Genomic DNA, 54365 nt, shown 5'->3' on the forward strand with positions numbered 1-54365 from the left:
TTAAATCCAATGCTTTTGTTTCACTCAGACCTTTAAAGTTGCCTGTCATAGACTTAACAGTTTTCCCGACTTCTTTTGACTCTGCGCCCCAGGCTTGTGAAATGGTTGCAGCTCCTTTGGCTACCTCTGTTAATGAATCACCCTTTAAATTTTTAAACATAGCACTTAAAGTAGAAACATCATCGGCCACTTGGTCCATGTTTTCACCAAATCCTGCTTTGAACACATCTTTAGCCACATTTTCAAGCCCTTTTAATTCGGCTCCTGTTGCCCCTGTGCGAGCTTCTAAGCGTTTAAAGGCTCCATCAGTATCAACTATCGACTTAGCGACACTTGCGCCAAATGCAGCGATTCCAGTTGCACCCAAAGCACCTGCGCCCATTGCTACCGTTTTAAAAACCCTTGCTGCTCCTTGTCCAAACCGTTGAATTTGGTTGCCCACTCTCGCAACGCCTCGTCCAAAATCATCAGCTCGATCACTGGCTCGCCTTAGGTTGCTGGAAAAATCACGATCTTGCAACGTGAGAACAGCTGATATTACCCTTCTTCCCAATTCCTCACCGCCTTTTTACAAAAGAAAAAAGCTAAAGCATTTTTGCTCTAGCTTTCATTTCCTCGTCTTTTTCTTCTAAATATTTTTCTATGCTGGCCACCATAATTAATTTCGTATCATAGTCAAGATTAAGAAGATATTCAGGTTTAAAACCGCGTTGAATATAGTGATGAAGAAAATAAAAATCATCATCACTATCAATTAGTTTTTTATAGCTTTAATGCCGCCTTTTTTATATCCTGCCATTTCCATTGCTAACTCTGATAATTGAGCGATTTCACCAGGATCGAAAATCTTATGAACTATGTCAGTTGGTAGTGTACATTCATACATTTTTTGCAACTCAGCATCTTTTAAATTCGGCTCTACCAATGTGTTATATACCATGTATTCATCCGCGTCTGTATCATTATTATCATCACGCAACATTTTCATAGTATCAACGCAAAGAGATTTTTCAGGTTTACGCAAGACTACTTCGACATTTAATCGCTCTACAAGAACTGACTCACTAACATCCTCTTTCACCTGATACTTTTCTTTCTCTTTCATTAAATCTGCAACCGTTAATCGTTTGATTTCTTTTTTTGACATTTTATATTTCCCTCCAATTTATGTTTAAGCTGTAATTGAATCAATAAGATCATAGTCGGCAAAAGCAAATGGTAATTCCTCTGTACCAATTGTTTTTTGAGCGAATTGCATAAGCATAAATTCACTAAATGTAACTTCATTAATAGCGATCCGTTCAGTACCAAATGCGTCAGGATCAGCTAATTTTCCTACAATATTAATTTCAGGAATTACACCTTTTTTTACTGCTTCTGCTAACAAATTCGCCCCTCGGCTATACACTTTCTTTACCTTTAAATTTCCTTCACCTGTCCAGCCCACCATTTTCTTATGTGTCGCCAAATCTTCGGCCATGTTGACATCTTCATAATCGATTGTCACTTTAGCCTCAAATTCTTCAACATCCAGCCATTTTTCATTGTTGATCCATGCGCTGCCAAATGTTCCGTTAATAACACGATTAGATTTTAATTTACCCATTCTTCAATCCCCCTTAGATTGCAATATCTAAATCTAAGTCCTCCATAGCATCCACAATTTTTATGTTTCCGCCTAAAAATACGTTTCGTTTAAAGGACATTTCTCTTACTTTTTGATCATCCCATTCAGAAGTATCAGTGCCGATTCCTTCCCAGGCTAGGCGCTGTTTACGCACACTTACTTCTGCTTTATTCGCAAAGTTAGGATCTAATATTTCTTGATCTCCAAGCCCTGCAAAATAAGCATTAATTGATCTGATAAATAACACCTGATTATCGTAAATATTATTGAGCTTGCCCACATAATACTTATCAAATGTCATGGCAATATCATCTTTAATCATGTCCTGAACTTCCATGATACGAATTGATTTAAAGTCCTCTGTCTTACTTCCAGTTGTTGTTGTAAGACTGTTCACCCCACGGCCAATTTTAATGTTCTCACCATCATTGATAAGAATAAGCTCTCCATCATCAACAGCCTTGTCAGGATCTTCTAGCTCATTGATACTATCAACCTCTGACAACACAAAATAAGTAGATGATCGTGTAAATGGTAAACCTGCCATAATGCCAGCAATACGTGCTGTATACTCTGCAGTTGTGTACTCTTTTTCACCGACTTTAATTCCTGTTGTGGTGAAATTGATAATTCCCTCATGATCTGCTTCATTATTTGGTAATACTGCTTTAAACGTTTTCTTTTGATTTTCACGCTTTGTTTTAATCCAAGTTGCAATGATTGTTGTGTCTTTATCTTCAATGCCTGGAATGGCCAAGTAATTGAATCTTTTATTATTTAAGCGTGTTAATGCTGCGTTGTAATCAGCTGCAGTCGTTGGTAATCGCTCAATAATAATTTTGCTTGGAGTACCCATAAAAGTTTTTTCAATGTAATCTAAGTTTGCTGGCGACCATCCATCTGTTGGCACTTCTTCAATGCTTTTGTATGTTACTGTATCAGCTGTTTGCACATCATCTTTTAGAATCAATGCTACAATCCCAAGTTGACTACGCTTAATCGCTGTAACGGCTTTACCAATAAATTCGATATTTATTTCAGGTAGGCCCATTCTTTAATCCCCTTCCTCATAATCCAACTCGCCCATAAGCTCAATTGGATGTTTTTCATAAAAATCTTTACCGTTTTTAATTTCATCTTCGATGTTGATTCCCGAACCAGGTTCACGGCCATCAAAGAATTGAAGATCAAATTCAAACTGCAGCACACCATCTATTTCATCGAAATTAGGTTCGACTATATCCAAATGGCGATCATCTACAGAAAATTTAAGATCAAATAAATTCCCTAAAGCTTCTTGAACATCTAACAATTCAATCACGTTATCATTTTCATCTGCAGGAAAATAAAAAATGCGAACCGTACAAGACTTTTCAACTTGCGTCAAAAAACCTTCACGCTTCACATTATCAAGTTCCACTTTAAACGATGGTCGTGTAAATCCTTCGTTAGCTGATTTACTAAAAACATCAATATCAATAAAGTTTGACTGTAACTTATCATTAATTGTCATCTTAATTTGCTTAAAAGTAATCATAATTTATTCTTCCTCAACAATTCATCTAGCCATTTTACAGTTTCACTTTCTACATCCCCCGATGCTTCAAATTCTCGCATACCTTTGTCCATTGGTTTTTTACCTGGTACAAAATCACCTGTTTTATTGCCCTCGTGGTCTACCATCCAATGGCCATCTTCCACTAAATGTGCATGTGGTGAAGAATTATAGACGCGGACAACAAGTTCGCCATGATAACCAACAAAAACTTTTCCTCGTTTCCACTTCTTGTGATACATTCCTGTTTTCTTTTTTACAAGACTTCGAGATTTTTTAGCTACAGTTGACCTTGCTTTTGAGCCAATTTTACGCATCAATTTTGGTGCTTCTTTAGGCACCTCCCTAGTGGCAACATTAAACAAATCTCTTTGAAAATCAGTTAAACCGTTCATTTGAATGCTCACTTCAACACCTCCTGGACAAAGATTTCTAGTGTCTCATTGCGAAAATAGGGATTAAGAATATATTTAATTTCAAATTCATGTCCTTTGTATCTGATCCGCATATCCTTTGTGATGTCTTTGCCAGCGTTGTATCGCACGATGATTTTATGTGTGACATTCGTTAAAATCGTATCGGCAACTTGCTTTTGTAATGAGCCTGTTTGCGGAATGATTGCTGCCCATATTTTTTTATCAGGTAGAAATTCATAAACAGTTTCGTTCAATTCATTTTTTGTCTTTTGATTAGTGAGGATTTCAATTCTGTGTTTTAAATCGCCAGGATTCATAATGCTCACCTCAAAGTAAATTAATAGAATGCATGTCTAAAATAGATTGAACAACCTTATTTACGTTGTTATCCTTCACTGTAAAGATTCGATTTTCATACATTTCATTCGCAAGAACAAATACAGCTATTGAAATATCCTCTTTGGTGTCCAATTGATCATCTGATAGTCCTGTATAGCCTTTTATATAAGCCTTTACAGCAGATAAAATAAGCGTAAAAGTGGAAAGAACGTCGGAATCCGTTTCATCTTCTCGCGCATATTTAGCCAGTTCACCTGGCGTGATTTCACTAACCTGCATCTGTTTTCACCTGCTTTTTCACGACAACTTCCTCTACGTGGCCAGCTTGTAACAAGTCATCTGCCACATTCTTTGGTAGCACTCTTACTTCACCTTTTGACATTGTGACGCTACCCGAAAAGCTTACAAGTGCTTTTACTTTCATTCTGTCACCTCCAATAAAAGAAGCGTAGAGTTTAGCCCCTACGCTGATTTCATCACTAATTTAGAGATTTTCTGTTCATTTTCAACCTTTGAATCAATTTCAATCCAGCCAACAACACCAATTGCATGTTGAGTAGCATATTTTTCGCGTAGAATTTCAATCGAAACATTCTCAGAAAGTTTTACTGCAAGGCCTGACATGTCACCGTAGTAAATTGCTGTTTTTCCAGCTTCCATGCCTGACATATTATCTGATGTAAAAACATCTTTCCCTAGTAAAGTATAGCCCCAACGAGCTGTGGCATCTTTGTTTAATAGGTAGTTACCTTGTCCATCTTTCAATTTTCGAATAGCTTTACGAGTTGTTTTATTCATGATCCAAATGGCATTGCCCTGGAAAGCATCAGGTACTTCTTCTTGTACATCAATCAATTCATCAGCTGTTAATACTGTAGCAGCTGCAGCAGTTACAGATTGCTTTACAGTTGAAAGGCCAGTAATCTTATTTGGTGTACCGTTTAACAATTGGTTTTCAATCCATTTTGCGATTGATTCAGCCATTTTCGCTACAACAAATGAAACAAGATCGAATTGTGAATTATTAACGAGTGACTTAGACACTTTACTTAATGCACCTGCTAAGAAGCCTTTTAACTCAATTGAAGTGAATCGTCCACTTGTAGATTCCAATTCAACAAATTCATCAGCATAAGCCATTTCGATTGTTCCTACCGATTCATCATAGTAAGGAATACTTAATGATCCAGCAATGTTATAACGAGTTGCTAACTGATAAATTGGTGAAATATCATATACCTTTTGAATGATCTTGTTTGCAATACTGGAAGGAATTACAGCACCGTTTGCCCCTACAGTTAAATTAACATCTGCTCGTTCCTCTACTACACCACGAATGTAATTTTCAAAAGCGCGTGTTTCAGCTTCTTCTTGCGTACGTTGTTCAGCTTGTTTAGCAGGTAATTTTTTATCCAAAGAACGTGCTTCATCCAAAGCAGCGATTGTTTTATCAAGTCCTGCAATTTCGCTTTTAATTTCATCAAATCGAGTCGATTCTTGGTCAGTTAGTGCGCGTGTTTCTTCTTTGGCCCCCTTTAGTAAATTATCCATTTCATCTAATAAGTTGTTGCGCTGTTCAACCAGTGACGGCATAGAACGTGTTTCAATAAATTTCTTAATATCTTTTTTCATGTTAGTTTCCACCTTTCAATTTTAAAAGCTCAATTTGTTTTTCATATAATGAGTAATCAATTTCTTTATTAGATCGCGTTTCTTCTGAACGATTTTCAATCTCGGCTTTAAAATCAGCACCGCGAGTTTCTGAAATTGCTTGTTCTTCTCCGCGAGCCTCGATTGAAGTAGCAACATAAGCTGGCGTAACATCTAAAATAGACACTTCTAAAAGTTCAATGTCTTCAAGTGTGCGTTTCTGAATGCCGTCTTCTCCGTCTTCCCACAACGGTTTATTATCAACAAAGCCAAATGACCAACCTTTAAGCTCGCCATCTTTTGCTTTTTGAATGATTTTTTCATCAGATACATGAGCAATAGCACGTAAACCGATGTTATCCTCATACAATTGCAAATTGCCCTCTTGTATTGACCCAAGCTTACGGTTTTTATCGTGATTGAATAATAGATCAACATTTTCAGCCTTATCTAAAGCTCTTTCAAACGTTTTAGCACGAATTTTTTCTTTAAAACGGCCTCTCGGTGAAGGTAAAACGCGACTTTCGCGCTCAACAGCATTTACATAGCCATCTAGTAATACTTGATTTCCTCTAATTTCAATCCTCAACTTCTTCACCTCCTTTCTCGGATACCTGGCCCCCCTCTGAAATATCAGCGGTTTTATTAGTGTTTGGCGTGTAAATTGTCTTTGTTTTTGGATCATATAAGACATCTTGCAAGCCCAGCTTAATGAAATCTAAACCAAGTGGTGGTTGATCCTCTAAATATCGAACCTCGTCAATCTGCATCCAGCCAGTTTTAATAGCAATTTCATAAGCTTTATAGCGTTTTTCAATGTCACCTTTGATTAGCTCTTTCATATCAAAAGCAAAATAAAAAGACTGCTCTTTTTCCGATGGAAGAAGCAAGTCCTTGTTCAATGCCGTTTCTATTGCTCGAATAATCGGCAGTATGCAATTTTTAATAAAGTTTGTATGCACTTCTTCATTGGCTGAGCCATCCAAAATGCTATCAGGCACTTTAAAGAGTTTGTTTATTTCGCTTGAATTGGTCTTTTTGTTTTCATTCAGCTGCATTTCAACCGATGTACTCGACGCCTCTTTGAAATCTAAGCCATTATTTAGTACAACAATATTCTCTGTATTGTTCTTGTATAAATTGTTCCAGGCTGTTTTTAATTCCGCAATTGCATCCTTTGACAATCGGCCCAATGACTTTAAGAAACCTTTTTTATTACCGCCAGTTTTAACAAGTGATTCCTCATAAACAAGCGTATTGTACGCAACAGATAAAATCTTATTGTGATCCTTAATGATTCCATTGCCTGTTACACCATCTTTTGAATTTCGAGCGACCTTTATAAATTCAAACTCCCGATAGTTCACTCCATTAACGGAAATATCGTAGCTTTTAAATATCGGATCAATACCAACTAACACTGATACATTTCGATTTTCTACATAGTGAATACTTTCGACATTGTTTCTTCTTCGGTTGATATATGCATACCCTGCACCCTCCAACAAGTAATCAGTTACTAAGGCCTTTTTAAATTGGAAACTGTCTAACGTATCTAGTGTCTCGTCATTAAGTAGAAAAACACGTTTATCATCTTCCAATTCTTCGACTTTACCTTTCGTTTCTTTGTGCAATTTGATAGGTAAAGTTGCAATAATGTCCGAAATTAAATCTACACAGGTGCCAACACTAGGTATACTCAGCGCTTCTTCCTTTGTTAAAACTGCACTCGTTAAACCTGCTTGCAGCAGCAATTCATCCATTCCACTTTCGCGAAATTCCTGAATACGTCTATAATCACGCCATTCTCGCCACTCTTTTATTAATCCCACAATCTCACCTCCTTAAATGACTTGTGCGCCCCAATCAGCATCAGGATTAAAAATGACATCATGCTGCAGTAGATAGATTGCATTGATTAGACTTACAACCATATCGACCTTGCCTGTTGATTTTTTCTTATTTACATAAATATTTTTATTAGTGTCCTCAGTGACTTTGGCATTTTGGAAGTTTTCCTCCAACAAATCATTTTCAGTGTAGTGAAATTCCTTGTTCATAATCTTCTCTCGTAATAGCTTAGTAGCTGGATGCAACACGCTTGAATGCTGTTTTACTTCCACCGTGACTAAACCCTCTTTTTCTAGTTTCTGAGCAGTAGAAAGGCAGTTATAACGGTCATACGCAACGCCCATTACAAACACACTGAATTTTTCTTCTACCTCTAAAATCATTTGTTCAATAAAGCCATAATCAACAGTCATATCACCACAAGAAAAACACTTCCCTGCCTTAATGTGATCGTAGTAATTAATCTTTTCCACTCGGTTTTTATCAGGGATACGCTCAGACGGTACAAATGCGTAGGAATCAGCATATATTTGCATGTCTTCCTCTGTCACCATCGAAAATGAACAGTTATCGTTCGTCATGGCTAAGTCTAAACCTAGCCAAACTTGACGGCCCGACCAATCAAAATTATCCATTTTACATTTCCGTAAGTCTTCCACATTTACATACGCTTCACCACTATTAGAAGGTAAAAAGTGATTCATATGTTTACATAGATATTCTTCACGCTCTGAGGGCTTTTCTATGGCTGATTTACGGCTATCTCGTATCTCGTTATAGTTTTCCTCAACTCTCAATGGATTAGCTTGTAATAGCCCTGTATCGTCCCATAAATGCTCGTCCTCGGCATAATAAAGCAGCGCAAACATGCGATCATCTTCAATGAAACCGTTAAACACTTTCTTCGCATACGCCAATTCTTCCAGCATGATCGATTTATCCTCAGCGTAGGCCGTTGTTAATTTAAAACGTAATGGATTTTTAACGTTTAATTGTCCCGATTTCATGGCATTTATATTCTTGTAATCTTTAAATGCGCCCACTTCATCAGCGATAAAAGCAGATGGACGGATCGAGTTGTTTCTATTCGCCTCTGCAGTACGTGCCTGGTAAAAACTATTTGTTAAAGTACATACAATTTTTCCGCTTAACGTTTTTGGAATCACAAAGTATTTAGCAACCCCTGGGCTGGCCATAATAATTTGCGTCATAGCCTTTTTAACTTCACCAGCAAGCTCACGGTCCAAACAGATAGAATAAAACTCTGAATAATCATCCTCTGTAAGCATTAAGATGATGATGATTAAGGCACAAATGAACGTCTTTGCATTCTTACGAGGAATAAACAGCGTAATATCACGGTACCTAAACTTTTCTTTATCGTTTTTAAAGCGCCATCCGAAAATGTTGACAAGAAAAAAAGCCTGGAATCCTTCCAAGCCTTCTAATATCGTTTTTCCTGCAACGCCTAAACCTGTAGCAAAGTTAAGTAATTCTAATAGACCCTCTATCTTTTCTATTTCTTCCATATCGAAATAGTAATCAAAATCGTCCTCATACTGCTTTTCTAAATCCTTTAGGAACCAATTACACTGAATAATGACCTCTTTTGTTGTAATTTCTTTGCCTTTTACAACTCTTTCAGCGTATTTTACTGCCTTTTCGAATATCATTTCTTACCACCACGCAATACTTTTAACAGTTGATCATCTTCTTCAACTCGAACTTGGAAATTAATATTACCTAGCTTTGCTCGACTTTGTGGCGACAGACTTAATTCATTACAGCAACGGAAAAACTCTTTTGAATACTTATCTTTAGCACTCAATAAGTTACGATCTAAAAGCCTTTCAATATCTCTGTTAATAATTCGTTCAATTTGCTGCACTCGGTCAATGGCTACCGCACAGGTGCTTAGAATATAAATATCGAGATTCCCAAGAATCCCACTTGCCTGTAACTCCTTCACAATGAAATTGAAAATTTTCTTTTGCCTTGCATTCAGGTGTGTAGGAGGCAAGATTTCATCGGCAGCACCTTTTAATTTATCTTCTGTTTGAGTACGAATTGCGATTTCTTCCTTCGTTAAATTCTTGCTCATTGTTTTCACACTTTTTGACGGTCTAGCCAATTTCCTCACCTCCTTAAAAATTTTCATTTAGGGAATTTTTTTAGAACAAATGGGGGCAGTCGGTGTACAGGAATTTCACGATTTTTCACCGAATACCTGGGGGGTACTCTCCAAAATAATATTTTTTAATTCTTTTGCAGGTATTGTTCCCTTCTCTGCCAGCTCATGATGATAACGACACAACGAGATAAGGTTGTCATCCTCTAGCCTCTTGTCCCATGCGTTAGCAATAGGCTCTATGTGATGCACCTCTAAGTCTGTGAAGTTATATTGCATCTGAGTATTGTATAGGTTACGTAAGCACACCTGGCATAGATGTTTGTCACGATCAGCTATGTGCGCTCGCTTATTCTTCCATGCCCTTGACCATCTGAATCTATCAATGTATGTGGTCTGCTTTGTAGCTGCCGGCTTAGATGCACACCGTTGACCACGTTTATGAATACCACCACAATAAGCACAACTCTTTAACAATGTACTCACCACCTTTTAGCCATAATAAAAAGCCTACATCAAGGTGATGTAGACTTTGCATCATTATTTGATTTTTTCATTGATCTTATTTGAATCTCAACGTCATACATTATATGTTTCATTTGAACGAATGTGGCATCATTTGAATCCTTATAATTTTTAAAAATAATTAGCCAAATAATTAATAGAATAAAAGATGTAATTAGGAAAGTTACATTTTTATATATTGGTATTTCAAACAAGAATATGTGAATAGTTATGAAAGCGACAAAGGATAAAATCGTGCCACATATTGTTGCTCCCAAACCATGAACTCTATCTGTTCTTGATTTAAACGAATTATACCTCCTCATAACATCTTCATAATTAACTTTTTCTTTTGATATAAACAATGTTAAATAAGCATCAAATGAACGTTCTGCATTTTGCCAATCTTCCCAAGGATTTTCAGATTTGAATATGAGCTTATCATAAAGGTTTATTCCTTTAAGGGCTTTAGTAATTTTATCTTTCTTCATCATTCTCCACTTAAAGTAAAAATAAACTTGATAAACTATATAACCTAACGGTACACCAGCAGCAACAAATAATGCTGCCATGCCTGCCATATAGGCACCATTCAAATCATGGTCACTAGCATATTTATATAAATCAAATTTATTTAATGACAAAACCAAAATTGAATAAGTAAAAACAGTTATCCATCCAGGGATACCCCAACGTAATATTTGCAAGTCTGAATTCCCCACTCTACACACCTCCCATCTACCTATATCATAGGATAAATGGAATGTATTGTCATTATAAAAAGAGACTACCAATTTAGTAGTCTCAATTGCTTGTTTCTGACATACACGTACAAGCGAACGTGATTATTTTGTAATGCTTTTTTTGTTAGCGTATTTCCGTACGCTTTTGATAAAACTTGATAATATCAATTTACACTGTTTTTTTGCGAACTTCCCTGGTGTTAAGAAGTTCACTTTTTTCCATTAGAGGTTATTTCATGAATACTAACCAATGTGTCTTGCTTCGTTTATTGCCGAACAATGGCTTTTTATTAAAACATTTCATTACCTCTTTTAAAGGTATTTGATCTTCATTCCATTTGAAAATCAATGTGCTGTTTGTTTTTAAAACTCTCATACATTCTTTAAAACCTTCAGCTATATCAGACTGCCATGTATCCTCATTTAGCTTTCCGTATTTCTTGGCCAACCATGAATTTTCTCCAGCTTTTAATAAATCTGGTGGATCAAATACCACCAAATAAAATGACTCATCCTCAAAAGGCATATTTTTAAAATCAGCAAGTACGTCAGGTTTAACAATTAATTTGCGACCATCACATAATTCAGTTTCTAATTCGCGCTCATCCATGAAAAGTGTGTCACCATTCTCTTTATCAAACCAAAACATCTTGCTACCACAACATGCATCTAATACTCTCTTTTCGGCAATCACACCCAACCAATCCTTTCTGCTGTTTTATCTATAAGAATGTTTCGTTTACGCAATACCTTATGACGAGAAATGTACAGCTTGTCGGCTATATCCTCCCATTCATAACAGCCATCTGTATCCCAGTAACGCATATCTACAATGGTACGCATATCATCGTCTAACTCGTTATATAGGTCTTCCACAGTCTTAATAATGCGCTTTAAGTTTTGATAATAGTCGTCATTGGTTAGAAGCATTGCTTTCTTAGCTGTCGTGTCAGAAATCGCATTACTACGACCTCCAACCATTTCCCCACCTTCATTATGTGGATGCAACAACTCCCACTCACGATATTTTAATTTCTTTCTATTTTGCTCCAGCTCAATCCAATATCTTTCGATTGTCTGTATATCACTACGCGATAACGTAGGCATGTGCAGCACCTACCTTGTTTGTTTATTTCATAATTCCAATTAACATTTATAATTGGTATAATATTCTTATTCGTTCCCTTAAACAGGCACAACAACCTGAGCAGGTTGCCTCCGCTAAGGAGGACTCAACACCAACAAGTAAAGGAGCTGATATCATGAAAAAAACATTTACAACACCAAAAGGTTTATCGATAGTATTCTCATCGTTAGTCTGTGCCCTACAAGGTTTAGTGTTATCGTGTAATATCATGGTTTATAATAACTCCTTAGTTGAGGAGCCTGTTTAAGGGATACGATGTGCTTATAATGTTTAGCAATCAAACTTAACAATCGCCTCAAAAATCGGATAAATCTGTTGAGGAACTACTGCATTTCCTAAAGCTATCAATCTACTTTTGTCCAATTCTCTGGAAACCCCATCATCCACTCCACGAATGCCGGGTTTGGGTACTGACCAATGTAATTCGGAAACTTTTCTCCAATGCTCCCAGGTAAGACTTTGCCATGCTTGCCACTGGCTTCTGAAGGTGCTAATGGCCGAATCTTTTTGTATGCTTGACTCGCTGCAGGTGTTCCTAGCAATGATGAAGACACGGTCTCTTTGATGTGGCGCTCCAACGGCTTGAGCCGGTAATACAATACATTCGACTTCGTAGTTTTCAGATTCCAAATCGTTGATAACGTCTGATAGTCCGTTGTTAACGTGTCCAAATACGTTTTCTCCAACAAACCAATCAGCTTCGACTTCTTTAATGACTCTGAAGACTTCATCCCATAAGTATCTTTCGTCTTCTTCTCCTTGTTGATCTCCTGCAAGTGAATATGGTTGGCATGGGTATCCTGCGGAAACAATTCTAATTGAATCAACATCTATACCCCTTTCTATTAATGACTGTCTTGTTATTGTTTTTATATCTGTAAATAACGGTGTGTCTGGCCAATGTTTTTTTAGTACCTTTTGACAAAATTCTTCTATATCACAATGAGCTACTGTTTGTATTCCGGCCCATTCAGCTGCTAATGAGATCCCGCCAATACCTGAACATAAATCAAGCATTTTCCATACCACGGTCATTACCTCCTACTACATATCTACACGCTTTTTACTATCCTCAACATTGAATCCATTAGGATATCGTTTCTGTAATTTGGAAATGTTCGCTTCTGCAATTTCATCGAGTGACAAACCTGCTAATCTACCTATATTAGCTAGATACCACAACACATCACCCAGCTCTTTTTTAACTTCTACTTGATCAATAACATGACCATGAAACATTTCTTTTTTAATTAAATCAGCAACCTCTCCAGCTTCACCTGCTATACCTAGTCCGTAATTAACTAGTTCGTTATCGTGTTTAGCTGCTGTTCTCGTTGCTAACAACTGATATTCATTCATGTTCATTTTGTAATTCCCCCAATTTGGATTTGTTCAATTCAATTAACTTTTCTATATAAACAATTGCTTTTTCTAAATCTCGAGCATTATAGCCATTCTTTTTTCCATATCGAGTTAGATATTTAATTGCATTGATTCTATGAAAACCGATACATTCATCTAAGTTGAAATTTTCATCAGCAAACGTCCACACATCAATTTTGCCTTCATGATAGTGATCTGAATCTGGTCTATTCTCAGTATTCTTGATATGCTCATTTGTTGGCATCAACTTATCACCTTTCTTCTCCTCAAATTATTTTTAGTAATAATTCCATTTTTCTTTTTCCAATTTCTAATTGTGCATGGTGATACTTTGTACATTTCAGCAATTTCTCTATCCAATTTTCTATCCTTTTTTAAATCCAAATACTCAGATTTAGTCAGAGTAGTTATTGGTTTTGGCCCAGACTTTTTATTTTTTGAATCAGTTTTAATAACCCTTCGCTTATTCACCAGTTTCATTAACTTGTCGCCATACTTGCGGAGCTGATTACAGTTAGAACAACGATTATATTCATTGGCTGCCTGACAATTACATTTGTTTGTAAGTGCATCAACCTTCTTCAATATTGCTACACGTTTCTCAAGCATTTCTGCGTTCATCTACATCCCACACTTTCTTGGTATGCCAGCCTTCACGTATATACTGCTGCACCCATTCAGATTTGTAAGGCATAATGACACTGGCCTCGCATCCATCAACATTCATTGTCATTTCAATGTATCGTTTGTAAGAGTTAGGCTTGGCTTTCCACAGTCGCCCTTGTGGTTGTTTCAATTTCTTTGGCCGGATAATAGGAATACCATTCCGTAGGTTCATTTTTCAAATCCTCCTGCAACCTGGCTTGGTTTCAACATGATTACACGTTTTGGAAATCCATATTTCTTTTTTACTTCATCCCTAGTCATGCTGTGTTCTAACCTGCAATGAACTTTGGTAATTACTTGCCCTATATGATTACAGCCCTCTACTGGACATTTTAGAAGCTCGTTCCCTTTCGAACTCCAAGAAAAATTTGCCATTTTCTCCACCTTCTTTGCTGTTTTTGGGTATAAAAAATAGGGCCTCGAAAAAACAGGCCCTCTATTCACTTTTTATTCAATCTCAGTAGATTGCTGATTGACTTCATTCATGCTCATTTGATCGCCTGGTGCTTCTTCTTCGCTTTCCTCGTCTTCCTCTGTCTCGTAAAATTCATCAATGGACATTTGGGATTGTTGGATTTCTAATTTGACGTTATTGCCAGCGAATTTATAAAGCTCGTAAACCTTTTTAGAATCACGTTTAACATTGAATTTTAGCACCGTCTTTTTATCATCACGTTGGATGGACACGAACTCTGCTCCTACCCCTTCTTGATCCTGAACTTTTAAAATAGCAATCGTACCTGGTAGTTTAAGAAGCTCATCTGCATGTGGTAGTTCATCACTTAGAACGTGGAACATTAAGACCTCTTTCTTGTCGTCCTTTTGCATCTTTTTGAATAAAACGTTTAGTTGAATGTTTGTCATTTTGAATATCCCCTTTATTGGCCTAATTTTTGTTTTTTACGTTCTTTACGAGCTTTCTTCAAGTCATCGAGTGTGATCCATCCACCATCAATTTTTGAAAAAGTTATAAGCTTTAATTTGAATGGAAAACGGTATTCAAATAGTTTTTTCTTTAGTTTAAAATCAGGTGTTTCGAATCCTTTAATATCAATTACTTCAACCCGATTATCAGGATAATGTACCTCGAAATCAGCCTTGTATTTGATAGGCAATACCTTTTTTCCATCCTTTGTGTATCCCTCAAATACGATATATTCCTTTTGCATTAAAAACTCGCTAATAACACCTTGCTGCTCTAATTGCTTTAAATATTTGTAGTAACGGTATTCCATTTCACTATCAAATGTAATGCCATCCACTGTGACTTTCTTGTTGTTATATTTACTTCTAGTTTTAGTTATCATTTAGCACCTCGTCAGAATGGGAGATCATCTTCGCTAACTTCCATAGGGCCTTTGCTATTTGCAAATGGATCTTCATCTACCCTTGTATAATTTGGCTGTGTGTTTTGAGGCGTTTTAAAGCCCTCTGTGGCGTTTTGAGGAATTGCCCCTCTATTTGTATCAGAACGCACGTTCGAACCGTCCTGAGCGCTTTCTGAGCCATTTCTATGCTCTAAGAATTGAATGCTGTCAGTAACAACGTCTGTTGTGTATACACGTTTACCATCCTGGCCCTCATAACTTCCTGTTTGAATCCGACCTTCAACGCCTATTAAATTACCTTTTCGCTGAAAGTTTGCTAGATTCTCAGCCTGTTTTCTCCAAGCGACACACTGGATGAAATCGGCTTGCTGCTCACCTTCATTTTTGAAAGCTCGATTAACAGCTAATGTGAAGCGACATGATGCAACTCCGTTTGGTGTATAGCGTAATTCAGGATCTTTTGTTAAACGACCAACTAATACAACGCGGTTAATCATGGTGTTCCTCCAATCCGTTCAACGCGATATTATGAATCTTTTCGTATGCTGGGTTCATATCGATTAAACCTTTTGTAATCTCAATAATTTCTTTTAACGCTGTTTGTTGTTTAATCAACGTTTCATTTGTTTGTTCAGACACGCGCCTCTATCCTTTCGTGAAAATCATTGCTGTGGCTGGAAAGACTAAGGTTTCATCTTTCACCTGGCGTAATGATTTATTTTTTTGTTGTTCAGGAAACCAAAAGCTCATATCCATTTTGTTTGATATGTCGAATATCTTTGTTGGGATTCTTCCAAGCTCTGCATAGACATGTCCTTTTGCTGATTCTTCGCTTTGAGCAAAAATGATAATGTACTGTCTATTACCAAGTGGAACCGAATAAGTCTTGATCGTTTGCAAATTCAATTCATTACGATCTCTCATTCGCTTCACTTCTTCATGGTTTACTAGATTCCAGTTGATATTGTTGGCAAAGTCAGTTCCCTTTACGACATTGTTTTTTATTAGCCAGTAAATTGAGTAAGCTAGTAATTCATCGTCACACTTGATTGCTTCAAGTAGTAATTCATTAAACGTCACTCACTACACCTGTCCATCTGTTAAATTTAGCTTTTACTGTGCCAACTTCTCCCTCGCGGTTTTTAGCCATGATGATTTCCAAAGAATCGTCTTCATCATTTTTTGAGTAATAAGCATCACGGTATAAAAACACTACAACGTCAGCGTCTTCCTCAATACTTCCTGATTCACGTAAATCAGAAAGCATCGGGCGTTTGTCAGGGCGCTTTTCTACACTTCGCGATAATTGGGCCAGCGAGATAACAGGACAATTAAATTCTTTTGCTATTGCTTTTAATGCCTTTGATATTTCTGAAATCGATAAATGCATACTTTTTGATTCATCCGATGGTTTTATAAGCGTTAGATAATCGATGAAAATAATCAGCTGCTTATCAGGATTCTGATTCCGTACTTTCCTGATCTTCATTCGCATTTCAGAAATTGTTTGTCCACTCTTATCAAAAATTTCAACGTTTGTTTTAACAACCTGGGTAATTACTTTCATCCAGGACTCTTTTTGGCCCTCTGTTAATCGCTCATATAAATTTTTCATTTTGTTTCGGTTGTAGTTGCCTGTCGATGCAATCATACGATCTCGTAATTTGACTGCAGACATTTCTAAACTAAAGACAATCGGTAAACAGCCTTGCCAGCCTGCTTGCTTTACACAATGCAACATGAAATCTGTTTTACCCATCGATGGCCTTGCAGCTACGATAATTAAATCTGTATTCTGCCAGCCGTTTGTTGCGGTCTGTAATGCCTCTAAGCCTGTGTGAATTCCCTTTGTACCTTTCGTTGGCTTCCAGGGATCTTCTGCAACCTGCATCACTAACTCGTTAATGCTGTTGTGATCGTCTGTATTGTTGGATACCAGGCTGTTTAATTCATTAGTGATTTTTTCAAGTGGCCAGTTTTCATGTCTTGCTACTTCCAAGATGTTTTGCTTTTCACGTTCACGCCATTTATCTAGTAAGATGCCAAAGTAACTATCAAACTTTTCTTCATTTGCGAGGTTTTGAATTTTATTAAGCTTCCCAGCTCCACCAAATTCCTCGGGCTTGCCTTGTGTCAACATTGTTATTAAGTCAACAACTTGGCCTTTAGCGTTCAACTCTTTCATGGCCTGTAATACATTGCGATTCTCTGCATACTGGAAATAGCTTGGCTTTAAATCTGTATCTGTCAGCAAGTGAGGAAACTTTAGCAACGTTCCCAATACGGCTTCTTCTGTAAGCATTAACCTTCACCTCTCGATAAATCAGCATTAATTGGCTTGTACATTGTTGTTTGTACTGTACCTTGATTTTGTAATGGTGTTGTTTGAACAAACTTGCTTTGCTCATTTAAGTATCCTTCGAATTTTGTTCCGAATAATGTTTCTGGTCGTAGATACACGGACATTTTAGGATCTGCTAACCATTGAGCTGTTTTAATATCAATCACTTGTTTGAAATCATCTAAAGTGAATTTCTCTTTAAACCTAGCTTTAATTAATGTCTGTGTTTTCTGTGATGTATGTTTGAATTTCTTATTAGCTTTTTGGTTGAGATAATCGATAATTTCTTTGTAAGGAATTGAGTCGGGTTTGTTACCCGACAATATATATTCTTTATCTATATCTTTATCTATATCTGTTGCGTGACGTCCCGTGACTGTCACGTGACATTCTTCTGCCAATTCAAGAAGCTCCTGATTCCTTGTTTTTTCGCGCTGCTTCTGCTTTCGTAGACGATTTTGTTCTCGTATTCTTTGCATACCATCAGCATTTTGGTGCTTCTCCCAGTTGCTAATTAGAACTACTTCTTGCTCGTTTACTTCTAACATTTTGTAACGCTGTAGTATTTGAATGGCATACCTAACTTTTTCTAATGGCCTGTTAAAAATGATCGCCATTTCTTCAATGTTCATCGGGATGTTTTCACTTAGCATGATATAGCCGTTATAGTTCGCCTTCCCTGCATAAGTGAGTAGCTTTATCCAAATGATTAGGATCATGTCACCTTCAGGCATTCGTTCGATAAGTTTGATTTTCTCGTTATCAAACATGTCAGTTTTAATTTTTATCCACGTGATGTCTGCCATCTTGGTATCACCTACTTCAAAAGAAACTCTATTTCAAATGTGTTGTTTAATTGTTTTGTAGCTCTGCAGTATTCACATACTTCACACCGTTTTGGCTCTTTGTTGCCTGTCTTAGCTGCAACAATGTTTGGCAAATGCTCTTTAATATAGTCCAATTCAAATCCGAAACGGCTATCGTCAAAGTGCAATATGGCTTTATCGGGCGGTGTTTCTTTTGTAACTGCCACAATGTAAGGTGTGTAATAATAGCCAGTGTTTTGAAAGATTATTTCTCGATAAATAGCCATCTGCAGCACGTAATCAAAGGCTTCAACGAATGAAACATACTTGCCGTACTTGTCGCTCCAATAACGTTTGCTAAGGCTTTGAGTGGTCTTTAAATCGGTGAATGTTTTACGATCATGATTGATTGCATCAACCTTGATTTTCCAAAGGACACCGAACAGCTCACCTGTGTAAATAACCTCTTTGTCACCTTCTAGTGCAAACATTGCGAATCGATCATTTTTTATTGTTTTAATCATGGAATCAGCTTGCTTAAAATCAGCGTATTTCCCACCTCGCGTATTGAAAATAACGCTTCTGTTGTCCTCAACAAATTCGTCAAAAACTTGGTCACTTTCAAAGGCTGAATGCGTATAAGAACCAACTGTTAATGCAAGGGATGAAGCACGTTCATATTGGCCCTCTAGCTCCGCAATCACACTAGCTTCACACTCTACAGCACTCTTAAATTGCGATACTGACATGTAGTGCTGATTGGCTTCGTTTGAGTGGTAATTATCCTTGTTCAGTTGGAACGGTGTCTGCATCTGACTTCACCTCACCTTGTTCCTTGTTGAAGTCTGCAGCTAGGCCACTTGATTGTTGCTTACCAATGTCCTTATTGAACCAATCTTCAACAGTAGACATTTTGTCTTTTAGTGAATTTCGAATGCTTGTTAGTTGAACTAAATCAAATTCACTGAATGAGCTTGCAGCATAGCCGAAACGATCTTCTATCATTTCTTGTGTTACACCGTATTTTTCTTTGAAATGATTTAGTGCTGCGCTTACTCGATCTTTAAGTGGTTTATCTGAATTTCCAGTTAGCGTTTGTCGGCATTGTTCGATTGCCATTTCTACAACATCACCTGGGATAACACTCAAAATACAAGCACGTACCCTTCGCGCACCGTCATTCGCCACTTTTTCATATATATCTCTAGGATCTGTTAATTGCTTTAATCCTTGTCGTGTTTTTAATGAATGCTTAACAGTAAATGTTTTTTCTTGGCGTACATTGGTTTCTAAATCCCAGCAATACGCTTTAGCAACGGATTCACCGTTTCGCTGTTCTAATTCCTGAATGCCGTAGGAAAGGTTTCCCCAATTTTGGGCTAATACCTCGGCTAATCGAATGGATGGCCCCTCTACCTTTGTAGAACCTCTGTTGTATGTGTACATTGCTGTTTCAGCTAAAGAAGGACGTTTACAAGCATCTAAAATTCTTTTTTCAGCTTCAAAGTAGTTACGAGGGAACTGTTTTGCTAAAAAGATTGCACCTTTGACTTCTTCCATTTCTCTCGAAACAGATGATTGAGCTAACACACTTTGCTGATCCGTAGTCGGTTGTGAATTGACATTATTGTATTGAGTAGTTAAATCATTCATTGCTGCTCACCTCGTATTTAGCGTTAGTGTCGTTGAGGATTTTGTAACCATGCTCACGAATACAGCGACTAAATCCAGTTTTCTCCGCATATGGTCCATAAGTTTTTTCAGCCGAGAATGTAGCTTCATCTGCTGTTGAATTGTAAGTTTCAACTACACCACTTTTGTGGTCCTTACCATCAGAATTAAATAACATAATTTCCATACCTTTAACGATTTCTATAGGTTGCACCGCCTGTTCAAACTCGCTCACATCAAGACCAAGCGCTCGTCCTAGTGCAATGGCTTTACCGATGTGTTCGTTGAATACGTCAGATGGATTGCATTTTGAAATACCAAAATCAGCTGTATCTAATTTGTAAGCGATAATAGCATTGTCATGAATGTTGATGTGAGTATCTTTATCATGCTTATCAATAAATTCTTTCGCCTTTTCAATAATTGCAGCACGTTGTTGATTTGGTGTAGGCTTTGCTTTCATTTGTATTTCAGGTGCATTACTTATATCTGCTGGCACCCCATCAATGAAGACCGTTGCTGTTGTTGTCAACTTTTTACCACGTAATTCATGAACAATTAGCTTTAATTCATTAATTTCTTCTGATTGTTTTGCAACTGTATCTTCTAATGCTGTGATACGTTGATTTTTGGTTGGTTTAGTTTCAACTAGTTCAAATCTTTCTCCATCAAACGAGTGTGATGAACCCTTTTCATTAATAATTTGAACAGTATGATGGAATGGGAAAACTTCTTGCACTTCGTATGGTTTGTTTATTTTGTAATCAAATTGTTTAGCAACATGCGTGTTTTCTTTATTGAAAATTACCTTATCCCCAACTTTAAACTTTGTCATTTCGCATCCTCCTGTGGTAAAATACCAGTGATTTGATTTTGATTTATTTTTTGTATCTGCTCGCCATTGGTTGCCGCCTTTGACGAGTTTTTTTGCGCCTCCATTTGGGCATTCTGTGCATCCTCGATGTCTTGCCAGTAATCTGATTCTCTGTCGTATACATCAGCGTGTGTGTGGCCTATACGCAATCAATCACCTCCCTTCATGATTGAGCAGCACGTTTAAGCGCCAGTGTCTTTAGCAAAGATGTGTATAAGGCATCTTCTAACGGTTGTCCTTCAACTTTGGTAACACCGAACTTCTGCAGCTGTTCAATGACTGCTTTGCGTTTCAATTGATTCACAATCGACATTTGCGAAATATCCCTCCGTGAATGCTTTGACTTCTTCAACCCCATCAATCAAACCTAATACACGTTGCTGCTTAAGCTTGTACTCTTTTTGCTTGATTGATAGATGACTATCAAATGGTAGGTCTGGCTCGCCTTCCATAGCATCAATTGCAATGATTGTTAGCTCATTACTTTCTTGTTCAATCATTTCGTCAAGATGCTCAATCAGTTTGGTCCGTTCCTCCACAATTAATGGAGTTTCGATGTTTTTTGCTAAATCAACCTTTTGCTCATCTGGCATATACGAATAGAATTCGCTATCATAAATATGTTTTCTTTCACCTGTTTCAGGATCTTGGACCTCTACAGAAATAATGTTGTGTTTACGACCTAAAATATTTAATCGTGCTTTCATACTCCCAACCTCCAAATAGTTTGATTGATTTACTTCTGACGTGATGCTACTGCTCTAGCCATTGTCTTAGCGATTAGTTCGACAGGGACAGGTTTAATCTTCATTGAACTCCCCTCTCCAACTCGTTATCTTGAAATCGCTCAATCTTCGCTATAATATGGTGCCATTGCTGTATTTCTGTAGCATTTAATATCCGTGGTAATTCACCATACCGAATCATGATTTTGCTATTACTACGTGTGATGATCTTGTTTCCGTTGGACATCTGATTCACCTGCCAAAGCTTGACGTGCTATCTCTCCATTGTCTTCTGTAACGTCACTCGCGTAATCTCCCATTGGAATGCAATATGGTTCGTAATGTTTTTCATCAGCATAATAAGACAATGCTTTACGTAACCTCTCAACCTCTGCAACAAGTGCTGGCACATCTTGGTGAGCATGAGCTATAAATTCAGCGTCAGCATCATCAAACACTTGTCCTATCATGCAGCCTTTAACACCGATATTGTTCAAACCATTTGGAGATTTTTTGCCTAGATACCACATACCTTCTTCTGCCTTTTCAACACGCTGCTTAATGGCAGACAACTGTTCTTGATTCACCTTAATGACCCCCTTTTCGCTCGCTTATTCAACTCAGCCTGTTTAACCTCATCCGACATTGCTAGCCATTGTTTGGGTGTGGTTTTCATTTGGTTTCACCACCTTTCAGTGCCTCATAAACTTTCTGAGCATAGGCTATTTGCTGTCTGACATAATGGTCAGTGTGATGCCCACCACTTACCAACCAATCGTGAATACGTTGCCTAACATCGGTTACAACTTCTTTAGGAAGATCACCAGCAATATGTTGCAACATATCTATTGGATTATAAGTGATCACAAAATCCTTTAACGCTTGGCCAACTAGCTCCACTGGAACAGGTTTAATGTTCATTGGTTTCACCTCTATATAAGCTTGTACAAAACTTCATTAGACTGCGCTATTTGGCGCAATCTTGTCTGTAAACTGTAATTCCCCCAACTGATAAGTCTTTCAATGTAATTTTCCTACCATACTCTCTAGATAAAATACTCTCTACAACTGGTAACAGTTTACGCACTTTTTCCTCTGTCATTTTAAACCCCTTCAAACTCACACCCCTTTTTATCAGAATATGTCGAATAGGCTTGTCTGATTTTATCCAAAAACCATTTGGCTATTTCAAGGTTGCCGTTGTCAAATAAGCTATAAGTTGAAATAAACAAAGTTGACATTTTGACACCGATTAAACATAAGAAATTTCTTTTGTTTCCATTTCGGAAACATTAAGGGTAAAAAAAATTAATATATCCTTATGTTCGATTCCAAACTTATTCGTGATTAAGGAAAATTCATCAACATCGATTGGTAATTTTCCATTTTCTTTTTTTGAATAAGTCCCTTTGGAAACACCTAAAACTTCTCCCATTTCTTGCACAGTCAAACCCCTAGCAATTCTTTCTGCCTTTAGTCGATTGCGATTGAATTCCATTATTTCACCTCCATCTTTTGTTAGCCAAATAATAACACCGTTGTTTCCATTACGTCAACAAATATATGATAATCTATTAAAATTAATACTTATTTCCTCCTATTGTTTCCTTATAGGAAACATGATAGTATTTAAATCAAGGAGGTGTTATTTTTTGAATTCTTTAGAAGTTGCTAAGAGAATAGAGAAAATAGCAGAAGAAAAAGGTATCAGTGGTGCTGAACTTGCCCGAAGGATGGGAACAGATAGAAGTACTATTACTAGATATTACAAAGGTGATAGAAAAATATCTATGGATGAAATTCCAAAATTTGCAGAGGTATTAGAAGTAGATGTAATAGAATTACTTCTAGGATATGACGTTAAAAATGTTAGTTTATTAAGTGAAAGAAAGATCGCGATTCCAGTACTTGGGCCAATTGCTTGTGGTGATCCTATATTAGCTAAAGAGAATATCGAAAGTTACATTTATAAACCTGCTGATAGTCTACCAAGTGGTGACATATTTGCATTACAAGCTAAAGGTGATAGTATGGAACCTTCAATACCAAATGGAGCAATCGTACTTCTTCGGGCACAACCTGAGGTTGAAAATGGTGAAATTGCAGCAGTTTTAGTAAATGGTGATGAAGAAGCCACTTTAAAACGTGTAAGAAAAGAAAATGGCTTTATATGGTTAGTTCCTGATAACCCTAAACATGAACTAAAACAAATATCAGAGGATTATCCAGCAAGAATTATTGGTAAAGCAATAAGTTATGAAATGATACTTTAATTCCAAAACGTTTTGAAATTAAAAAAGAGCAGACTTATTCGTCTAGCTCTTTTCTTATATCTTTTATATAAAGGAGGTACTTATGAAATGTGTAATTTATGTCCGTGTTAGTACAGATGAACAAGCTAGGCACGGATATTCTATTGCAGCACAAATTGAAAAGTTAGAAGCATATTGCATCTCTCAAGGTTGGGAAATGGTGAAACAATTCATAGATGACGGTTACTCAGCTAAAGATTTAAACCGCCCACAATTTAAAGAGATGATGAATATTGTAAAAAAAGGTGGGATTGATGTTGTATTAGTCTATCGATTAGACAGATTAACTCGATCTGTTGTTGACCTTTACTCAATCTTACAAGAGTTAGACAAATACGATTGTAAGTTTAAAAGTGCAACAGAAGTTTATGATACAACTAATGCTATGGGACGTTTATTCATTACACTTGTTGCAGCCATAGCACAATGGGAACGCGAAAACACAGCAGAACGTGTGAGAATGGGAATGGAAAAGAAAATTAAGTTAGGTCTATGGAAGGGTGGAACTCCACCATATGGATACAAAATAGTAGATAAACAGCTAGTTGTTAACGAAAATGAAGTCGGAGTTGTAAAAGAAGTATTTGAGTTATCCAAGACACTTGGTTTTTACACGATTGCAAAACAATTATCTACTAAAGGCTACCAAACAAGAAAAGGTAGCGATTGGCATGTTGATTCCGTAAGAGATATAGCAAACAATCCCGTTTACGCAGGTTATTTGACATTTAGTGAAAGTCTCAAAGAATATAAAAAGCCTCCTCGCGAACAAAACTTATACGAAGGTAATCACGATAAAATAATATCAAGAGATGAGTTTTGGGCACTACAAGATATATTGGATAAACGAAGAAAATTTGGGGGAAAACGAGAAACGAGCAATTATTATTTTTCATCTATATTAAAATGTGCAAGGTGTGGTCATTCGATGTCTGGGCATAAATCAGGTGATAAAAAGACATATCGATGTTCAGGGAAAAAGGCTGGTAAAAATTGCACTAGTCATATTATTTTAGAGGACAATTTAGTAAAAACAGTGTTTGCTCAATGGGACGAATTAATTGGTGATTTCAAAAGCAGTGAGGGTAAATCGGAATATTCCACAGAACTTCTTTCTACATTAGAAAATGAATTGGCATCTGTTCAAAAATTGATGAAAAAGAAAAAAACTATGTACGAAAATGATGTTATTGATATAGATGAATTAATTCGCGAAACCGAAAAATTGCGTGAGAAGGAAAAGGAATTGCAACGAGAAATAAAGAATATACAGCAAAACAATTCTCGTAATAATGAAGATTTAAAGTCAATAATCAGAAACATCGATAGTTTGTGGTTGCACGCAAATGATTATGAACGTAAACAATTAATGACTATGGTATTTGAACAATTAGTAATTGACACAAAAGATGAATATCATAGTACTAAGCATGCAAGAGAAATCATAATTGTTTCAGCTAAATAATTTGTCTTTCATTGGTGGTGGCACACTGATTCCTTGGGCTTTAATTCCAGCAGCTGCTATTTGTAATGTCAGCCCATTTGAGCTAGCAAGACGAAATTTAATTCCTGTAGTCATTGGTCTGATTGTGACAACGATAGTTGCTGTATTTTTGATTTAATTCGATAAAATTGTAAAGAGATGGTCACTAGATTATCAGTAGCCATCTCTTTCACTCTCCGTATAATACTTTTGTAAAATGTCATAAAACATTTCTTTTAGTTGAGATTTTTTCATGCCTAAAATATAAGCCTCTAACAATAATTGCTCCACATTCATAGCTATTTGGTGAAATGAAATAGTCGTAGCTTTATTAGGATCTACGATAACAAATGCTCTAGAATGAGGTTTAATGGTGATGATCCCTTTTTTTTGAAGCTCTTTGTAGCTTTTATGAACTGTATGCAGATTGAGGTTTGTTTGTGCCGCTAGCTGGCGAATAGAAGGCAAATGGTCCCCCTTTTTTAAGCTTCCAGTCGCTATGGATAAAAGCAGCTGCTGTGCGAGTTGTTGATAATATGGAATTTTGCTTCTTCGATTTACTTTTACATTCATTTGTCGAGGATTTCCTCCATATTAAAATTTCTTTTTGGCAATCAAATGATGCATGATAGCCATCATGCATAGGACAAGTAATAGTGTGACAACAATATGAAAGCTATACCATGTTTCTATGTCACCTGTCATTATTATCGTTGTAGCATACAAACTATTACTAGCTGGATTTATGACATCTAAGAATGGATGTAAGCCAGCACAAAAACGACAAATAAATAAGACCCCAATACTGATTAAAGCAATAAATGGAGTACTATTAAAAAATGTACTCATCATGACAACAAATGTAATGACAAACAACAGCCAAATACAATAAAATGCTAAAGCTATCAATGCGCGCGTTATCGGTACAGAGGTAAATAAATACGACGTATAGCCAAGGGACATTACATAGCCAAGCGTAATACATAGGACAGCTAAAACATAATGAGTAAGCAGTTTACTGTTTAAGTAGGATGTGATTGATACTGGCCTTGTTAAAATGAATGCCATCATCCCATTGGCTTTTTCTCCTTGAATAATTCCCATCGTTGCAATAACAAGTATGATTATACCTAATTGATCAAATTGCGAATTAAGGGTTGAAGCAAGCACTTCTTCTCCTCTTGGCTTTGCCATTGTTGGATCAATTATAATCCCTTCTATACCACCCATTGATTGTAAAATAGCAGGCAAGAAATACATCATAATCGGCTGAGTTAAACCTAGGAGGATATAGACGATTGGTAGCCAAACGACTTTATATTCCTTTGTCATTTGATTCATTTCTTTTTTACTTAGTGCGATAAACGTATTCACTTAATATTACACCACCAATTCTAAAAATATTTCTTCTAAGCTTTCTTGAAGGCCAAGATCAAACTTTGTAAATAGTACATTTGAATCCAATCCGTACTGTAGCAATCGATGGGCATCTGCTTCCAAGTGATTGACATATACTTTAAAACCATCCCCACAATTTTCGACTTTCTTTACATAAGGTAAATGTTCAATCGTTGTTAGCCACTTTACATCTTTCTTTTGAACCGCCAAAAAGATTGCTGAATCTTGATAGCGATTAAGTAACTCTAATTTTGTTGCATCTTCTATTTTGTAACCATTTTTAATGACCACAAAGCGTTCACAAACTTCTTCCGCATCGCCTAAAATATGTGTAGAAAGTAGTATGGTCGTTTCTTTTTTTATGTCTTTTAATAGATTCAGCACTTCACGTCTACCGATTGGATCTAGGGCTGATACGGGTTCATCCATAATGACGAAAGCTGGCTTGTGTAATAAAGCTTGTGCGATACCAAGACGCTGTTTCATACCTCCTGAAAATGTTCCAACATGAGCATGTGCTTCTTTTCCTAAGCCCACCTTTTCCAGAAGAATTGGAATATCTTTTTGTAATTGATTTTTCGAAATACCAGAAAGTGTCCCCATAAAGGCTAAAGTTTCAGATGCTGTCATCCACGAAAAGAAATTAGGATACTGTGGTAAATAACCAATATGATTTTTCATCTTTGAAATTTTTTGTCCATCAAGTACAATGCCCCCTTCATCTGCATGAAGAATATCAGCAATAATCTGAATTAATGTGGATTTCCCTGCCCCGTTTGGTCCAATAAGCCCTACACATTCATTCGAATCTATAACCATTGAAAAACTACTTACTGCCGTTTTCTGTTTAAATTTTTTCGTTATATTATTAATTTCTAAGCGCACGTTTATTGACATCCTTTCTACCTATCACGAAATATAGAACAGAACCAATTGTATTAAAGAACAAAATAATAATGGCCCACATTAGTATGTTTTCTCTGCTGTCTCTATGTTTATATAAATCTATGAGTGCAACAGTGATAAGTAAAAAACCTACAAGTACAAATGGTAAAAGGATTGGTAGTATGCTTGCCCAATCAATTTGATTTAAGTCTTCAAAACCATAGTGTAATTTCATTTTTATAACCCCTTTCATTATCATTATCAATAATGATAACAAAAGAATGAAAAAATTTCATTACCTTTTTACTGTACATCTTTTAAAAAACGCTATAGTATATTTTTTGATAATGTTCTCAAATTGATAACATTTGAATGCTTCCCTTGATACTATCTCATTTTCTGGTAGGAGGATCGGTTTATGCGTAATAAAGCAGAGGTATTAATGCACCCTGTGAGAATGAAAATTTTACAAGCTCTGATGCACAATAAAGAAGAGGGTTTAAGCACATTGGAGATGATTTCTATTATTAAAGATGTACCACAAGCCACTCTATATCGTCATATCCAAATTTTAGTCGATGAAAATATTATTAAAATTGTGAAAGAGCGAAAAGTTCGTTCTGTTACAGAGAAGTTTTATGCATTAAATGAAGGAGCAGCAAAACTTAGTAAGGAGGATTGGACGCAACTCACAACCAAGCAAAAATTAAATTATATTTCCTACTATCAATTGGCTTTACTATCACAATATCAAAATTATTTACATTCACTTGATGAAAAAGAAAGCACAACAGATTTAGCAACTTTTTCTTTAATCGACTTAACGTTAACGGACGATCAATTCAAAAACTTTGAAATTGAATTAAACGATTTATTAACTAAATACTATAATATGACCGACTCAGATAAAGGTTTTGAAACTAAAACTATTGCTTTAAATATTATTCCAAAACCATAGGTACTATTGACGTAAAGAAATGGAGAAGATTTATGAAAAAAGGAAAGTCACTAGAAAATATACGAAAATTAATTATGATCATTATTGGGGCAGTTATAGCCGCTTATGGACTAGAGGCCGTGTTAATTCCGAATGCTGTCATTGATGGCGGTGTAACAGGTCTTAGTATTATGGGCGCGCACCTCTTTGGTATCCCATTAGGCGTACTGCTCTTTGTATTAAATATCCCGTTCATTTATATTGGCTACAAGCAAGTTGGAAAAACCTTTGCCTTAATGAGTAGTGCTGGTATTGCAGCTTTATCGATTTCTACAGTGCTTTTACATGACGTCAAAACCATTTTAGGCCCAAATGACCCCCTCCTAATTGTTTTATCTGGTGGTATGCTTCTTGGTGTGGGGATTGGGATTGTCCTACGAAATGGTGGCGCTTTAGATGGCTCAGAGGTTTTAGCTGTATTATTGTCACGTAAGATTCCATTTTCAGTCGGCGATATTATATTATTTATCAATGCCTTTATTTTCATAGGGGCAAGCTTTATCTTTGGCTTAGAGAGTGCTCTTTACTCAGCGTTAACTTACTATATTGCCAAAAATGTTATCGATATAATCCAAGTTGGTTTAGAAAAATCAAAAGAAGTTCGTGTGGTTAGTGGAAAATCCGAGGAGATTGGAGACGCTATTCAAGCCCGTTTAGGCCGTGGTGTTACCTATACACATGGACGTGGTGGTTTCTCCAATGAACCAACAGAAATCTTAAACTGTGTCATTAACCGTATGGAAGAAAATAAATTAGTTTCGATTATTAAAGACATCGACGAAGGCGCTTTTGTTGTCATTTCTGATGTGTCAGAAGTTCGTGGTGGTAACTTTAAGAAACGAGATATCCATTAATTTCAAAGTAAGTAAGGTGCAACATACCTTACTTACTTTTTTTAGTTGCTTCTATCATATTTTATGCCACCTATTAAACATAATCCTCCCAGCATTACTACTAAGGAAGCCCCAACTAAGGCGTACTGATAGCTATTTGTGTAGCTTGCAAGTGTTCCTGCAATGGATGGACCAATCATTTGTCCGAGCGCATAGCCAGCGGTTAAATAGCCTATCATTTGATGACTATTAACTGGTGCAAGTTTCCTCGCTAATGTTGTACAAACAGTTGTAATTCCCATAAAGGTTGCCCCAAAAATAAAGGCACTAGCATAAAGGGTCATCGAATTTGTAGCTAGCGCAGGTAAAATAATACCAATCGCTTGCAGTAGCATAGAGATGAGCAAAATTTTCACATAGCCATAACGCTGTGCTAGCTTAGACCAGACGATACATGAGGGAATTGCTGCAACACCCACAACAAACCATACAAAGGCTGCATCTCCATGAAAGCTTGTCGACTCCTGTGCAATTGATACAATAAATGTGCCTGTGACAATATAGCCAAGTCCCTCTAAGCTATAAGCGATGATTAACCATTTCATCCAAGACTGAGGAGGCGTTTTCTGTGAAATTATCTGGCTTTCCACTAGTTGTTTACTTGGTGTAATAGGCTTGATGAATAGCACAATCAAGACAAACAATACAATACTAAATAAAGCTAATACGATCCAAGTTCCATTCCAATGGAAAACTGCTTGGATTGGTGAAACAATCACCGCACTTAATGCAATCCCTACTCCCACCCCACTATAGAACAGCCCCGATAGATGCATATGACTACTGCTAGCTAACTGGTCTAGTATTAGGCTTGTTATAACAACAAAAATAAAAGCACTCACAACCCCCGAGATAAATCGTAAGAAATACCAAATGATGATTGCATTTGTAAAGCCCATGAAGGCTGTTGTTAAAATGCTGATAACAAGGGTAATTTGCAAAAAGAGGATTCGTTTATTCCCTATTGGTAAACGGCCTGCCACCCAGGCTCCAACCAAATAGCCTAAGTAATTACTCGTTGCTAAGTAACCTGCTGTTGCTCGACTAAATTCAAAAGCTTCTTGCATATAAGGTAAAATAACCGTATACGAAAAACGGCCGATCCCCATAGCGATTACTAAAGCAAAAATGCCCCCGATTAAATAACGTACAGTTTGCTTGTGCATATCATCACTCCTTCTATTTCACTATATCGAATATCTAGGTATCAAAAATAGATCCAATTCTTTATAATAAGTATCAATAAAATTGATAGCTGGAGGACATATGAATATTAATGATTTAACAATTTTTCGAACAGTCGTACAAACAGGTAGCTTTTCTAAAGCTGCCACGGCACTTAATTACACGCAATCCAACATCTCTATGAAAATACAAAGTCTTGAGGCACTCTACGAAACAACCTTTTTTTATCGTGGACATCGAGGGATACAGCTAACACCAAAAGGAGAACAATTCTACGAGTTAGTCCTAAAAATGCTTCATCTCTATGAAAAAACCTTTGAGATCATACATGATACGGAGGAACAACGAGGCGTTTTACGAATTGGTTCAATGGAAACAACTGCTGCATTACATTTACCAACTTTGTTAAGCACATTTCATCAAGCGTATGAACAAGTGGATATCACCATATTAACAAGCCCTTCTCAGTACAATATTGAACGGGTAGAAAACTATGAACTAGATGGCGCATTTGTTACTGGACCTATTTATAGAGAAAATATAATGATGAAAGAGTTTGTCTGTGAAGAGCTTGTTATTCTCACTTCTAGCAAGCATAAGCCTATTAAGCATCTCCAAGATTTAGAGGGAAGCACCGTGATTACATTCCGCCATGGCTGTTCCTATCGAGCCATCCTGGAACATTGGTTACATGAAGAAGGAGTTCAACCACAAAATCGAATGGAGCTTGGTACGCTTGACGGTATTATTGGCTGTGTTACTGCTGGGTTAGGTATTACCTTACTACCACGTGCCATTGCAGAAAAACATATGGCAATACAAGCATTAACATTGCACAAGATAAAGAACAAGCAGGCACATATTCCTACATGGTTTATTTATCGTAAGGACGAAGTACAATCCCCCATCCTAATGTATTTTTTAGAAGCTATAGAAGCTTATAACTATCCGACAGTTTGAGGGTTCTATCCGTCAATTTTAGGAATTTATTCCGTCCGTTTAATAATTCTATCCTTCCCCGAATAAAAAAGCTGTTCAGCAGATTATCTCCTCTGAACAGCTTTATATTAGGCAATAACGGTTTCCGCTATGTTAGAAGCATGATCACCGATTCTTTCTAAATTACTCACAATATCCGCAAATACAATACCTGCTGAACCTGAGCAAACTCCTTCATTTAATCGCTTAATATGCAATTTACGTAAACGTCTCTCCATATTATCAATTTCATTTTCTTTTTCTATCACTTGCTGTGCTAATGAAAGATCACGCTTATCAAGGGATTCGATAGACATTTTCACAGTATCTAATGTAAAAACAAACATATCTTCTAATTCCTTCATCGCTTGTTCACTTAACCGAACGCGATTACTATCCTTGTATTGCAGAAGCTCAATTATATTTTCTACATGATCACCAATTCGTTCGATATCACGAATATTTTCAAATAAGGCATGGTGCACTTGGGAATCATGGGTTGATAAAGATTGTTTTGATAACTCCACTAAATATTCCGTTGATTTGCGATCTAAATTATTAATGGCTTCTTCCAATTGGCCGACCTTGCCGATTAACTTAGCATCATCCGTCTTCAAAATCTTTAACGTTTCTTCTAGACCTTGAATACTATACTCACCCATGCGAACTACTTCCATCTTTGCTTGTCCTAATGCCACTGATGGTGATTTGATAATCAAATTTTTATCCAAAAATTTTGGTTTGTATTCAATAACTGAATCTTCGCCTGGAATTAGTTTTGTGACGACATAAGCCCAAACACCTATGAATGGTAATTGAATGATTGTATTAAGGATATTAAACGTTCCATGTGCAAAGGCAATTTGCATTTTCGGCTCTAAATTCAGCACCCCTGCAATCCATTCCACATAGTTTGTAAATAACCCTAATATGAGCATAAAGATAATTGTACCCACTACATTAAATAGCAAATGAGTGGCAGCTGCTCGTTTTGCTGCAATAGAAGCACCTAAAGCGGCTAGAATTGCTGTAATCGTTGTCCCAATATTATCTCCAAACAAGACAGGTAATGCCCCGTGTAAAGTTATTAAATCTTCAGCATAAAGCCCTTGTAATATCCCTACTGTAGCCGAAGAAGATTGAACAATCAGGGTGAATATTGTTCCTACTAATACGCCTAAGATCGGCACATCAGACATTTGTACTGTCAAATCTAAAAATGGTTGCCAATCTCTAAGCGGCTTCATTCCACCACTCATCAGCTCTAAACCAATAAATAAACCTGCAAAGCCAAATAATACTTGCCCCATATTTTGAATGAAACTTTTCTTAAAGAAAAATAAACATATTGCGCCCACTGCCATAATTGGATATGCATAAGCACCCACATCTATTCCTATAATAAATGCTGTAATGGTTGTCCCAATATTAGCACCCATAATCACGCCAATTGCTTGGCGCAGTTTCATAAGTCCTGCGCTCACTAGTCCAACGGTAATAACAGTCGTACCTGAACTTGATTGTATGAGAACTGTAACTACAATACCAACTAGTACACCCATTAATGGGTTTGTTGTAAATTTATCTAAAATATCTCTTAGTCGATCACCTGCAGCCTTCTGCAAGCCATCTCCCATAAATTTAATAGCGAAAAGAAATAAGCCTAACCCTCCAAGAAATTGGAAAATCATCTCCTGTATATTGATAGCCAATCCATTCAACCCTTTCCTTGTTGTCAGACTTTATTATTAATAGTTTTAAGCTAGCTGTACATATCATTTACAATGGATTAATTTAATGTTTACACACCCTTTACAATTAGTCCAAAAAACGGACATATTCAAATCAAATTCAACAAAAAACAAACAAAAAAAACACGAGAAAATCTTTCATAAGATTTTCTCATGTTTTTTTTGACGGCTGAATACATTTCCTTTAGGCTATAATTAGACAGTAGAAAGGAGTTTTCTATGGATATTTTTATCGCTAGTAATTGCCAATTACCTATCCGCTACTATGTGCAGGAAGCAATTTGGATTCGACGTGGCGGTAGTATTAAGCTACCAGATTTAACACTGCCATTTTTCGTCGAAGTAGAGATTAAAAATCAATATAATTTACATATTATTGCAGATTATATTCTGGACTTTCAACGACAATACAAGCAGACAGAAATCCAATTATTAATCAGAAACACAGCTACCCTAGCTACCCTACAAGATATGCTTTCACAACATAAACAAATACAACATGCCATTACTATTCTTCCATTGTAGTCAGTTATGAAGCTGCTAATGGCAATGTGATAATAAAGTACAGTGTCTCGTTTTTGTATTTTGCGTGAATCGTTCCTCCGTGAAGCTCCACTATGCTCTTGGCAATCGCTAGTCCAAGCCCTGAGCCCTCGGTTACATTTGTTCTCGATTGATCTTTTTTATAAAATCTCTCAAATAAACTAGCAAGCTCAACCGATGTAAAGGCATCACTTTGGTTCGCTACACAAATACGCACATGGTTTGCTTGTCCTTCAAGGGAAACCATAATTTTTCCTTCAGCTGTACTATAATTGATGGCATTAATGAGTAGATTATCAAATACTCGTACAATTTTTTCCGAATCCAGGGCAGCAAAAATTCGTTTCTCTGGAAAATGTTTTATAAAAATACGTTGTTTCTCCTCTGCTAATGGTACTAATTCCTCTATTAGTTGTTCGAGCAGCTCATTTACACAAACTTGTTGTCGCATTAAAGTATTTTTGTCATTCGTGAGCTTAGTATACTCAAATAAATCGTCTATTAAATTTTTTAATTGCTCGGATTTAGAAAAGGCTATTTTCAAATATTCGTCATATTGCTCTTTCGTCTCATACTTCTCTTCTCTTAATAAACGCAAATAACCCATGATTGAGGTAAGAGGCGTTCTAAGGTCATGTGAAACATTTGAAATGAGCACGTTTTTTTGTTGTTCAATTTTCCTCTCCATCTCGATACTTGTCATAATTTCTTCTGCCATTTGATTAACATTATCCGTGAGTAAAGCAATTTCATCCTGGCCTTTTTTCTCAATACGAAAGGCTAAATTACCTTTTGCGATTTCCATAACCCCCTCCGCTAATGTCTCAATTTGATTCATTTTGCGTTTTGTTATTGAGAAAAATGATACGATAAACAACATAACACCAATGAAAAAAGGTATGGGGCCTTCATTCGTACTTGTGATGGCTTCTCCTTGTGGAAGCCCACTAACAAAGAAATAATAATTTTTATCTTGTAAAGTTAGTGGCACTATTGTTGTAAACTCCTCACGAGACGTTTCGATCACATGATAGGCATTTTCAAAAGGTTGATTCATTGTAAAGTCCATGACATGCCTTATTTCTTCGTGCAAATCGATTTGTTGCTCCTTTACCTGCTTTGTTTTATATAAGACCTTCCCTGTCTCATCTGTGACAACTATTTTTAATGCATTATCCTCATTTTCTATTTTTCCATTTTCTTGATCGATCAATTCTCTTAATGCTTTAACACTATTTTCTTGAGTTGCCATTGCTGCTGTATCCTGTGCATGATAATACATCATCTTCATACTACCACTATAATCCACAATCACTGTCTCATTGATATTCTCAAAAAATGGCACTATTGCACGTGCCACTAAAAAACTGCCAAGTGCACATAATAAAAACGTTGTAAATAGTTGGATACGAATGCTACGTTGAATTTTATTTTTTATTTTCACACCAATATGCTTTAGAAACCTTGGCCTAAAGAACTTTTTCAACTTTATACCCTACTCCCCATACGGTTTTAATATATTGTGGATTCCTTGAATTTGTCTCAATTCGCTCTCGAATTTTTCGAATATGTACCATTACAGTATTTTCCGATTGAAATGCTTCCTCTTTCCAAACTTTTTCATAGATTTGCTCTGCACTCATGACAATGCCAGGATTACTAACAAGCAATTCCAAAATAGCAAACTCTCTAGGTGTCAGCTTTACTCTTTCATTGTTAACAAAAACTTCATGTGTCGCTGTATTGATACGTAAATCACCAACTTCCAGCTCCTCTTTATTGCTGCTATGTAAGCCACTCATTTTCAGATAGCGACGAAGCTGTGATTTAATGCGGGCAATCAGCTCTAACGGATTAAAGGGCTTCGTCACATAATCATCAGCACCTATTGTTAAACCACCAATCTTATCCATATCTTGAGATTTGGCAGTTAGCATAATAATAGGCATTTCTGCTACTTCTCTTACCTTCATACACATTTTAATGCCATCTACTTTAGGCATCATTAAATCCAATACAATTAAATGTACTTTATGCTTCTTTACTAACTGTAAACCCTCTTCTCCATCACATGCCTCTAACACCTGAAACCCCTCATTTTTCAAATAAATTGAAATCAGATTTCTTATCTCTTTTTCATCATCTACAATTAAAATTGTTTCATTACTCATCTAATCCCACCATTAATCAAATATTTTCCATTCATAATGTTCCTCCATTTTAGCTATTTTTTAAATTTCCGTATATAAAAATAATAAATACAGCTAACAGTCACGATGAATAACCCAAAGTAAATACCATATTTCGTAGCAATCAAAGAAATATATTCAATTTGACTGCCGAACAATAAACCTAGTGTAAAATAAATCAATGTCCAGACAAAGCCTGTTGTATAGGAAAATAAGGCATATGTTTTAAAAGGCATATTATTCATTCCCACCAAGTAAGGGAGGATATGTCGAACAATTGGAATAAAGTAACTCAGGACTAATGCAAAACGTCCATATTGATCTAACAATTTTTTTGATTTAGATAAGTACTTTGCCTTTTTCTTTTTCACAAGTTTATCGAGTACACGATGACCAAACAGTTTTCCAAGTATAAATCCTAGAGAAAGCCCTGAAACAACGCCTAAATAAGTAAGTAAGAAAGATCTCCATATGACCAATTTTCCTAGCGACGATAGCAAACCACCACTCATGACAATCATTTCATCTGGTAGCGGCATGCCTATGATCCCTAGCCATAAACTAAAAAACAAAGCAAAATAGCCATATTGTTCTATAAATAATAAAAGATCCTGTAGCTCCATTAGCTGACCCTCGTATTTCCTAACCTACAGCTCAATACATACGCTGGTGGCATATTGATCCATACTTTCTCATGTGAAATATCCTGAAAATAGGTTTGAAAAAATGATTTTTTCACAAGTGAATATTGGAAAGTAATGAATTTTCCATTATACAAACAATCCCTCACATTTCTTAAAATACAACACGATACTTCCGCCTTTAACGATGTAAATGGCAGTCCAGAAATAACATAATCTATATTTTCGATATTTAAGTTCGTCAAATATTGCTTCAAATTTTCTGCTGAACCATGGATCACTACAACATTAGCTACATGAGCAAATTGCCTACGCAGTTTCTCACAAAAAATCGCATTATGTTCAATGAGAACAAGCAATGTAACTGGCTTTTTTCTTTTCACAAGCTCCTTTGTAAAGGCCCCCATCCCTGGGCCAAGCTCTATAATGCATTGAGCCGTTTCAAAGCAAATAGGTTGCACCATTTTATGCGCTAATTTCTTAGAACTAGGTGATATGGCGCCTATTGTTTTTGGATGCTTTATAAATTCAGTAAGGAAGGTGATAAGCTGCATTTCGTTGTCTCCTCGCTTTGCTTTATTGATGGTTTTAACTATAAAGAGACTTTCTTAAAGATTTGCAAGGGGAATTCTTAACTTTTTCTTAATAATTGACATTATTTAGTTAGTAGATTAACACGATACCATATGGTGAAAACAAAAAAAGTCGCTCACTTTCATTCATGAGTGACTTAAATGCCTAATTTCTATATTCATCTTCATTTTTCGCTCATCATTGACACTCTATTAAAGAATGGAATGAAGGTGCACATTCAATACCAACGACAGCAAAGCCTATAATTTAAACATCTGTATCACAGATTCAACATTTTTAAAAACTGTTGGCCCTTTCATAGCTTGTTCTTCGTGCTCTTCTCCTCACAAGACGATTGAACGCAATATAATCTTCATTTTTAGGTGTATCCTCTTTTCTTAACAGAAGTATAAAGACATGATCCTTTCTTATATAACAAATTGTTATTTTAATCATTTTTATTTCCAATGAATCCGTTACTAATCCCTCTTATAATTAATTGCCCTAAAACATAAAAAAATGAAACAAAGATAATGGCTACATCTCTTCCAAAAGGCTTAAACCAACTTCCATCATCATTTATAAAAAAATAGCCTAACATTAAAGACAAAGCAGTCATTAAAAAATTTATGACAATGAACAAAGGTAGATAATCATTTCTGGATACTATGCCTACTCCAATGATGAAAAAAAGAAATAATGGCAATAAGAAGCTAGCCTCTTGATTTGAGAGGTGGCTATTATACTCATAAAAATGAAATAAAAACGGAAATGGAAATAGCGACAAAATACGTTGAATAAATCTTTTCATTTCAGCTACACCTCGATAAAAATATAATATGATTATTTAAGTGTAATTCTACACTAAAAATAATCTTTTATCTATAAAAAATAAAATGTATAGGACGGTAATTCTTCTGTATTAACTTCCTCCTGAACATCAGTACAATTTCCCTTAAGATTCATAAAAGATTAAAAGGTACTTCGTTCTAATGACAATTTCCTACATAAAATAGGCATACAATTGCTGCCAATCGAATAGAAACCTATATAGAGAACATTTAGTCACGGGAAAAATAAAGTGGGGTGTGTAAGGATGCTTAAAGTAAATGATGCAAAAGAAATGGTACTTGAAATTGTGCAAGATGACCCATTGTTTGTGGCACTGCAACATACGCCTTTAGAGGAAAACCTCTATAATGATGGGTATTTAGCAGAGATCGATGAATCGAAACACTATACAATTGCAGAAGTCGCGGGCTGGTTTGATATTACGGACGCCATGCTTCGCTACTATTTAAAGCCATTTGAACAGTATATTTTTGACAATGCTTCGCCCAATACAAATAGTAATATTCGTTTAAACCTACCTGCTATATTGAGATTGCGCATGATTTTATTATTGAAGGATGAGTATCGTGTCAGGGGGATTAAATTATTGCTAGGTATTGATGATAACGGACAGCTGCTGAAGCACCAAATTACCGCAACAACCATGGATTCTGAGGATTTATCACATAAAATTGATTTGCTTGGAAACGTGCTACAGCAGATGATTCAAACAGGTCTTTTTCAGATTTTGCCGAATGAAGAGCAAGGGACGTTACAAGTTAACATTAATCAGGACTTTCTTGACAAAAACATTCAACGTTTTTCGACCGATTCTGCCCTTCAAGTGGCAGAAATTCAAAAAGAAACGTTGGAACTAAAGCAGGAAAATGAACATCTTCAAAAGCAAATTACCGAGCTGCAAGAAAATAGCGTGAAAGACATTGTACAAAAGATTAGAGAGCGTCATATAGAAAATGAAATCGTTTCTACATTACGAACAGAAGCATTACAGCAATATTCCCAAAATCATAAAGTCGGTTTTTTCACCAAATTTTTTAAGTCCGCACAAATTGAAATGGACAAAGAGCAATTCGTTCTAAGCTATATTTCAAAGCATTTAGAAGAACGTTTAGAAATTGCATTGAACGATTATTATGATAAGTAAACTGGAACAATGGAGAGCATGAGTGAGACTATTGGAAATGGTCACAATCATGTTCTTTTTTATTTTTCCAAATCACATTGACCATAGTAGTCAATTTCTATATAATGGCATAAAATATGACGGAAAGGAGTAAAAAATTGTATCAAGCTTTTATGAATTTAACCGAAGAAAAGCGCCAAGCAATTATTAATGCTGCCTTAAGGGAATTTTCGCTCAATAACTATGCTACCGCTTCAACAAACAAAATTGTGAGCAATGCCAATATATCAAAAGGCATTTTATATCACTATTTTGGTAGTAAAAAAAATTTATATCTTTTCTTATATGACTATACAACTACTAAATTCTCCGTGGCACTTAATCGCCAGATTGATTTAGCAGAGCCTGATATTTTTAAGCGTTATGAACAGATTATGAAAATCAAAGTTGATCTTACGAAGCAATATCATGCGCTGTTTGATTTTTTGAAAAAGGCCTATGCTGAAACAAGCTCTGAGGTACGAGATGAACTAAATCATTACAATGCCGCTTTTCAAAAAAATGCTTATGTAACTGCATTCGAAGGAATTGATACTAGTTTATTCCGAGAAAATTTGGATATAAAAAAGGCAATTGATACTATTCAATGGGTAACAGATGGTATCAGTCATCGTTATGAGGAAAGATTAAAAGCGCATGTAGATAATCAAGAGCTCTTTAATGAATTAATCGAGCAATGCATGGAAGAGGCTAGTGAATATTTTCTATTTTTGAAAACATTATTGTATCAATAAAATGGGGTGTGTGACGTGTCCATGATTGAAGTAAACCATTTAACTAAAAAGTTTGGCGAATTTTATAGTATACAAAATGTTCATCTACAAATCCCAAAGGGTGAAGTGTTCGGTTTTTTAGGACCAAATGGGGCAGGAAAATCCACAACCATTCGCCATTTAATGGGTTTTTTACAGCCAACTGAGGGCTCTTGTTTCATTAAGGGGTTAAATTGTAGGGACGCATCTGCAATCATTCAACAATTTGTCGGCTATTTACCTGGAGAAATTGCGTTTATTGATAAAATGACGGGTAAACAATTTATTCACTTTATTGCTAAGTTACGAGGGATGAAGGATTACACGCATGCCGAGGAATTAATGCATTTCTTTGAATTAGATGCTTCTGGGCTCATCAAAAAAATGTCGAAAGGTATGAAGCAAAAGGTTGGCTTAGTTTGTGCCTTCATGCATCATCCCGAAATTGTCATTCTAGATGAACCTACTAGTGGTTTAGATCCACTCATGCAAACGAAATTTATTGAATTCATTTTAGCTGAAAAGGACAAAGGAACGACCATTTTCATGTCCTCTCATATGATTGAAGAAGTAGAGAAAACTTGTGATCGTGTAGCGATTATTAATGCAGGTAAAATCGTGGCGACTGAAACGATTACAGATTTAAAGAAACGTAAATCTAAAAAATACATGCTTGAGTTTCAAGATGAGCAAGAGCTCACTCGCTTCCTTGATGAGGAATATGTACTTGAACGAATCTCTTCTACAAAAGTGATGATTACTATAATGGGAGACCTTCAAGCATTTCTCCATACGCTATCTAATTATAAAATTATAGACTTAGACGTTATTTCCCAATCACTTGAAGATATTTTTATGCATTATTACGAAAGTGGAGGTGCTCAATCATGAATTTTACCTTATTCAAGCATGAGTTATTAGCCTCTCTTAAACTATTCACCATAATTATCGGTGTACTAATGCTATATATTGTCAGTGTGATTTATATGTATAACCCAGAAATGACGGATACGCTAAAAAAATTAACAGAAACAATGCCTGAGATGATGGCAGCCTTTGGTATGACCAGCATTGGCGATACCTTGATAGAATTTCTCTCCACCTATTTATATGGATTTTTATTAATGATTCTTCCTATGGTATTTTCTATCATGTTAGCCAATAAGCTCATAATGGGCTATATTGATAATGGTTCGATGGCATATTTAATCGCTACACCGAATACACGTTTTAAAATTGTCTTTACACAAGCACTATTTTTGATCATTAGTCTTTTTACTCTTCTTGCTGTTACTACGTTGGTCATGATTGTCTTTGCGGAAATATTATTCCCTAATGAGCTGGACATAACGGCTCTACTGCTGTTAAATTTCGGGCTATTTTTATTGCACTTTGCCATTAGTGGATTCTGCTTTCTTATGTCTTGCAGCAGCAAAGATTTAAGAACATCTTATGCCTATAGTGCTGGCATTCCCATTGTCTTTTATCTGATTGAGGCACTGAGCAATATGGGTGGTTCACTAGACAAATTACAATACATTACAATCTATTCATTGTTCGATTCCGTTCAATTAATCCAACAAAATAGCTCCTGCTGGTGGATGCTCGGTACACTTTTCCTCATTGGCTTGCTTTGCTATAGTTTAGCGATTCGTTTTTTTGTAAAACGAGATTTACATCTATAATTCCTAACCGCTACAGAGCAAGTGCTGTAGCGGTTTTCCATTAAATAGTACCTACTACATTTCCTAAAAAACGTATTAATCGAAAATGTAGAGCGACCATTTCTTCTACCGTTAAGTTCTCGTTCCCCTTGTCCAACCACTCCTGAATGACCCCTAAAATGGCGGATGCTATAAAGGCTTGTAAATATTGCTGAAACTCGGGATCTTGTGCTTCCTTGCGTATAAGCGATAATCTGTCCAAAATATGACTCCCAAAGATCATTTTCACCTTTTGTGTAAAACTAGGACTCCCCTGCTCTCCTAATAACATACGAAAAGCTGGTGCATGCACTTTTATACACGTTATCACCTTGATAAATGGCTGATAGAGTTGCCCCATTTTTAGCGTTTGAAAAGCATCCAACGGCTGAACATGTTTGACATAGCGCTCTAACTCCATTAATAGCTCTTGCTGCAAATCCTCCATCACATCATATTTATCTGAATAATGTAAGTAAAACGTGCCTCGATTAATTTCAGCTACTAACGCTAAATTCTTTACAGTCACACGCTCAAAGCCTACCTCCTCTACTTGTTGGATAAAAGCATTTTTAATGGCTTGCTTCGTTTCAAAATTCATTTTTTCATGTACAGACATATATTTCCCTCCATTTACTTAACACTTGCTGGCAAACTGTTGATTGTATTTGCTCACATGCTACCGTAAAATTTTTATCAAATCAACATTGTGTTCAGTGAAGGAGTGAGGACCATATGGGCAACCAGGCAATCTCTATTCAATCTCTCGAAAAACGATTTCAACATAAGCAAGTTATTGCTCCCCTATCTTTGGATGTTCCTAGAGGACAGTTAATGGGCTTACTCGGTCCGTCAGGCTGTGGGAAAACAACACTAATCAAAATGATTATGGGCATGCTGAAACCTGATGGTGGTACTATTCAAGTGTTAGATTTGAATGTTCCTCATAAACAATTATTAAATGACATTGGCTATATGGCACAATCAGATGCACTTTATACAGATTTAACTGGAGAAGAAAATCTACATTTTTTTGCAAAGCTTTATTCCTTAGCAAAGGCGGAACGAATAGAAAGAGTAGCCTATGCGGCAAGCCTCGTTCGTTTAACAGATGACTTACGACTAAAAGTGGAAAATTATTCGGGAGGAATGAAACGTCGATTATCTCTTGCTATTGCCCTTATTCAAAATCCTAAATTACTCATTTTGGATGAACCAACGGTGGGGATAGATCCTGTCTTAAAAAAGGAAATTTGGCAAGAACTTATTCGTTTAAAAGATCAAGAACAAAAAACCATTTTAGTGACGACACATGCGATGGATGAAGCGGAAAGATGTGATCAATTGGCCATGCTGAGAAGTGGGCATATTATTGCACAGGGTACCCCACAAGAGTTAAAAGATCATTATCAAGCAAAAGACTTTGATGAGGTGTTTGTAAAAGCTGGAGGTGACGTTCAATGAGAATAGGTGCTATCATCACAAGAATCATCCAACAAATGAAAAGAGATAGACGGACACTTGCTCTATTATTTTTAGCTCCACTTCTTGTCTTGTCCTTAATGTATTTTATTTTTAATAGTAACGAGGTTTCCGTCACACTTGTTGTCTCTAATGCGCCCGCCCCATTAATCGACAAATTAAAAGAGGCTGATCTTACCATTATCGTGGACAATGGTTTTTCAAAAAAACAGCTACAAGATAAAGAGTATAATGGTTGGCTAGCAGTAGAGCAAAATGCTAGTAAGTTAACTTTATTAAATGATGATCCTTCTCGTGCAAGGGCTTTAACGATGCAACTTGCTCAAATCTTACAGCCTACACAAGCCTCTATAGGTAGTATGAAAACGGACTATGTTTATGGGGATCAGGATACGGCTATTTTTGATATATTTAGTCCTATGCTCATTGGTTTCTTTGTTTTCTTCTTTGTTTTTTTAATTACGGGCATTGCCTTATTAAAGGAGCGTACTTCTGGAACATTGGAGCGTTTACTAGCGACACCGATTAAACGCTCAGAAATTGTAGCAGGCTATATGGTTGGCTATGGTTTATTTGCGTTCCTGCAAACAATTATTATCGTCCTGTTCGGTATTTATGTGCTCGATATTGTTCATGTAGGCTCCATCTGGCTTGTCCTACTCATCAATATGATGGTCGCTCTTGTATCGTTATCCTTAGGTGCGTTGCTATCTAGCTTTGCCGCTTCAGAATTTCAAATGATGCAATTTATTCCGCTTGTTATTGTTCCTCAAGTATTCTTTTCGGGTATTTTCCCGCTCGATAGTATGGCGGAATGGCTTCAAAATATTGGGCGTATCATGCCTCTATACTATGCTGCTGACGCATTGAATGGTGTGATGTATAAAGGCTATTTACTTCCTGATATTATAGTGAATCTCAGCATTCTTACTTGTTTTGCCATTGTTTTCATTACATTAAATATTATCAGTTTTAAAAAATATCGTTCGTTGTAATCAATCCTTAAAAGTTCTGCTATTTGAAAAGCAGAGCTTTTTTATGTAATTGAAATAACTAAAAACAGGAAATATAACCAATTTAATTGAAGTGAATGGTCGATTTTCATTATAATTATTTTATGGAGAAGAATTATCCAAAAATAAAGGTGTGTGAAGATGACTACTATTTTGGAAGTACAAAACATCTGTAAACAATACAATGGGAAAAAAATTTTAGAGAATGTATCGTTTTCAATTGCGTCCAATCAAATCATTGCTCTAGTAGGAAAAAATGGTTCTGGAAAAAGCACTTTACTCAAGATGATTGCAGCATTCATTAAACCAGACAATGGTTCTATTGTGAAGCGTAAAACATCATTAAAAGTTGGCTATGTACCAGAAATAACTCCTACTCATATTTTATTTACGCCTCAAGAATATCTTTATCACATGGGCTGTATAAGAGGTATGGCTAAAAAGCAGCTTTTGCAGAAGATAGAAGAATTACTTGAGATGTTTCAACTAAAAGAGGAAAAAGATACAAGGATTGTCCATTTCTCTAAAGGGATGAAGCAAAAGGTGATGATTATGCAGGCGATGCTAGAAGAAACTGATCTACTGATAATGGATGAACCATTGTCAGGACTTGATGCCAAGGCACAAAATGATTTCGAACAAATCTTAGCTAGAGTAAGAAGCAAAGGACTCAGTATCCTCTTAACCTGTCATGAAACCAAATTACTCGAAAACCTTGTAGACTCCGTTTTACTTATTCAAGAGAATACGATCATTCAGATAGAGGATTTCGATCGCAATCCAACACATCGATTAATTTTTGAGATTGCTAGCCTATCATTACTCGATGAAATCATACCTTCGATAGAGATTCAACAAAAACAACTTTTAGTGAATGGACATTATGAAATAGTGACGATTGTTCCAGCAAAGGATTCAGATCAAATTTTACTGAAATTATTACAACAAAATGCTTCAATTAAATATTTAGCTACTGTCCACTACAAAAAAGAACAATTCTCTTCTCATTTTTGAAAGGAGGAATCGAAAAAGATGAGCAGTTTAGTACGTTATCAATTGATAAATTATTTAAGAACCTATCAATACGTTCCACCTTTTACAATCTTCATTCTATGTCTTATCGTTAATTATACTTTTGTCCCTAATCCAATATTAGATAGTTATTCATTTACATCTCTTGTGCTCTTTTTTTTAATGGGCTGGTTTACTGTTACATTATTTCATGCTGAAGATGAAGGACAAAAAATGATTACTACCCTTCATACGAAAAAAACATTAGACTACAATTTAGGGATATTCATCATTTGTGGGCTGCTTGCCTTTAGCCTAAGCTGTGTTTCTGTCATCTATCCAATCCTAATAGAGGCATTTTTTGAGAAGCCCAAACTATTACATATTTTACTTGGTTTCTTGTCTCATTTTAGTTTATCGTTACTTGCCATTGCACTCACTGCTTTATTTACTAGGGAACTCGTGAAAAATAGAAGAAATACGTGGTGGGGTGTAATAGGCATCCTTATTATTTCTGTCGTTATCGCTACTTTAAAAGATTCTATTCTAACTGGACTTCTTTGGTTACTTCCTCCTCTTCATTTTTCATTAGAAATGATGAGTGTGGGCGATCAAATTGAAGTAATACCCAATGTTTTTTATTGGCAATACACATGGATTATAATGTATGCATTCCTTATCATTGTTTTGTTTTTTTTCCTAGTCAACCGAAGAAAATGATTTAGACATTTTACTAAGGAGAGATAGTATGTATGCGCAACAGGAACATCACAGTACTAATTGTTGAAGACGAAAATGATATAGCTAATATTATAAGGGACTACTTAAGTGTTAATCAGTTCGATTCACATATTGTTCGAACAGGTCATGAAGCAATCCATTATTTGCAAGAATCTAAACCTGATTTCATTATCCTTGATCTTTCTCTACCAGATTGTGATGGCATTGAAATATGTCGTAAAATCCGTGAAAATAGCAATGTTGCCATTCTTATTTTAAGTGCTCGAGGAAGTGATACAGATAAAGTACTGGGATTAGGTTTTGGAGCAGATGATTATATGACAAAACCATTCTCTTTAAGTGAACTTGTCGCGAGAATAAACGCTCATTTACGAAGACAGGATAGATGGCTTCAGCATAATGGTGGTCAAATGGGCGTAGATGTCATTCACATAGATAATATGGTCATAAATAAACAGGAATATATTTTTTTACGTGATAGCAAGCCAATACCACTGTCAGCAAAAGAGTTTGAACTGCTATTTTTCCTAGCTAAAAATAGAAATCAAGTTTTCTCTAAAGGTCAGTTACTTGATGCCGTTTGGGGTTATGAGACCTATGGAGATGAAAATACAATTACGGTTTATATTAGAAGGCTTCGAGAAAAAATTGAAGTCAGCCCTTCTCATCCTGTTTATCTTCAAACGGTTTGGGGAGTCGGTTATAAATTCAGTACAGCCAATCACTCATAGGAGAATCAAATGTACCTAAAAAATTGGATGAGTAAGTGGATATGGGCCCTATTAATTTGTGTTGTACTATTGTTTGTTGTTGTCCTTTCACTATTTTTTGCAGCAGAGCCTTCTCAAGAAGAATCACAAGATAAATATGTTATTAATCAAATTCGTTTATCAGTAAATCCATTATTATTGTACATAGAAGATCATTTTCCAAATTTCGCATTAGATTCAGCTGTACGTAGCACGCTACAACAAATGAGTGATGACAAGAATATTGATATTACAGTAGTTCAACTAGATGGAACAGTAAGTTACACTTCAATTAAGAATGATGTTTCAACTACTATTCATATTAAACATGATATACATTATGATTTATTCACCTCACAACAAGAGCCAGGAAAGATTAATATAGCCTTTCCGATTATGAATGGAGAAAGCAATAAACAAATAGGTAATGCTATTTTTTCCCTGAACAAAGACATTCTCTTTCCTTTAAAACAGTCGGATTCCAGCTCGATTATTTTATTAATCTTTATTAGCTTCTTGAGTCTTTTGATCATTTGCCTTGCCCTATTCATAGTAAGGAAAGTTCATCAAGATATTTTAAAGCCTTTACATGAGCTGAAGGACAATACAGAGGAAATTGTAAAAGGAAATTACGATCAAATGACCATCCACTCGAAAATGGATGAGGTTGGTGAATTGTATGCAGTATTTGATCAAATGCGATTAGAGATTAAACAGTTAGCCATCCAGCACAATGAACAAGAGCAAACTCAAAAGAAGCTCATATCTAATATATCTCATGAAGTGAGAACTCCCTTAACCACAATCAAAGCATATTTAGACGCTATTTCAGAGGGTATTTGTCGAGATGAAGATTCGCTTATGGCCTATATTCAAATCATGCAGTCTAATACGGATAAGATGTCGAGGCTAGTTGATGATTTATTTATTCATACCTTAAAGGAGCTTGGTCATATCCCGATCCATTTAAAAGAACAATATAGCCAAGACGTTCTTACAAACATTTTGAAACCAATTCAATATTATGTCCAAACAACAAATATTCATTTTATAAGACCTACTAGGATTCCTAATGTCCTTATTCTAGTAGATGCTGATCGACTAGAGCAGGTGATCTCCAACCTTATTACCAATGCGTTAAAACATTCTTCTCATGAAGATACCATCACCATTACTACCTATATCGAAAATCAATCACTCTATATCCAAGTAATAGATACTGGTAATGGAATGCTTCCCGAAGATATGCCTTTTATTTTTGAACGTTACTTTAGAGGTCGGCAGCCTGGAAGTGAATCAGTCATTAAAAATGAAGGAGCAGGACTTGGCCTATCCATTTGTCAGCATATTATGGAAGCGCACCATGGGTCCATTTCATTTCATAGTAAGCCTAATGAAGGCACTACCTTTACACTTATACTCCCCATCTCGTAAAAAGACTCCCGTTTTAGGAAGTCTTTTTTTCTTTCAACGTTCTTTTCTTATATGCTAAAAAGAAAGAAAGGGTAAGTATACTACCAAAAAATGAATCGATAATACGGACAACCCATATTCCATAACTTCTTAAAGGAATGCCGTTAATAAGCTGCCATAGACATACATATCCGAGCGTTAAAACAGCTAGTAAACTCCAAAAGATGCGTTTTTTCCGTGGCGATATAGCTGGTATTTTTTTATCTTTGCTTAAAGTTGCTCTGTAATATACATATCCAAAGATTAACACAATGCCAAACAAGGTACTCCCGTGTTGTAGAAATTTATAAATCGGTATTTGATAGCCGGAGAAAGTATATGTTTGAGTAAGAACTCGAAGTTTTGTCACCATAAGCCCATTTTGATGTGTAAATGAATCCCATATGACATGTGTTAACATGCCCAGCAATGCAGAGTAGCCAAAAACAAAGGTTTTCCATATGTTATTTCCTTCAATTTGATGGCTTTCTGTATCTTGTAAAAACTGTGGTAAATGGCTCATGATTGGCTGTTGGATAAACCTTTGATAAATCAAGTAGATGAAAAGAACGAGCGGAAGATTGAATAAAAAGAACCCTGCAAAGGTATGACCAATTTCCCCTATCGGCCGACCTCTTAAAAAATATTCAAAATCTGGAGCCATACTTCCTAAAACCAATGCAGAAAAATGGATATATTTACTTTTTCGAGAAAAAGGTAAGACTGCCGCTGGATGAGCAAATGTTAAGGGCATATCTCTAACCTCCTTATTTATTACATCTATTAAATCGCATATTATAACGTTTACTATTAAGAAAGGTTACTCTTCTGTAAGAATTTATTAATAATTTCATAAGGACTTACTAATAATTACATATTACACTAAAGAAAATGAGTCAAGGAGGCCTTATTATGGAAAAAGAGATACTGATTCGAGCCCAAAATTTATGTAAAACCTATTCAACTGGCAGCGAACAATTCCATGCTATTAAGAATATGAATGTCGACATTTATAAAGGGGATTTCACCGTTATTATGGGGAATTCTGGTTCTGGTAAATCAACGCTTCTTTATCTTTTAAGTGGGCTTGATGCCCTTACAGCAGGTGAAGTTTATTTTCAAGGAGAAAAACTTGATTCCTTTTCTGAACGAAAGTTAGCTACCTTTCGTTCACAGAAGGTTGGCTATATCTATCAAAGTAGCAATCTCATTCCAGATATGACGTTACTAGAGAATATTGCTCTTCCTGGATACATCGCGAAAAAAAATAAAAAGGAAGTCATACAAAAAGCGGAGCAACTACTAAGTTTAATGGGACTTGAAAAGCAAAGAAATCGATTACCCTCTCAAACATCAGGTGGACAGCAACAAAGAGCTGCCATTGCTAGAGCATTGGTCAACAATCCTAAAGTGTTATTTGCAGATGAACCTACTGGTAGTTTAAATTTTGATCAAGGTGTAGCAGTGTTAGATACCTTAACGAATTTAAATCGAAATGGGCAATCCATTGTCATGATTACACATGATATGAAGGCAGCTTGTCGTGCGAATCGCCTAATCATCATTCAGGATGGAAAGATAGATGGGATCTTAAACTTCGAAAAATATGATCATACCAACATACAAGAACGGGAACACATTATCTTTTCTTATGTTGCTGGGAAGGAGTAAAAAATGTACGCGATTATTACCCTTTGCTCTTCCTATATAAGAAAACGGAAAATACAAAATGGACTGATGGTTGTCCTTATTTTTCTATCAACACTTTTACTGGCGACTTCTGTCACTATACTGACCAATACAAACAATATTTTTGAAAAAGCCCATCATGATTCAAATGGTGCCCATCAAATTTTAACAATGGGTAACAATATTCATAACCCGATCGCTGTAAACGATTGGTGGCAGGGGCAACCAGGCGTGACTACCTCCAGTCTCATACCCTATAGAAATTTATCTAGATTTACCCTCAATGGGAAAGAAATATCCAATATCTATTTATTTATGATGAATACGCCAAATACACCGTTTATGATTGATCAATTACTATTTTCTGAGGGTGAAAAGCAACTCTCTCCTCCTGAGGGTACGATTTGGATTCCCACATCATTGGCATCAAGCGCTACCATTTCGCTCGGTGATGCAATTGAATTTCATACAGGTGAGAGCACGTTTCATTTAACAGTGTCAGGTATTGTGGTTGATATGCCATACGGAGGCCCTTTTACAACAAATGCTCGTATCTGGATGAACAATACTGACTATCAACAACATTTAGCAACCATAACAGGTTCTGATCAGTACATGATGGCATTACGCTTTAATGACTATCAGCAAAACACCAATTATTGGGCTGATTTTGAAAAATATCTGCAGGGACCTTATCTTGAATCTAAAATGGAATATGAAGAAATAGCTTCTTTTTATCTGATTATTAATAAAATCATTGGCTTTATTATGATTGCCTTTGGTATAGCTATGCTTTTGGTTTCCTTGTTTGTTATTGGTTTTAGCATTTCCGATGCCATTTTAACAAATTACAGAACAATAGGCGTTATAAAATCTTTGGGTCTTTCTTCTCGAGAGATAAGTATCACTTATGTATTACAATTCGGTTTGTTATCTGCTGTCGCGATTATACCTGGCATCATCATTAGTAAATTCCTTTCCAGAATAATTATAGAAAGCTCCTTATCCTATATGAAGGCAGGAAATCATTTAACCATACATCAAGATACTCTGCTCAACATGGTGATTGCTCTCATCTTACTTGGCATTGTGCTACTCACCGCCTATTTCTACTCACACAAGGCGCGAAATGTAGAGCCTGTCCAAGCCATCAAATATGGGATGTCAGAAAGTGCAAATAGTAAAATGAATCAGCGCAGAAACAGCTCGAATAGATTATTTCGATTAAGTAGTCTACCGATTCAACTTCAAATTGGTCTTAAAAGTATCACCAAAAACATTAAAAGTTCTATTCTTGTTATTACACTTACTTCGATTACGTCTGCCATACTAGTCTTTAGTGTAGTCATATTAAATAGTTTTATTTCGATCAAAGAAACATCTCCTTCATGGGGATATGATGCCTCACATGTAGTCGTAACTGTATCTAATAAAGAAACCTTTACAAAACAAAAATTTGAAGATTTTTTAATGGCTGATGAACGGGTTAAAGATCATGTATGGCTTGATCAATTCACAGGCGTACTCCCTAATGACAGCCATCCCCCATTAAATATTAATGTCAATGTGATTGAGGGTAGTTTTGATGTCGCTGGCTATGTGACTATGTCTGGTCGTAATCCAATCAGTAAGAACGAAATCGCGATTGGGCTCAATGTCGCTCGCGCTTTAAATAAAAATATAGGCGATATGGTAGAAGTTTATCTTGAAGGGAAACAGCATTTTCTTATTGTGACGGGAATCTATCAATCTATAGCAAATATGTCGAATTCAGCAAGGATTACAGCAGATGTTATTAAAGTTTATCATACTACCTACACTACTTCAGAAGTAAGTATGATTAATCTTTTAGATGAAACAGTCGCTACGCCATTCGTTGAGGATTTAAATACGCACTTTAAAAGTTCTGTATCAGCTGTCACACAACAGCGATTATTAGATGCTGTCTTTAAAGAAGTCGTGGCCGTTTTAGTCATTCCCCTTTCAATCGTTGGTATTTTATTTATCATCGTAACCTGCATTATTATTTTTAGTGTATCGCGAATTAATGTTAGAAAAGAAAGTAGCACGTATGGCATTTATAAATCCATTGGAATGACCTCTACAAATATTAGATGGTCGATTACAATAGGTATTTTAATTCTATCCATAATAGGTGCATTAGCAGGAATCTTTATCGGGATAAAATTAATTCCTCTTGCTCTTCAGTCGATTATTTTAGATTATGGCTTACTCGAACTACCGCTTGTTATCAACTGGCCAACAAGTATCGGTATAAGCTTTGTAAGTGTGATAGCTGCCATTTTTGGCGGCTGGATTTCGACCAAAGTAATTGCTAAAACGTCGCCTCGCATATTAATTGTTGAATAAATCATTTTGGCCCCTACTAGTTTAGGGGCCTCTCCTTTAATCATTCAAAAAAATTCTCTTCAGATAGCACGATAATATTGTTTCTTCGCAGCAATGCCGTAGTTACTCCTTCACCAGCTAGTTTTGTTCCATTAAACCTACCATTATAAATCTTTGCACTGCCACAGGATGGGCTATATTCCTTTAAAATGACATGAGTTGCCCCCACCTCAAGCGCTTTTTGTAAGGTTGCATAGGCTCCCTTCAGATATAAATCTGTGACATTTTGTCCAGAACTTTCAACCACTGTTGCGTTGCCATCAAGTACATCTTGTCCATTGCCTCCCACAATTTCAGCGGGCTCACGGGGCGTTGAAAAACCTCCCATCAGCTCTGGACAAACCGTGACAGCTTTATTTTCTAACACAAGCTTTTGTATTTTTTCATCTAGACTGTTTGTGCCATTATAACGAACATTTAAACCTGCTAAGCAAGCACTTATTAAAATCATCGTTTTCTCACTCCCTCTACTATCTTTATTCCACTATAACACGCGTGCTACAATAATTTTATGAGGACTAAGGGAGGAGATAAAATGCCTGATCCTATTTTGATTTTACCTTATACAGATGAATGGGCTAAGTAATTTCATAGCATAGGCTGTCAATTGCGGAAGGCCTTAGGAATCATATTGGCTCAACCGCTGTAGCAGGGGTAGCAGCAAAACCTGTAATTGATATACAAATATCCGTCGCATCGTTTACACCATTGGCAGCATTTAAAATTCCATTAGAATCTCTAGGTTTTAGTTATCGAGCAGAAAATCCAGACAAGTCTAAACGCTATTTTCGAGAGGCTCCAAGAGATAAACGAGTACATATTCATGTTCGACAAGCTGGTAGTTGGGCAGAGCAGCTAGCCTTATTATTTCGAGATTTTTTGCGCTGTCATCCAGATTACTGTCATCGCTATGAGCAGGTAAAATATGAATTGGCTAAGAAATACAAACTTAATCGTCAACACTATACAAAATCGAAAGAATCAATTATATGGGAAATTTTAAAACAAGCAAATCGTTGGCGTCAGCAGACTGGCTGGTCTCCTGCCAATTCAGATAACTAAAAAGGAGGAACAAACTTGGTTGAATTTACAATTTGTTTTCTGAAGAAGGGTGATGATATCCTTTTACTAAATAGAGACAAGCCACAATGGATGGGAGCATGGAATGGTGTAGGCGGCAAAATTGAACAGAATGAAACGCCATTAGCTGGAGCCTTACGAGAAATTAAGGAAGAAACAGGCATTACGGTTGAGGATATTACCTATAAGGGTAAAATAACCTGGACAGATGGCGTTGTTAATTATGGCTGTATGTATGCGTTTATAGCGGAACTACCTGAATCTTTTCCATATGTAACACCGATAAAGGTTGCAGAGGGCATTCTTGATTGGAAGGAGCTTACTTGGATTTTCCACCCTGAAAATGTAGGGATTGCGGACTTAAAATATTATTTACCTAAGATGCTCAATGAAACAACTAACTATGATTATATTTTTACCTATCAAGACAAGAAATTAGTCAATATCTCTTCAGCACCAATTGAACAAACATCGACTGTCTAATAAAAAATAAGCCTCGTCCATGCAATAGGTGCATAACGAGGCTTGTTTTTAGAATCTTGGTTGTGCAAAGCGCATTCTGCACATCGACCAATTTAAGCTTGTATTTTGGATTTCATCATGTATTTCCCATAAGCTATCTACGATTCGCAATTCAACATTCCGTTCTCTTAATGCTTTCGTTATA

Annotated in this window: 77 protein-coding genes (2 of these 77 only partly in view); 22 read left to right on the forward strand and 55 right to left on the reverse strand. The window is 36.2% G+C overall.

What is annotated here, in order from left to right:
• From JIN86_RS06665 to JIN86_RS06750, 18 genes are all read right to left on the reverse strand, one after another.
• Positions 1-553, reverse strand: partial view of a phage tail tape measure protein gene (locus JIN86_RS06665; protein ID WP_202341527.1) — the start only. The gene continues 1475 nt to the left of window position 1, outside the view; only the first 553 of its 2028 coding nucleotides appear in the window; its start codon is at positions 551-553; its stop codon lies off the left edge, out of view.
• Between the two features lie 201 nt (positions 554-754).
• Entirely contained in the window at positions 755-1147 is a 393-nt protein-coding gene (locus tag JIN86_RS06670; RefSeq protein ID WP_202341528.1) for a phage tail assembly chaperone, read from the reverse strand.
• A 24-nt stretch (positions 1148-1171) separates the two neighbouring features.
• The gene (locus JIN86_RS06675; protein WP_202341529.1) at positions 1172-1606 is read right to left on the reverse strand and encodes a phage tail tube protein; all 435 of its coding nucleotides are present in this window, start codon (positions 1604-1606) and stop codon (positions 1172-1174) included.
• 13 nt (positions 1607-1619) lie between these two features.
• The gene (locus JIN86_RS06680) at positions 1620-2678 is read right to left on the reverse strand and encodes a phage tail sheath subtilisin-like domain-containing protein (RefSeq protein ID WP_202341530.1); all 1059 of its coding nucleotides are present in this window, start codon (positions 2676-2678) and stop codon (positions 1620-1622) included.
• A 3-nt stretch (positions 2679-2681) separates the two neighbouring features.
• Positions 2682-3164, reverse strand: a complete 483-nt coding sequence (locus JIN86_RS06685) for a phage tail terminator family protein (RefSeq protein WP_202341531.1) — start codon at positions 3162-3164, stop codon at positions 2682-2684.
• A complete protein-coding gene (locus JIN86_RS06690) occupies positions 3161-3589 on the reverse strand; it encodes an HK97 gp10 family phage protein (protein ID WP_202341532.1) in 429 nt (142 codons plus the stop codon). The genes JIN86_RS06685 and JIN86_RS06690 overlap by 4 nt, the downstream gene beginning before the upstream one ends.
• Positions 3586-3915 carry a phage head closure protein gene (locus JIN86_RS06695; RefSeq protein ID WP_202341533.1) on the reverse strand — a complete coding sequence of 110 codons (330 nt, stop codon included), beginning with the start codon at positions 3913-3915 and terminating at the stop codon, positions 3586-3588. The genes JIN86_RS06690 and JIN86_RS06695 overlap by 4 nt, the downstream gene beginning before the upstream one ends.
• Positions 3916-3925: 10 nt before the next feature.
• Positions 3926-4216, reverse strand: a complete 291-nt coding sequence (locus JIN86_RS06700; protein ID WP_202341534.1) for a head-tail connector protein — start codon at positions 4214-4216, stop codon at positions 3926-3928.
• Positions 4206-4361 carry a hypothetical protein gene (locus tag JIN86_RS06705; RefSeq protein WP_202341535.1) on the reverse strand — a complete coding sequence of 52 codons (156 nt, stop codon included), beginning with the start codon at positions 4359-4361 and terminating at the stop codon, positions 4206-4208. The genes JIN86_RS06700 and JIN86_RS06705 overlap by 11 nt, the downstream gene beginning before the upstream one ends.
• A 38-nt stretch (positions 4362-4399) precedes the next feature.
• The gene (locus JIN86_RS06710; RefSeq protein WP_202341536.1) at positions 4400-5569 is read right to left on the reverse strand and encodes a phage major capsid protein; all 1170 of its coding nucleotides are present in this window, start codon (positions 5567-5569) and stop codon (positions 4400-4402) included.
• Position 5570: 1 nt separating this feature from the next.
• Complete coding sequence (locus tag JIN86_RS06715) at positions 5571-6176, reverse strand: HK97 family phage prohead protease (RefSeq protein ID WP_202341537.1); 606 nt, start codon at positions 6174-6176, stop codon at positions 5571-5573.
• A complete protein-coding gene (locus JIN86_RS06720; protein ID WP_202341538.1) occupies positions 6166-7419 on the reverse strand; it encodes a phage portal protein in 1254 nt (417 codons plus the stop codon). The genes JIN86_RS06715 and JIN86_RS06720 overlap by 11 nt, the downstream gene beginning before the upstream one ends.
• A 12-nt stretch (positions 7420-7431) precedes the next feature.
• Entirely contained in the window at positions 7432-9111 is a 1680-nt protein-coding gene (locus JIN86_RS06725; protein ID WP_202341539.1) for a terminase large subunit, read from the reverse strand.
• Entirely contained in the window at positions 9108-9569 is a 462-nt protein-coding gene (locus JIN86_RS06730) for a P27 family phage terminase small subunit (RefSeq protein ID WP_107921682.1), read from the reverse strand. Before JIN86_RS06730 ends, JIN86_RS06725 begins: the two co-directional genes overlap by 4 nt.
• Positions 9570-9644: 75 nt before the next feature.
• On the reverse strand, positions 9645-10055 hold the full coding sequence (locus JIN86_RS23760) for an HNH endonuclease (protein ID WP_370568646.1): 411 nt from the start codon (positions 10053-10055) through the stop codon (positions 9645-9647).
• Positions 10056-10081: 26 nt separating this feature from the next.
• Positions 10082-10792, reverse strand: a complete 711-nt coding sequence (locus JIN86_RS06740; RefSeq protein ID WP_202341541.1) for a BA5345 family protein — start codon at positions 10790-10792, stop codon at positions 10082-10084.
• Positions 10793-11042: 250 nt separating this feature from the next.
• Positions 11043-11462 (reverse strand): SAM-dependent methyltransferase, encoded by a 420-nt coding sequence (locus JIN86_RS06745; protein WP_202341680.1) that lies wholly within the window; start codon positions 11460-11462, stop codon positions 11043-11045.
• A gap of 41 nt (positions 11463-11503) precedes the next feature.
• A complete protein-coding gene (locus tag JIN86_RS06750) occupies positions 11504-11920 on the reverse strand; it encodes a DUF722 domain-containing protein (protein ID WP_202341542.1) in 417 nt (138 codons plus the stop codon).
• 155 nt (positions 11921-12075) lie between these two features.
• On the opposite strand from JIN86_RS06750, the gene JIN86_RS23765 reads away from it, so the two are divergent.
• The gene (locus tag JIN86_RS23765) at positions 12076-12207 is read left to right on the forward strand and encodes a hypothetical protein (RefSeq protein WP_255538215.1); all 132 of its coding nucleotides are present in this window, start codon (positions 12076-12078) and stop codon (positions 12205-12207) included.
• A gap of 23 nt (positions 12208-12230) precedes the next feature.
• Here the strand turns inward: JIN86_RS23765 and JIN86_RS06755 are convergent, their stop codons facing one another.
• The 22 genes from JIN86_RS06755 to JIN86_RS06860 all read right to left on the reverse strand — a co-directional run bounded on the left by JIN86_RS06755 (position 12231) and on the right by JIN86_RS06860 (position 23252).
• The gene (locus JIN86_RS06755; RefSeq protein WP_202341681.1) at positions 12231-12977 is read right to left on the reverse strand and encodes a DNA cytosine methyltransferase; all 747 of its coding nucleotides are present in this window, start codon (positions 12975-12977) and stop codon (positions 12231-12233) included.
• 27 nt (positions 12978-13004) lie between these two features.
• Positions 13005-13325, reverse strand: coding sequence for a nucleoside triphosphate pyrophosphohydrolase family protein (locus JIN86_RS06760; protein WP_202341543.1), 321 nt, complete (start codon positions 13323-13325; stop codon positions 13005-13007).
• The gene (locus JIN86_RS06765; protein ID WP_202341544.1) at positions 13312-13587 is read right to left on the reverse strand and encodes a DUF3310 domain-containing protein; all 276 of its coding nucleotides are present in this window, start codon (positions 13585-13587) and stop codon (positions 13312-13314) included. The genes JIN86_RS06760 and JIN86_RS06765 overlap by 14 nt, the downstream gene beginning before the upstream one ends.
• Positions 13587-13964 carry a hypothetical protein gene (locus JIN86_RS06770; RefSeq protein WP_202341545.1) on the reverse strand — a complete coding sequence of 126 codons (378 nt, stop codon included), beginning with the start codon at positions 13962-13964 and terminating at the stop codon, positions 13587-13589. The genes JIN86_RS06765 and JIN86_RS06770 overlap by 1 nt, the downstream gene beginning before the upstream one ends.
• The gene (locus JIN86_RS06775; RefSeq protein WP_202341546.1) at positions 13945-14181 is read right to left on the reverse strand and encodes a hypothetical protein; all 237 of its coding nucleotides are present in this window, start codon (positions 14179-14181) and stop codon (positions 13945-13947) included. Before JIN86_RS06775 ends, JIN86_RS06770 begins: the two co-directional genes overlap by 20 nt.
• Positions 14182-14456: 275 nt before the next feature.
• Positions 14457-14873 (reverse strand): hypothetical protein, encoded by a 417-nt coding sequence (locus tag JIN86_RS06780; protein WP_202341547.1) that lies wholly within the window; start codon positions 14871-14873, stop codon positions 14457-14459.
• Positions 14874-14887: 14 nt separating this feature from the next.
• Positions 14888-15316 (reverse strand): DUF1064 domain-containing protein, encoded by a 429-nt coding sequence (locus JIN86_RS06785; RefSeq protein WP_202341548.1) that lies wholly within the window; start codon positions 15314-15316, stop codon positions 14888-14890.
• 11 nt (positions 15317-15327) lie between these two features.
• Entirely contained in the window at positions 15328-15834 is a 507-nt protein-coding gene (ssb, locus tag JIN86_RS06790; protein ID WP_202341549.1) for a single-stranded DNA-binding protein, read from the reverse strand.
• The gene (locus JIN86_RS06795; protein WP_202341550.1) at positions 15827-15976 is read right to left on the reverse strand and encodes a hypothetical protein; all 150 of its coding nucleotides are present in this window, start codon (positions 15974-15976) and stop codon (positions 15827-15829) included. Before JIN86_RS06795 ends, ssb begins: the two co-directional genes overlap by 8 nt.
• Positions 15977-15982: 6 nt before the next feature.
• Positions 15983-16417, reverse strand: a complete 435-nt coding sequence (locus tag JIN86_RS06800; RefSeq protein WP_202341551.1) for a hypothetical protein — start codon at positions 16415-16417, stop codon at positions 15983-15985.
• Positions 16407-17639, reverse strand: coding sequence for a replicative DNA helicase (locus JIN86_RS06805; RefSeq protein WP_202341552.1), 1233 nt, complete (start codon positions 17637-17639; stop codon positions 16407-16409). The genes JIN86_RS06800 and JIN86_RS06805 overlap by 11 nt, the downstream gene beginning before the upstream one ends.
• Complete coding sequence (locus tag JIN86_RS06810) at positions 17639-18484, reverse strand: phage replisome organizer N-terminal domain-containing protein (RefSeq protein WP_202341553.1); 846 nt, start codon at positions 18482-18484, stop codon at positions 17639-17641. Before JIN86_RS06810 ends, JIN86_RS06805 begins: the two co-directional genes overlap by 1 nt.
• Before the next feature lie 11 nt (positions 18485-18495).
• On the reverse strand, positions 18496-19296 hold the full coding sequence (locus JIN86_RS06815) for a PD-(D/E)XK nuclease-like domain-containing protein (RefSeq protein WP_237497157.1): 801 nt from the start codon (positions 19294-19296) through the stop codon (positions 18496-18498).
• The gene (locus tag JIN86_RS06820; RefSeq protein WP_202341554.1) at positions 19265-20137 is read right to left on the reverse strand and encodes a hypothetical protein; all 873 of its coding nucleotides are present in this window, start codon (positions 20135-20137) and stop codon (positions 19265-19267) included. The genes JIN86_RS06815 and JIN86_RS06820 overlap by 32 nt, the downstream gene beginning before the upstream one ends.
• On the reverse strand, positions 20130-20990 hold the full coding sequence (locus JIN86_RS06825) for a hypothetical protein (RefSeq protein ID WP_202341555.1): 861 nt from the start codon (positions 20988-20990) through the stop codon (positions 20130-20132). Before JIN86_RS06825 ends, JIN86_RS06820 begins: the two co-directional genes overlap by 8 nt.
• Positions 20987-21178, reverse strand: a complete 192-nt coding sequence (locus JIN86_RS06830; protein WP_202341556.1) for a hypothetical protein — start codon at positions 21176-21178, stop codon at positions 20987-20989. Before JIN86_RS06830 ends, JIN86_RS06825 begins: the two co-directional genes overlap by 4 nt.
• 14 nt (positions 21179-21192) lie before the next feature.
• Positions 21193-21342 (reverse strand): hypothetical protein, encoded by a 150-nt coding sequence (locus JIN86_RS06835; RefSeq protein WP_202341557.1) that lies wholly within the window; start codon positions 21340-21342, stop codon positions 21193-21195.
• The gene (locus JIN86_RS06840) at positions 21302-21736 is read right to left on the reverse strand and encodes a hypothetical protein (protein WP_202341558.1); all 435 of its coding nucleotides are present in this window, start codon (positions 21734-21736) and stop codon (positions 21302-21304) included. Before JIN86_RS06840 ends, JIN86_RS06835 begins: the two co-directional genes overlap by 41 nt.
• A 233-nt stretch (positions 21737-21969) precedes the next feature.
• Positions 21970-22341 (reverse strand): hypothetical protein, encoded by a 372-nt coding sequence (locus JIN86_RS06845; protein ID WP_202341559.1) that lies wholly within the window; start codon positions 22339-22341, stop codon positions 21970-21972.
• A gap of 85 nt (positions 22342-22426) precedes the next feature.
• Positions 22427-22675, reverse strand: coding sequence for a DUF6877 family protein (locus JIN86_RS06850; protein ID WP_202341691.1), 249 nt, complete (start codon positions 22673-22675; stop codon positions 22427-22429).
• A gap of 46 nt (positions 22676-22721) precedes the next feature.
• The gene (locus JIN86_RS06855) at positions 22722-22871 is read right to left on the reverse strand and encodes a hypothetical protein (RefSeq protein ID WP_202341692.1); all 150 of its coding nucleotides are present in this window, start codon (positions 22869-22871) and stop codon (positions 22722-22724) included.
• 135 nt (positions 22872-23006) lie between these two features.
• Complete coding sequence (locus tag JIN86_RS06860) at positions 23007-23252, reverse strand: helix-turn-helix domain-containing protein (RefSeq protein ID WP_202341560.1); 246 nt, start codon at positions 23250-23252, stop codon at positions 23007-23009.
• Between the two features lie 154 nt (positions 23253-23406).
• On the opposite strand from JIN86_RS06860, the gene JIN86_RS06865 reads away from it, so the two are divergent.
• The 3 genes from JIN86_RS06865 to JIN86_RS06875 all read left to right on the forward strand — a co-directional run bounded on the left by JIN86_RS06865 (position 23407) and on the right by JIN86_RS06875 (position 25688).
• Positions 23407-24027 carry a LexA family protein gene (locus tag JIN86_RS06865; protein WP_237497158.1) on the forward strand — a complete coding sequence of 207 codons (621 nt, stop codon included), beginning with the start codon at positions 23407-23409 and terminating at the stop codon, positions 24025-24027.
• Positions 24028-24109: 82 nt separating this feature from the next.
• Complete coding sequence (locus JIN86_RS06870) at positions 24110-25531, forward strand: recombinase family protein (protein WP_202341561.1); 1422 nt, start codon at positions 24110-24112, stop codon at positions 25529-25531.
• Positions 25515-25688, forward strand: a complete 174-nt coding sequence (locus JIN86_RS06875) for a hypothetical protein (RefSeq protein ID WP_202341693.1) — start codon at positions 25515-25517, stop codon at positions 25686-25688. The genes JIN86_RS06870 and JIN86_RS06875 overlap by 17 nt, the downstream gene beginning before the upstream one ends.
• Before the next feature lie 35 nt (positions 25689-25723).
• Here the strand turns inward: JIN86_RS06875 and JIN86_RS06880 are convergent, their stop codons facing one another.
• The 4 genes from JIN86_RS06880 to JIN86_RS06895 are packed head-to-tail and all read right to left on the reverse strand — an operon-like array spanning position 25724 to position 28067.
• Entirely contained in the window at positions 25724-26122 is a 399-nt protein-coding gene (locus JIN86_RS06880; protein ID WP_202341562.1) for a GntR family transcriptional regulator, read from the reverse strand.
• Between the two features lie 21 nt (positions 26123-26143).
• Positions 26144-26923, reverse strand: coding sequence for an ABC transporter permease (locus JIN86_RS06885; RefSeq protein ID WP_004232406.1), 780 nt, complete (start codon positions 26921-26923; stop codon positions 26144-26146).
• Positions 26924-26929: 6 nt separating this feature from the next.
• Positions 26930-27832 (reverse strand): ABC transporter ATP-binding protein, encoded by a 903-nt coding sequence (locus JIN86_RS06890; protein ID WP_202341563.1) that lies wholly within the window; start codon positions 27830-27832, stop codon positions 26930-26932.
• Positions 27816-28067: a PLD nuclease N-terminal domain-containing protein gene (locus tag JIN86_RS06895; RefSeq protein ID WP_004232404.1), complete on the reverse strand. Its 252-nt coding sequence runs from the start codon at positions 28065-28067 to the stop codon at positions 27816-27818. Before JIN86_RS06895 ends, JIN86_RS06890 begins: the two co-directional genes overlap by 17 nt.
• Positions 28068-28250: 183 nt before the next feature.
• Between JIN86_RS06895 and JIN86_RS06900 the strand changes: the two genes are divergently transcribed.
• Positions 28251-28790 (forward strand): transcriptional regulator, encoded by a 540-nt coding sequence (locus JIN86_RS06900; RefSeq protein ID WP_004232403.1) that lies wholly within the window; start codon positions 28251-28253, stop codon positions 28788-28790.
• Positions 28791-28822: 32 nt separating this feature from the next.
• The gene (locus JIN86_RS06905) at positions 28823-29683 is read left to right on the forward strand and encodes a YitT family protein (protein ID WP_004232402.1); all 861 of its coding nucleotides are present in this window, start codon (positions 28823-28825) and stop codon (positions 29681-29683) included.
• A gap of 41 nt (positions 29684-29724) precedes the next feature.
• Here the strand turns inward: JIN86_RS06905 and JIN86_RS06910 are convergent, their stop codons facing one another.
• Positions 29725-30888 carry a YbfB/YjiJ family MFS transporter gene (locus JIN86_RS06910; RefSeq protein WP_202341564.1) on the reverse strand — a complete coding sequence of 388 codons (1164 nt, stop codon included), beginning with the start codon at positions 30886-30888 and terminating at the stop codon, positions 29725-29727.
• Between the two features lie 100 nt (positions 30889-30988).
• Between JIN86_RS06910 and JIN86_RS06915 the strand changes: the two genes are divergently transcribed.
• Complete coding sequence (locus tag JIN86_RS06915) at positions 30989-31867, forward strand: LysR family transcriptional regulator (protein WP_202341565.1); 879 nt, start codon at positions 30989-30991, stop codon at positions 31865-31867.
• 107 nt (positions 31868-31974) lie between these two features.
• Here the strand turns inward: JIN86_RS06915 and JIN86_RS06920 are convergent, their stop codons facing one another.
• Positions 31975-33576, reverse strand: a complete 1602-nt coding sequence (locus JIN86_RS06920; protein WP_192807177.1) for a Na/Pi cotransporter family protein — start codon at positions 33574-33576, stop codon at positions 31975-31977.
• 279 nt (positions 33577-33855) lie between these two features.
• Between JIN86_RS06920 and JIN86_RS06925 the strand changes: the two genes are divergently transcribed.
• Positions 33856-34161 (forward strand): hypothetical protein, encoded by a 306-nt coding sequence (locus JIN86_RS06925; protein WP_004232398.1) that lies wholly within the window; start codon positions 33856-33858, stop codon positions 34159-34161.
• A 4-nt stretch (positions 34162-34165) separates the two neighbouring features.
• Here JIN86_RS06925 and JIN86_RS06930 read toward each other — a convergent pair whose 3' ends face one another.
• The 5 genes from JIN86_RS06930 to JIN86_RS23480 form a co-directional block, all read right to left on the reverse strand.
• Positions 34166-35665, reverse strand: coding sequence for a HAMP domain-containing sensor histidine kinase (locus JIN86_RS06930; protein ID WP_202341566.1), 1500 nt, complete (start codon positions 35663-35665; stop codon positions 34166-34168).
• Positions 35649-36350, reverse strand: coding sequence for a response regulator transcription factor (locus JIN86_RS06935; RefSeq protein WP_004232396.1), 702 nt, complete (start codon positions 36348-36350; stop codon positions 35649-35651). Before JIN86_RS06935 ends, JIN86_RS06930 begins: the two co-directional genes overlap by 17 nt.
• Positions 36351-36403: 53 nt before the next feature.
• Positions 36404-36991 carry a DedA family protein gene (locus JIN86_RS06940; protein ID WP_202341567.1) on the reverse strand — a complete coding sequence of 196 codons (588 nt, stop codon included), beginning with the start codon at positions 36989-36991 and terminating at the stop codon, positions 36404-36406.
• Positions 36991-37563 carry a class I SAM-dependent methyltransferase gene (locus JIN86_RS06945; protein WP_202341568.1) on the reverse strand — a complete coding sequence of 191 codons (573 nt, stop codon included), beginning with the start codon at positions 37561-37563 and terminating at the stop codon, positions 36991-36993. Before JIN86_RS06945 ends, JIN86_RS06940 begins: the two co-directional genes overlap by 1 nt.
• Before the next feature lie 467 nt (positions 37564-38030).
• A complete protein-coding gene (locus tag JIN86_RS23480) occupies positions 38031-38393 on the reverse strand; it encodes a hypothetical protein (protein WP_237497160.1) in 363 nt (120 codons plus the stop codon).
• A gap of 285 nt (positions 38394-38678) precedes the next feature.
• Here JIN86_RS23480 and JIN86_RS06955 point away from each other — a divergent pair, with 285 nt between their 5' ends.
• The 4 genes from JIN86_RS06955 to JIN86_RS06970 all read left to right on the forward strand — a co-directional run bounded on the left by JIN86_RS06955 (position 38679) and on the right by JIN86_RS06970 (position 42054).
• The gene (locus JIN86_RS06955; protein ID WP_036218917.1) at positions 38679-39578 is read left to right on the forward strand and encodes a hypothetical protein; all 900 of its coding nucleotides are present in this window, start codon (positions 38679-38681) and stop codon (positions 39576-39578) included.
• Positions 39579-39715: 137 nt separating this feature from the next.
• Positions 39716-40351, forward strand: coding sequence for a TetR/AcrR family transcriptional regulator (locus JIN86_RS06960; RefSeq protein WP_202341569.1), 636 nt, complete (start codon positions 39716-39718; stop codon positions 40349-40351).
• A gap of 21 nt (positions 40352-40372) precedes the next feature.
• Positions 40373-41260, forward strand: coding sequence for an ABC transporter ATP-binding protein (locus tag JIN86_RS06965; protein WP_237497187.1), 888 nt, complete (start codon positions 40373-40375; stop codon positions 41258-41260).
• A complete protein-coding gene (locus JIN86_RS06970; RefSeq protein ID WP_202341571.1) occupies positions 41257-42054 on the forward strand; it encodes an ABC transporter permease subunit in 798 nt (265 codons plus the stop codon). The genes JIN86_RS06965 and JIN86_RS06970 overlap by 4 nt, the downstream gene beginning before the upstream one ends.
• Before the next feature lie 40 nt (positions 42055-42094).
• On the opposite strand, the gene JIN86_RS06975 is transcribed toward JIN86_RS06970, so the two are convergent.
• Positions 42095-42691, reverse strand: a complete 597-nt coding sequence (locus JIN86_RS06975; protein WP_004232354.1) for a TetR/AcrR family transcriptional regulator — start codon at positions 42689-42691, stop codon at positions 42095-42097.
• A 116-nt stretch (positions 42692-42807) separates the two neighbouring features.
• Here JIN86_RS06975 and JIN86_RS06980 point away from each other — a divergent pair, with 116 nt between their 5' ends.
• The 6 genes from JIN86_RS06980 to JIN86_RS07005 all read left to right on the forward strand — a co-directional run bounded on the left by JIN86_RS06980 (position 42808) and on the right by JIN86_RS07005 (position 48502).
• Positions 42808-43536: an ABC transporter ATP-binding protein gene (locus JIN86_RS06980; RefSeq protein ID WP_004232353.1), complete on the forward strand. Its 729-nt coding sequence runs from the start codon at positions 42808-42810 to the stop codon at positions 43534-43536.
• Positions 43533-44549 (forward strand): ABC transporter permease, encoded by a 1017-nt coding sequence (locus tag JIN86_RS06985; protein ID WP_202341572.1) that lies wholly within the window; start codon positions 43533-43535, stop codon positions 44547-44549. Before JIN86_RS06980 ends, JIN86_RS06985 begins: the two co-directional genes overlap by 4 nt.
• Positions 44550-44708: 159 nt before the next feature.
• Positions 44709-45581 (forward strand): ABC transporter ATP-binding protein, encoded by an 873-nt coding sequence (locus JIN86_RS06990; protein ID WP_202341573.1) that lies wholly within the window; start codon positions 44709-44711, stop codon positions 45579-45581.
• 18 nt (positions 45582-45599) lie between these two features.
• Positions 45600-46298 (forward strand): hypothetical protein, encoded by a 699-nt coding sequence (locus JIN86_RS06995; RefSeq protein WP_004232350.1) that lies wholly within the window; start codon positions 45600-45602, stop codon positions 46296-46298.
• A 32-nt stretch (positions 46299-46330) separates the two neighbouring features.
• On the forward strand, positions 46331-47050 hold the full coding sequence (locus tag JIN86_RS07000) for a response regulator transcription factor (protein ID WP_202341574.1): 720 nt from the start codon (positions 46331-46333) through the stop codon (positions 47048-47050).
• 9 nt (positions 47051-47059) lie between these two features.
• The gene (locus JIN86_RS07005; RefSeq protein ID WP_202341575.1) at positions 47060-48502 is read left to right on the forward strand and encodes a sensor histidine kinase; all 1443 of its coding nucleotides are present in this window, start codon (positions 47060-47062) and stop codon (positions 48500-48502) included.
• Positions 48503-48515: 13 nt separating this feature from the next.
• Here the strand turns inward: JIN86_RS07005 and JIN86_RS07010 are convergent, their stop codons facing one another.
• Entirely contained in the window at positions 48516-49274 is a 759-nt protein-coding gene (locus JIN86_RS07010; protein WP_202341576.1) for a DUF4184 family protein, read from the reverse strand.
• Between the two features lie 158 nt (positions 49275-49432).
• Between JIN86_RS07010 and JIN86_RS07015 the strand changes: the two genes are divergently transcribed.
• Both JIN86_RS07015 and JIN86_RS07020 read left to right on the forward strand, forming a co-directional pair.
• Positions 49433-50191, forward strand: a complete 759-nt coding sequence (locus JIN86_RS07015; protein ID WP_004232341.1) for an ABC transporter ATP-binding protein — start codon at positions 49433-49435, stop codon at positions 50189-50191.
• Positions 50192-50194: 3 nt separating this feature from the next.
• Positions 50195-52579 carry an ABC transporter permease gene (locus JIN86_RS07020; protein WP_202341577.1) on the forward strand — a complete coding sequence of 795 codons (2385 nt, stop codon included), beginning with the start codon at positions 50195-50197 and terminating at the stop codon, positions 52577-52579.
• Between the two features lie 40 nt (positions 52580-52619).
• Here JIN86_RS07020 and JIN86_RS07025 read toward each other — a convergent pair whose 3' ends face one another.
• Positions 52620-53069, reverse strand: a complete 450-nt coding sequence (locus tag JIN86_RS07025; RefSeq protein WP_202341578.1) for a 2-thiouracil desulfurase family protein — start codon at positions 53067-53069, stop codon at positions 52620-52622.
• A 233-nt stretch (positions 53070-53302) separates the two neighbouring features.
• On the opposite strand from JIN86_RS07025, the gene JIN86_RS07030 reads away from it, so the two are divergent.
• Positions 53303-53680 carry a GrpB family protein gene (locus JIN86_RS07030; protein ID WP_370568653.1) on the forward strand — a complete coding sequence of 126 codons (378 nt, stop codon included), beginning with the start codon at positions 53303-53305 and terminating at the stop codon, positions 53678-53680.
• A gap of 15 nt (positions 53681-53695) precedes the next feature.
• Complete coding sequence (locus tag JIN86_RS07035; RefSeq protein WP_202341579.1) at positions 53696-54181, forward strand: NUDIX hydrolase; 486 nt, start codon at positions 53696-53698, stop codon at positions 54179-54181.
• Positions 54182-54229: 48 nt separating this feature from the next.
• Here the strand turns inward: JIN86_RS07035 and JIN86_RS07040 are convergent, their stop codons facing one another.
• On the reverse strand, positions 54230-54365 hold the 3' portion of the coding sequence (locus JIN86_RS07040) for a DUF6886 family protein (RefSeq protein WP_202341580.1). It continues 380 nt past the right edge of the window; the window shows 136 of its 516 coding nt (coding positions 381-516); its start codon lies off the right edge, out of view; the stop codon is at positions 54230-54232.

Source organism: Lysinibacillus sp. HST-98 (assembly GCF_016757845.1).
Taxonomy (GTDB): Bacteria; Bacillota; Bacilli; order Bacillales_A; family Planococcaceae; genus Lysinibacillus; species Lysinibacillus capsici.

Excerpts from the sequence above, each read along its gene's own strand:
- JIN86_RS06975 (WP_004232354.1), bottom strand. The coding sequence starts at position 42,691 with ATGTCTGTACATGAAAAAATGAATTTTGAAACGAAGCAAGCCATTAAA.
- JIN86_RS06935 (WP_004232396.1), bottom strand. The coding sequence starts at position 36,350 with ATGAGTAATGAAACAATTTTAATTGTAGATGATGAAAAAGAGATAAGA.
- JIN86_RS06760 (WP_202341543.1), bottom strand. The coding sequence starts at position 13,325 with ATGAACATGAATGAATATCAGTTGTTAGCAACGAGAACAGCAGCTAAA.
- JIN86_RS06965 (WP_237497187.1), top strand. The coding sequence starts at position 40,373 with ATGATTGAAGTAAACCATTTAACTAAAAAGTTTGGCGAATTTTATAGT.
- JIN86_RS07000 (WP_202341574.1), top strand. The coding sequence starts at position 46,331 with ATGCGCAACAGGAACATCACAGTACTAATTGTTGAAGACGAAAATGAT.
- JIN86_RS06835 (WP_202341557.1), bottom strand. The coding sequence starts at position 21,342 with ATGTCGATTGTGAATCAATTGAAACGCAAAGCAGTCATTGAACAGCTG.
- JIN86_RS06940 (WP_202341567.1), bottom strand. The coding sequence starts at position 36,991 with ATGGAGCTACAGGATCTTTTATTATTTATAGAACAATATGGCTATTTT.
- JIN86_RS07010 (WP_202341576.1), bottom strand. The coding sequence starts at position 49,274 with ATGCCCTTAACATTTGCTCATCCAGCGGCAGTCTTACCTTTTTCTCGA.
- JIN86_RS06745 (WP_202341680.1), bottom strand. The coding sequence starts at position 11,462 with ATGTTTTGGTTTGATAAAGAGAATGGTGACACACTTTTCATGGATGAG.
- JIN86_RS06670 (WP_202341528.1), bottom strand. The coding sequence starts at position 1,147 with ATGTCAAAAAAAGAAATCAAACGATTAACGGTTGCAGATTTAATGAAA.
- JIN86_RS06810 (WP_202341553.1), bottom strand. The coding sequence starts at position 18,484 with ATGGCAGACATCACGTGGATAAAAATTAAAACTGACATGTTTGATAAC.
- JIN86_RS06920 (WP_192807177.1), bottom strand. The coding sequence starts at position 33,576 with ATGATTTTCCAATTTCTTGGAGGGTTAGGCTTATTTCTTTTCGCTATT.
- JIN86_RS06905 (WP_004232402.1), top strand. The coding sequence starts at position 28,823 with ATGAAAAAAGGAAAGTCACTAGAAAATATACGAAAATTAATTATGATC.
- JIN86_RS06925 (WP_004232398.1), top strand. The coding sequence starts at position 33,856 with ATGGATATTTTTATCGCTAGTAATTGCCAATTACCTATCCGCTACTAT.
- JIN86_RS06820 (WP_202341554.1), bottom strand. The coding sequence starts at position 20,137 with ATGAATGATTTAACTACTCAATACAATAATGTCAATTCACAACCGACT.
- JIN86_RS06840 (WP_202341558.1), bottom strand. The coding sequence starts at position 21,736 with ATGAAAGCACGATTAAATATTTTAGGTCGTAAACACAACATTATTTCT.
- JIN86_RS07020 (WP_202341577.1), top strand. The coding sequence starts at position 50,195 with ATGTACGCGATTATTACCCTTTGCTCTTCCTATATAAGAAAACGGAAA.
- JIN86_RS06680 (WP_202341530.1), bottom strand. The coding sequence starts at position 2,678 with ATGGGCCTACCTGAAATAAATATCGAATTTATTGGTAAAGCCGTTACA.
- JIN86_RS06850 (WP_202341691.1), bottom strand. The coding sequence starts at position 22,675 with ATGAACATTAAACCTGTTCCAGTGGAGCTAGTTGGCCAAGCGTTAAAG.
- JIN86_RS23765 (WP_255538215.1), top strand. The coding sequence starts at position 12,076 with ATGAAAAAAACATTTACAACACCAAAAGGTTTATCGATAGTATTCTCA.
- JIN86_RS06700 (WP_202341534.1), bottom strand. The coding sequence starts at position 4,216 with ATGCAGGTTAGTGAAATCACGCCAGGTGAACTGGCTAAATATGCGCGA.
- JIN86_RS06900 (WP_004232403.1), top strand. The coding sequence starts at position 28,251 with ATGCGTAATAAAGCAGAGGTATTAATGCACCCTGTGAGAATGAAAATT.
- JIN86_RS23480 (WP_237497160.1), bottom strand. The coding sequence starts at position 38,393 with ATGAAAAGATTTATTCAACGTATTTTGTCGCTATTTCCATTTCCGTTT.
- JIN86_RS06765 (WP_202341544.1), bottom strand. The coding sequence starts at position 13,587 with ATGCCAACAAATGAGCATATCAAGAATACTGAGAATAGACCAGATTCA.
- JIN86_RS06770 (WP_202341545.1), bottom strand. The coding sequence starts at position 13,964 with ATGAACGCAGAAATGCTTGAGAAACGTGTAGCAATATTGAAGAAGGTT.
- JIN86_RS06970 (WP_202341571.1), top strand. The coding sequence starts at position 41,257 with ATGAATTTTACCTTATTCAAGCATGAGTTATTAGCCTCTCTTAAACTA.
- JIN86_RS06815 (WP_237497157.1), bottom strand. The coding sequence starts at position 19,296 with ATGCAGACACCGTTCCAACTGAACAAGGATAATTACCACTCAAACGAA.
- JIN86_RS06945 (WP_202341568.1), bottom strand. The coding sequence starts at position 37,563 with ATGCAGCTTATCACCTTCCTTACTGAATTTATAAAGCATCCAAAAACA.
- JIN86_RS06685 (WP_202341531.1), bottom strand. The coding sequence starts at position 3,164 with ATGATTACTTTTAAGCAAATTAAGATGACAATTAATGATAAGTTACAG.
- JIN86_RS06825 (WP_202341555.1), bottom strand. The coding sequence starts at position 20,990 with ATGACAAAGTTTAAAGTTGGGGATAAGGTAATTTTCAATAAAGAAAAC.
- JIN86_RS06775 (WP_202341546.1), bottom strand. The coding sequence starts at position 14,181 with ATGAACCTACGGAATGGTATTCCTATTATCCGGCCAAAGAAATTGAAA.
- JIN86_RS07005 (WP_202341575.1), top strand. The coding sequence starts at position 47,060 with ATGTACCTAAAAAATTGGATGAGTAAGTGGATATGGGCCCTATTAATT.
- JIN86_RS06750 (WP_202341542.1), bottom strand. The coding sequence starts at position 11,920 with ATGCCTACGTTATCGCGTAGTGATATACAGACAATCGAAAGATATTGG.
- JIN86_RS06785 (WP_202341548.1), bottom strand. The coding sequence starts at position 15,316 with ATGATAACTAAAACTAGAAGTAAATATAACAACAAGAAAGTCACAGTG.
- JIN86_RS06980 (WP_004232353.1), top strand. The coding sequence starts at position 42,808 with ATGGGCAACCAGGCAATCTCTATTCAATCTCTCGAAAAACGATTTCAA.
- JIN86_RS06910 (WP_202341564.1), bottom strand. The coding sequence starts at position 30,888 with ATGCACAAGCAAACTGTACGTTATTTAATCGGGGGCATTTTTGCTTTA.
- JIN86_RS06780 (WP_202341547.1), bottom strand. The coding sequence starts at position 14,873 with ATGACAAACATTCAACTAAACGTTTTATTCAAAAAGATGCAAAAGGAC.
- JIN86_RS06725 (WP_202341539.1), bottom strand. The coding sequence starts at position 9,111 with ATGATATTCGAAAAGGCAGTAAAATACGCTGAAAGAGTTGTAAAAGGC.
- JIN86_RS06675 (WP_202341529.1), bottom strand. The coding sequence starts at position 1,606 with ATGGGTAAATTAAAATCTAATCGTGTTATTAACGGAACATTTGGCAGC.
- JIN86_RS06880 (WP_202341562.1), bottom strand. The coding sequence starts at position 26,122 with ATGAATGTAAAAGTAAATCGAAGAAGCAAAATTCCATATTATCAACAA.
- JIN86_RS06710 (WP_202341536.1), bottom strand. The coding sequence starts at position 5,569 with ATGAAAAAAGATATTAAGAAATTTATTGAAACACGTTCTATGCCGTCA.
- JIN86_RS06860 (WP_202341560.1), bottom strand. The coding sequence starts at position 23,252 with ATGGAATTCAATCGCAATCGACTAAAGGCAGAAAGAATTGCTAGGGGT.
- JIN86_RS06995 (WP_004232350.1), top strand. The coding sequence starts at position 45,600 with ATGAGCAGTTTAGTACGTTATCAATTGATAAATTATTTAAGAACCTAT.
- JIN86_RS06990 (WP_202341573.1), top strand. The coding sequence starts at position 44,709 with ATGACTACTATTTTGGAAGTACAAAACATCTGTAAACAATACAATGGG.
- JIN86_RS06755 (WP_202341681.1), bottom strand. The coding sequence starts at position 12,977 with ATGCTTGATTTATGTTCAGGTATTGGCGGGATCTCATTAGCAGCTGAA.
- JIN86_RS06705 (WP_202341535.1), bottom strand. The coding sequence starts at position 4,361 with ATGAAAGTAAAAGCACTTGTAAGCTTTTCGGGTAGCGTCACAATGTCA.
- ssb (WP_202341549.1), bottom strand. The coding sequence starts at position 15,834 with ATGATTAACCGCGTTGTATTAGTTGGTCGTTTAACAAAAGATCCTGAA.
- JIN86_RS06695 (WP_202341533.1), bottom strand. The coding sequence starts at position 3,915 with ATGAATCCTGGCGATTTAAAACACAGAATTGAAATCCTCACTAATCAA.
- JIN86_RS07025 (WP_202341578.1), bottom strand. The coding sequence starts at position 53,069 with ATGATTTTAATAAGTGCTTGCTTAGCAGGTTTAAATGTTCGTTATAAT.
- JIN86_RS06985 (WP_202341572.1), top strand. The coding sequence starts at position 43,533 with ATGAGAATAGGTGCTATCATCACAAGAATCATCCAACAAATGAAAAGA.
- JIN86_RS06805 (WP_202341552.1), bottom strand. The coding sequence starts at position 17,639 with ATGCTTACAGAAGAAGCCGTATTGGGAACGTTGCTAAAGTTTCCTCAC.
- JIN86_RS06955 (WP_036218917.1), top strand. The coding sequence starts at position 38,679 with ATGCTTAAAGTAAATGATGCAAAAGAAATGGTACTTGAAATTGTGCAA.
- JIN86_RS06895 (WP_004232404.1), bottom strand. The coding sequence starts at position 28,067 with ATGAAATTACACTATGGTTTTGAAGACTTAAATCAAATTGATTGGGCA.
- JIN86_RS06870 (WP_202341561.1), top strand. The coding sequence starts at position 24,110 with ATGAAATGTGTAATTTATGTCCGTGTTAGTACAGATGAACAAGCTAGG.
- JIN86_RS06915 (WP_202341565.1), top strand. The coding sequence starts at position 30,989 with ATGAATATTAATGATTTAACAATTTTTCGAACAGTCGTACAAACAGGT.
- JIN86_RS07015 (WP_004232341.1), top strand. The coding sequence starts at position 49,433 with ATGGAAAAAGAGATACTGATTCGAGCCCAAAATTTATGTAAAACCTAT.